47 protein-coding genes and 2 pseudogenes (2 of these 49 running past the window's edge) are annotated in these 57,671 nt (G+C 64.2%); 26 read left to right on the top strand and 23 right to left on the bottom strand.

All coding sequences use genetic code 11. The features are described 5' to 3' along the window. Both IVA74_RS29010 and IVA74_RS29005 read left to right on the top strand, forming a co-directional pair. Nucleotides 1–949 carry the 3' portion of a TIGR03808 family TAT-translocated repetitive protein gene (locus IVA74_RS29010; protein ID WP_247349892.1) on the top strand. The gene continues 422 nt to the left of window position 1, outside the view, so the window shows 949 of its 1,371 coding nt (coding positions 423–1,371); the start codon falls outside the window, past its left edge; the stop codon is at nt 947–949. 203 nt (nt 950–1,152) lie between these two features. Then, nucleotides 1,153–1,461: a GIY-YIG nuclease family protein gene (locus IVA74_RS29005; protein WP_247349891.1), complete on the top strand. Its 309-nt coding sequence runs from the start codon at nt 1,153–1,155 to the stop codon at nt 1,459–1,461. Between the two features lie 123 nt (nt 1,462–1,584). Here IVA74_RS29005 and IVA74_RS29000 read toward each other — a convergent pair whose 3' ends face one another. The 4 genes from IVA74_RS29000 to IVA74_RS28985 all read right to left on the bottom strand — a co-directional run bounded on the left by IVA74_RS29000 (nt 1,585) and on the right by IVA74_RS28985 (nt 5,727). Beyond that, complete coding sequence (locus IVA74_RS29000; protein WP_247350247.1) at nt 1,585–2,244, bottom strand: TIGR03809 family protein; 660 nt, start codon at nt 2,242–2,244, stop codon at nt 1,585–1,587. 498 nt (nt 2,245–2,742) lie between these two features. Next, nucleotides 2,743–4,449 carry a S8 family serine peptidase gene (locus IVA74_RS28995; protein WP_247349890.1) on the bottom strand — a complete coding sequence of 569 codons (1,707 nt, stop codon included), beginning with the start codon at nt 4,447–4,449 and terminating at the stop codon, nt 2,743–2,745. 16 nt (nt 4,450–4,465) lie between these two features. After that, nucleotides 4,466–5,161 (bottom strand): hypothetical protein, encoded by a 696-nt coding sequence (locus tag IVA74_RS28990; protein WP_247349889.1) that lies wholly within the window; start codon nt 5,159–5,161, stop codon nt 4,466–4,468. Further along, a complete protein-coding gene (locus IVA74_RS28985) occupies nt 5,158–5,727 on the bottom strand; it encodes a sigma-70 family RNA polymerase sigma factor (RefSeq protein WP_247349887.1) in 570 nt (189 codons plus the stop codon). Before IVA74_RS28985 ends, IVA74_RS28990 begins: the two co-directional genes overlap by 4 nt. A gap of 436 nt (nt 5,728–6,163) precedes the next feature. On the opposite strand from IVA74_RS28985, the gene IVA74_RS28980 reads away from it, so the two are divergent. Then, nucleotides 6,164–7,321, top strand: coding sequence for a GGDEF domain-containing protein (locus IVA74_RS28980; protein WP_247349886.1), 1,158 nt, complete (start codon nt 6,164–6,166; stop codon nt 7,319–7,321). 63 nt (nt 7,322–7,384) lie between these two features. Next, a complete protein-coding gene (locus tag IVA74_RS28975; RefSeq protein WP_247349885.1) occupies nt 7,385–8,488 on the top strand; it encodes a DUF2336 domain-containing protein in 1,104 nt (367 codons plus the stop codon). A gap of 10 nt (nt 8,489–8,498) precedes the next feature. On the opposite strand, the gene IVA74_RS28970 is transcribed toward IVA74_RS28975, so the two are convergent. Beyond that, entirely contained in the window at nt 8,499–9,137 is a 639-nt protein-coding gene (locus tag IVA74_RS28970) for a DUF1109 domain-containing protein (protein ID WP_247349884.1), read from the bottom strand. Nucleotides 9,138–9,139: 2 nt separating this feature from the next. Then, a complete protein-coding gene (locus tag IVA74_RS28965; RefSeq protein WP_247349883.1) occupies nt 9,140–9,685 on the bottom strand; it encodes a sigma-70 family RNA polymerase sigma factor in 546 nt (181 codons plus the stop codon). A gap of 291 nt (nt 9,686–9,976) precedes the next feature. Here IVA74_RS28965 and IVA74_RS28960 point away from each other — a divergent pair, with 291 nt between their 5' ends. Next, nucleotides 9,977–10,642: a hypothetical protein gene (locus IVA74_RS28960; protein ID WP_247349882.1), complete on the top strand. Its 666-nt coding sequence runs from the start codon at nt 9,977–9,979 to the stop codon at nt 10,640–10,642. 144 nt (nt 10,643–10,786) lie between these two features. Next, entirely contained in the window at nt 10,787–11,566 is a 780-nt protein-coding gene (locus tag IVA74_RS28955) for an enoyl-CoA hydratase (protein ID WP_247349881.1), read from the top strand. Between the two features lie 4 nt (nt 11,567–11,570). Here IVA74_RS28955 and IVA74_RS28950 read toward each other — a convergent pair. After that, nucleotides 11,571–13,429, bottom strand: a pseudogene (locus IVA74_RS28950) (acetyl-CoA hydrolase/transferase C-terminal domain-containing protein). A 221-nt stretch (nt 13,430–13,650) separates the two neighbouring features. Here IVA74_RS28950 and IVA74_RS28945 point away from each other — a divergent pair. The 3 genes from IVA74_RS28945 to IVA74_RS28935 are packed head-to-tail and all read left to right on the top strand — an operon-like array spanning nt 13,651 to nt 16,673. Next, nucleotides 13,651–15,081, top strand: coding sequence for a TolC family outer membrane protein (locus IVA74_RS28945; protein WP_247349880.1), 1,431 nt, complete (start codon nt 13,651–13,653; stop codon nt 15,079–15,081). Nucleotides 15,082–15,106: 25 nt separating this feature from the next. After that, on the top strand, nt 15,107–15,664 hold the full coding sequence (locus IVA74_RS28940; protein WP_247349879.1) for a hypothetical protein: 558 nt from the start codon (nt 15,107–15,109) through the stop codon (nt 15,662–15,664). Between the two features lie 46 nt (nt 15,665–15,710). Further along, the gene (locus tag IVA74_RS28935; protein ID WP_247349878.1) at nt 15,711–16,673 is read left to right on the top strand and encodes an amidohydrolase family protein; all 963 of its coding nucleotides are present in this window, start codon (nt 15,711–15,713) and stop codon (nt 16,671–16,673) included. Between the two features lie 72 nt (nt 16,674–16,745). Here IVA74_RS28935 and IVA74_RS28930 read toward each other — a convergent pair whose 3' ends face one another. From IVA74_RS28930 to IVA74_RS28920, 3 genes are all read right to left on the bottom strand, one after another. Then, the gene (locus tag IVA74_RS28930) at nt 16,746–19,862 is read right to left on the bottom strand and encodes a CusA/CzcA family heavy metal efflux RND transporter (protein WP_247349877.1); all 3,117 of its coding nucleotides are present in this window, start codon (nt 19,860–19,862) and stop codon (nt 16,746–16,748) included. 30 nt (nt 19,863–19,892) lie between these two features. Next, on the bottom strand, nt 19,893–21,137 hold the full coding sequence (locus IVA74_RS28925) for an efflux RND transporter periplasmic adaptor subunit (protein ID WP_247349875.1): 1,245 nt from the start codon (nt 21,135–21,137) through the stop codon (nt 19,893–19,895). Nucleotides 21,138–21,293: 156 nt separating this feature from the next. Further along, nucleotides 21,294–22,706, bottom strand: coding sequence for a CoA transferase (locus tag IVA74_RS28920; protein ID WP_247349874.1), 1,413 nt, complete (start codon nt 22,704–22,706; stop codon nt 21,294–21,296). A gap of 56 nt (nt 22,707–22,762) precedes the next feature. On the opposite strand from IVA74_RS28920, the gene IVA74_RS28915 reads away from it, so the two are divergent. Both IVA74_RS28915 and IVA74_RS28910 read left to right on the top strand, forming a co-directional pair. Further along, nucleotides 22,763–23,050: a hypothetical protein gene (locus IVA74_RS28915; RefSeq protein WP_247349873.1), complete on the top strand. Its 288-nt coding sequence runs from the start codon at nt 22,763–22,765 to the stop codon at nt 23,048–23,050. A 176-nt stretch (nt 23,051–23,226) separates the two neighbouring features. Then, complete coding sequence (locus tag IVA74_RS28910) at nt 23,227–23,997, top strand: SDR family oxidoreductase (protein WP_247349872.1); 771 nt, start codon at nt 23,227–23,229, stop codon at nt 23,995–23,997. 129 nt (nt 23,998–24,126) lie between these two features. On the opposite strand, the gene IVA74_RS28905 is transcribed toward IVA74_RS28910, so the two are convergent. From IVA74_RS28905 to IVA74_RS28895, 3 genes are read right to left on the bottom strand one after another with little or no spacing between them, the layout of a single operon-like run. Further along, complete coding sequence (locus tag IVA74_RS28905; RefSeq protein ID WP_247349871.1) at nt 24,127–27,498, bottom strand: error-prone DNA polymerase; 3,372 nt, start codon at nt 27,496–27,498, stop codon at nt 24,127–24,129. Next, nucleotides 27,495–29,087: a DNA polymerase Y family protein gene (locus IVA74_RS28900; RefSeq protein ID WP_247349870.1), complete on the bottom strand. Its 1,593-nt coding sequence runs from the start codon at nt 29,085–29,087 to the stop codon at nt 27,495–27,497. The genes IVA74_RS28905 and IVA74_RS28900 overlap by 4 nt, the downstream gene beginning before the upstream one ends. Further along, entirely contained in the window at nt 28,984–29,811 is an 828-nt protein-coding gene (locus IVA74_RS28895) for a DNA repair protein (RefSeq protein ID WP_247349869.1), read from the bottom strand. The genes IVA74_RS28900 and IVA74_RS28895 overlap by 104 nt, the downstream gene beginning before the upstream one ends. Before the next feature lie 232 nt (nt 29,812–30,043). Between IVA74_RS28895 and IVA74_RS28890 the strand changes: the two genes are divergently transcribed. The 3 genes from IVA74_RS28890 (at nt 30,044) to IVA74_RS28880 (ending at nt 34,446) form a co-directional block, all read left to right on the top strand. Further along, nucleotides 30,044–31,279, top strand: coding sequence for a putative DNA modification/repair radical SAM protein (locus IVA74_RS28890; protein ID WP_247349868.1), 1,236 nt, complete (start codon nt 30,044–30,046; stop codon nt 31,277–31,279). Beyond that, the gene (locus tag IVA74_RS28885; RefSeq protein ID WP_247349866.1) at nt 31,279–32,721 is read left to right on the top strand and encodes a UdgX family uracil-DNA binding protein; all 1,443 of its coding nucleotides are present in this window, start codon (nt 31,279–31,281) and stop codon (nt 32,719–32,721) included. The genes IVA74_RS28890 and IVA74_RS28885 overlap by 1 nt, the downstream gene beginning before the upstream one ends. Nucleotides 32,722–32,913: 192 nt before the next feature. Then, nucleotides 32,914–34,446, top strand: a complete 1,533-nt coding sequence (locus tag IVA74_RS28880; protein ID WP_247349865.1) for an inorganic phosphate transporter — start codon at nt 32,914–32,916, stop codon at nt 34,444–34,446. Between the two features lie 87 nt (nt 34,447–34,533). Here IVA74_RS28880 and IVA74_RS28875 read toward each other — a convergent pair whose 3' ends face one another. Continuing rightward, complete coding sequence (locus IVA74_RS28875) at nt 34,534–35,706, bottom strand: M20 aminoacylase family protein (RefSeq protein ID WP_247349864.1); 1,173 nt, start codon at nt 35,704–35,706, stop codon at nt 34,534–34,536. A 174-nt stretch (nt 35,707–35,880) separates the two neighbouring features. On the opposite strand from IVA74_RS28875, the gene IVA74_RS28870 reads away from it, so the two are divergent. The 8 genes from IVA74_RS28870 to IVA74_RS28835 all read left to right on the top strand — a co-directional run bounded on the left by IVA74_RS28870 (nt 35,881) and on the right by IVA74_RS28835 (nt 41,931). After that, complete coding sequence (locus tag IVA74_RS28870; protein ID WP_247349863.1) at nt 35,881–37,500, top strand: GMC family oxidoreductase N-terminal domain-containing protein; 1,620 nt, start codon at nt 35,881–35,883, stop codon at nt 37,498–37,500. Between the two features lie 9 nt (nt 37,501–37,509). After that, nucleotides 37,510–38,391: an alpha/beta hydrolase gene (locus tag IVA74_RS28865; RefSeq protein WP_247349862.1), complete on the top strand. Its 882-nt coding sequence runs from the start codon at nt 37,510–37,512 to the stop codon at nt 38,389–38,391. Between the two features lie 113 nt (nt 38,392–38,504). Next, on the top strand, nt 38,505–39,449 hold the full coding sequence (locus IVA74_RS28860) for a metallophosphoesterase (RefSeq protein WP_247349861.1): 945 nt from the start codon (nt 38,505–38,507) through the stop codon (nt 39,447–39,449). 23 nt (nt 39,450–39,472) lie between these two features. Next, the gene (locus tag IVA74_RS28855) at nt 39,473–39,808 is read left to right on the top strand and encodes a cupredoxin family copper-binding protein (protein ID WP_247349860.1); all 336 of its coding nucleotides are present in this window, start codon (nt 39,473–39,475) and stop codon (nt 39,806–39,808) included. A 142-nt stretch (nt 39,809–39,950) separates the two neighbouring features. Then, nucleotides 39,951–40,499, top strand: coding sequence for a sigma-70 family RNA polymerase sigma factor (locus IVA74_RS28850; RefSeq protein ID WP_247349859.1), 549 nt, complete (start codon nt 39,951–39,953; stop codon nt 40,497–40,499). Continuing rightward, on the top strand, nt 40,496–41,263 hold the full coding sequence (locus tag IVA74_RS28845) for an anti-sigma factor (protein WP_247349858.1): 768 nt from the start codon (nt 40,496–40,498) through the stop codon (nt 41,261–41,263). The genes IVA74_RS28850 and IVA74_RS28845 overlap by 4 nt, the downstream gene beginning before the upstream one ends. Before the next feature lie 68 nt (nt 41,264–41,331). Continuing rightward, nucleotides 41,332–41,613: a type II toxin-antitoxin system RelE/ParE family toxin gene (locus IVA74_RS28840; protein ID WP_247349856.1), complete on the top strand. Its 282-nt coding sequence runs from the start codon at nt 41,332–41,334 to the stop codon at nt 41,611–41,613. A 12-nt stretch (nt 41,614–41,625) separates the two neighbouring features. Further along, nucleotides 41,626–41,931, top strand: coding sequence for a HigA family addiction module antitoxin (locus tag IVA74_RS28835; protein WP_247349855.1), 306 nt, complete (start codon nt 41,626–41,628; stop codon nt 41,929–41,931). A gap of 9 nt (nt 41,932–41,940) precedes the next feature. On the opposite strand, the gene hpnO is transcribed toward IVA74_RS28835, so the two are convergent. Beyond that, nucleotides 41,941–43,332, bottom strand: coding sequence for an aminobacteriohopanetriol synthase HpnO (gene hpnO / locus IVA74_RS28830; RefSeq protein ID WP_247349854.1), 1,392 nt, complete (start codon nt 43,330–43,332; stop codon nt 41,941–41,943). A 141-nt stretch (nt 43,333–43,473) separates the two neighbouring features. On the opposite strand from hpnO, the gene IVA74_RS28825 reads away from it, so the two are divergent. After that, on the top strand, nt 43,474–44,106 hold the full coding sequence (locus IVA74_RS28825) for a DUF2147 domain-containing protein (protein WP_247349853.1): 633 nt from the start codon (nt 43,474–43,476) through the stop codon (nt 44,104–44,106). Here IVA74_RS28825 and IVA74_RS28820 read toward each other — a convergent pair. Continuing rightward, entirely contained in the window at nt 44,074–46,662 is a 2,589-nt protein-coding gene (locus IVA74_RS28820; protein WP_247349852.1) for an MMPL family transporter, read from the bottom strand. The two genes, IVA74_RS28825 and IVA74_RS28820, sit on opposite strands and share 33 nt — an antisense overlap. 530 nt (nt 46,663–47,192) lie before the next feature. On the opposite strand from IVA74_RS28820, the pseudogene IVA74_RS28815 reads away from it, so the two are divergent. Both IVA74_RS28815 and hpnH read left to right on the top strand, forming a co-directional pair. Then, nucleotides 47,193–47,612 (top strand): annotated as a pseudogene (locus IVA74_RS28815) (4-hydroxy-3-methylbut-2-enyl diphosphate reductase); the annotation flags it as partial. 35 nt (nt 47,613–47,647) lie between these two features. Next, on the top strand, nt 47,648–48,808 hold the full coding sequence (hpnH, locus tag IVA74_RS28810; protein WP_247349851.1) for an adenosyl-hopene transferase HpnH: 1,161 nt from the start codon (nt 47,648–47,650) through the stop codon (nt 48,806–48,808). A 93-nt stretch (nt 48,809–48,901) separates the two neighbouring features. Here the strand turns inward: hpnH and IVA74_RS28805 are convergent, their stop codons facing one another. The 6 genes from IVA74_RS28805 to IVA74_RS28780 form a co-directional block, all read right to left on the bottom strand. After that, the gene (locus tag IVA74_RS28805; protein ID WP_247349850.1) at nt 48,902–49,651 is read right to left on the bottom strand and encodes a phosphorylase; all 750 of its coding nucleotides are present in this window, start codon (nt 49,649–49,651) and stop codon (nt 48,902–48,904) included. Then, nucleotides 49,648–51,645 carry a squalene--hopene cyclase gene (gene shc, locus IVA74_RS28800; RefSeq protein ID WP_247349849.1) on the bottom strand — a complete coding sequence of 666 codons (1,998 nt, stop codon included), beginning with the start codon at nt 51,643–51,645 and terminating at the stop codon, nt 49,648–49,650. The genes IVA74_RS28805 and shc overlap by 4 nt, the downstream gene beginning before the upstream one ends. 75 nt (nt 51,646–51,720) lie before the next feature. Beyond that, nucleotides 51,721–52,977, bottom strand: a complete 1,257-nt coding sequence (gene hpnE, locus IVA74_RS28795) for a hydroxysqualene dehydroxylase HpnE (RefSeq protein ID WP_247349848.1) — start codon at nt 52,975–52,977, stop codon at nt 51,721–51,723. After that, the gene (gene hpnD, locus IVA74_RS28790) at nt 52,977–53,816 is read right to left on the bottom strand and encodes a presqualene diphosphate synthase HpnD (protein ID WP_247349847.1); all 840 of its coding nucleotides are present in this window, start codon (nt 53,814–53,816) and stop codon (nt 52,977–52,979) included. Before hpnD ends, hpnE begins: the two co-directional genes overlap by 1 nt. Further along, a complete protein-coding gene (gene hpnC / locus IVA74_RS28785) occupies nt 53,806–54,690 on the bottom strand; it encodes a squalene synthase HpnC (protein ID WP_247349846.1) in 885 nt (294 codons plus the stop codon). Before hpnC ends, hpnD begins: the two co-directional genes overlap by 11 nt. A 191-nt stretch (nt 54,691–54,881) precedes the next feature. Continuing rightward, nucleotides 54,882–55,115, bottom strand: a complete 234-nt coding sequence (locus IVA74_RS28780; protein ID WP_247349845.1) for a hypothetical protein — start codon at nt 55,113–55,115, stop codon at nt 54,882–54,884. Between the two features lie 461 nt (nt 55,116–55,576). Between IVA74_RS28780 and IVA74_RS28775 the strand changes: the two genes are divergently transcribed. After that, nucleotides 55,577–56,074: a hypothetical protein gene (locus IVA74_RS28775; protein ID WP_247349843.1), complete on the top strand. Its 498-nt coding sequence runs from the start codon at nt 55,577–55,579 to the stop codon at nt 56,072–56,074. 99 nt (nt 56,075–56,173) lie between these two features. Here IVA74_RS28775 and IVA74_RS28770 read toward each other — a convergent pair whose 3' ends face one another. Further along, a protein-coding gene (locus IVA74_RS28770) for an MMPL family transporter (RefSeq protein ID WP_247349841.1) crosses the window boundary here: on the bottom strand, nt 56,174–57,671 show its 3' portion. It continues 869 nt past the right edge of the window; 1,498 of the gene's 2,367 nt are visible here — the last part of the coding sequence; the start codon falls outside the window, past its right edge — the gene reads right to left on this strand; the stop codon is at nt 56,174–56,176.

Below are 57,671 nucleotides of genomic sequence, written 5' to 3'. Positions count from 1 at the left end.
CGGGGGGCGCGACGTCCGCATCGCCGATTGCGAGATCACGGGCTCCGGCGGCAGCGGCGTCTGGCTTGAGCAGGTCTCGGGCGACATCTCCGGCAACCTTTTTACCAACATCGCGGTGACGGCGGTGGTGTCGTTCGACGCCAGGGGTCTCAGCGTCTCCCGCAACACCATCACCGGCACCAATGACAACGGCATCGAGATCCTGCGCACGGCCATCGGCGACGACGGCACGCTGGTCACTGATAACCGTATCGAAGATATCAAGGCCGGCCCCGGCGGCTCCGGCCAGTACGGCAACGCCATCAACGCCTTCCGCGCCGGAAACGTCATCGTGCGCGGCAATCGTATCAAAAACTGCGATTACTCCGCCGTGCGCGGCAATTCGGCATCGAACATCCACATCACCGGCAACAGTGTCAGCGACGTGCGCGAGGTCGCGCTCTATTCGGAGTTCGCGTTCGAGGCCGCCGTGATCGCCAACAACATTGTCGACGGCGCCGCCGTCGGCGTCTCCGTCTGCAATTTCAACGAAGGCGGCCGCATCGCCGTGGTCCAGGGCAACATCATCCGCAATCTGATCCCGAAACGCCCAATCGGCACCGCGCCGGACGACGATGCCGGCGTCGGCATCTACATCGAGGCGGATGCGTCGGTTACCGGCAACGTGATCGAGAATGCGCCGTCCTACGGTATCGTCGCCGGCTGGGGCAAATATCTCCGCGACGTCGCGATCACGGGCAACGTGATCCGCAAGACGCTGGCTGGCGTCGGCGTATCCGTCGTGCCGGGCGCCGGCACCGCGCTCGTCAACAACAACATGATCTCGGAAACCCCGCGCGGCGCCGTGGTCGGCCTCGATCACGCGCGCGCCGTGACGTCCGATCTGTCGGCGGACGGCGCCCAGCGGTTTGCGCAATTGGTGGTCGGCGGGAATGCGGTGCGGCGGTAGGCGCGCGATCGGCAGACGGGCCGCGCATCCTTCGAGGCTTTCCATGGGCCGCGTTGCGTCCCATGCCTCGCGCCTCAGGATGACGGGGTAAAAACGGAGCGCTGGGTCTTGATGCAATGTTGACAACAAACACGCGGCCGTCATCCTGAGGTGTGAGCCGTGCGGTGCGAAGCGCCGCGCGGGGAGCCTCGAAGGAGGACGTTGTGGGCATCTATGTCTACATGCTGCGATGTGCGGATGGCTCGTTCTACATTGGCAGCGCCACCGGCGACGACCTATCGAGGCGCGTCGACGGGCACAATGCCGGCGCCTATCAGGGGTACACCTACTCGAGACGACCTGTCGTCCTGGTGTGGTCGGAGTATTTCGATCGGATCACTGACGGGATTGCCGCTGAGCGGCAGCTCAAAGGATGGAGCCGCGCCAAGAAGGAAGCGCTTATTCGATCGGATTGGAGATCGGTGAGCCAGCTTGCGCGACGGCGCGCGGGAGCGCCTAGGCCCCCGACGTAAGCGTCGATGCGGTCGGCAGACGGGCCGTGCATCCTTCGAGGCTCTCCATGGGCCGCGTTGCGTCCCATGCCTCGCGCCTCAGGATGACGGGAGACATTGCGGCGGCACTCTTGAACGTTCGCCTTAGAACGCGTTCCGCAGCAGCGGATACTTCGCCTCCAGGCCGTCGAGGCTGAAGGTGAACTCAACGAGGCGCTCGGGGGCTGCGACAATTTCGGTGGCGGGCGGAGAGAACTGCGGCAGAAGCGCCGCCATCGCAGCAGGCGCCCTGGGCGCTGCCATCGCGGCCGGTATCTTGGGTCCTGTCATCGCGACGGGCGCGGTAGGCGGCGCCATGGCAGCGGGCAGTTTGAGCGGTGCCATCGCTGCAGGCGCGGCAAGCGCGGCAAGCGCGGCAAGCGGCACGATCGGGGCTTCGGTGATTTCGGCGAGAACGTCCGGTGTCGGATCGAGCCCTACCGGCACGGCGGTCTCGGGAGCGATGTGCACGGCCTTCGGCTGCATGACCTGCGCCTGTAGCTCGCGCGGGAGCATGCGGGGCATCGTCGCGGGCGACCAGCCGAATGCGGGCGACACGCTGGCGGCCGCCGTGGCGACATCAGCGCCGGTGGCAAGCGCGCGCCAGGTCTGAACGGCGCGCTTGGCCTCCTGGATGTTTTCGAGAAATGCGATCTCGGAGTGATAGCGGCGCCAGCGCCCGGTCTCGAACATTTCGGAGAGATGCACCAGCCGCTGCTCGGCGAGAGTGCACCAGCGTGCCGCAATGTCGCGGCCAATAGCCACGTCGCGAACAGCCTCTTGGCGATGTGTCATAACCCAGCCCGTCAGGAGAAAAATACGGACGCGACGCAACGCAGACGAATCAATTTAGACGCGACATGAATATTTTGTGGAAAGATTCCGACTTGTCCAGCAACGACAGCCTTTTCGTCGTCAAACTCCGTAGTCGTGCGGAGATTCAAGGGGTTTTGGAGTCAAGCTTCGCACAAGCATGGCGCGCCTGCGGTGCGATGCCGATGACCGAGTCGCGATCTCTCAACCAGAAGCTGGTCTCGCGCAGGGCTTCAAGAAATCGGATGCCCCAAAAGAAAAGACCCGTCCGGGGGGACAACCGGACGGGTCGAGCCATATGGGCGCTTGGGTGGATGGGCGCTCGCGCCTAATATGACTTATGGGGAGGGATGACCGCTCCCACATAATTTGGTCGTGGCAGCGGGCCGAACGTTCAATGCGGCGTTTGATTTTTCGACCTTCGCACCGCGCGCAAAGTTGTCGCAGCCGCTATCGCGTCGCCGGCCTATCCGCCTGAGAAACCGTGGCTTTATCGCCGGTGCTCGACAACGAGGGTTGCTCTATTGCGCGGAGGCCAGGCTCGTCGCGACGCTTCTCGATATCTTCACGTTTTGTTGTACCGGACGCAGCCGCAACCGGCGTCGCGCCGTTGGCGGGAACGGTCATGACCGCGGCAAACGCATCGGTCTCGCCGTCGCCGAAAAGATCGTCGCGCCCCGGTGCACCGAGGTCGCGCGCTGTCTTCGCCAGCGTCATGCGCAGCGCTTCGGGCTTCAAGGCGTAGTTGCGCTCGAGCAGCAGCGCCGCGACGCCGGAGACATAGGCGGCCGAGAACGAGGTGCCCGACGTCATCTGGTATTTGCCGCCAGGCGCCGGCAGGAAGATGTCGACGCCGGGTGCCGCGACCGCGATGTAATTGCCACGGTTGGAGGCGGTGAACAGCCGGTCCTGCTGGTCGGTTGCGCTGACCGCGATCACGTTGGGATTGGCGGCCGGATAGAGCGGCGGCGACTTCGCGCCGGCATTGCCGGCGGCCGCGATCAGCACCAGGCCACGCGCGGCGGTCGCCGCGATGGCCCGCTCGATCACCGCGTCTTTGGGACCGGCAAAGCTCATGTTGACGATCTGCGCGCCGTGCTCGGCGGCATAGTTCAGCGAGCGAAGGATGATGTAGGACGAGCTCTCGGCCCCGCCGGTGGTGCCGCCGAAGGCGCGGATGGCGATGATGCGCGCCTCGGGCGCGCTGCCCATCAGCTTGGCATGCGCCACGATGGCGCCGGCAACGCCGGTGCCGTGAACATGCGGGGCCTCGGCGCTGCCGAGCGCGTCGAAATTTTCGGCAATGGAATTGGCAAGTTCCGGATGTTGGGCGTCGATGCCGGAATCGATTACGGCAACAGTCACGTTGGCGCCATGCGCCAGCGCATGTGCCTGCGGCAGGCGGAGCTTGGCCAGCGCATATTGCGCGGGATCTCCCTCGCTCGGCACCGACGATTTCTGGTCCTGGAGTACGTAGCGGAAGTTCGGCTGGACCGAGCGCACGCTGCCGTCGGCGGCGAATTCGCGCCGCACGGTCTCGTAAGCGCGGCGGTCGGTGATGCGGAACAGTCCGAAGGTTGCCCCGATCAGCGGAAAATTCTCGGAGGACACGCGTGTCAGGCCATGGCGGCGCGCGAGCTCGTCGGCCTCGGCCAACGACAGCGCCCCATCGATCTCGGCGACGAATTGGTCGGCGAAGGTGCGCAAGTCCACGGCAGCCGGCGTGTTGTTGCCGCGCCCCTTGCTGGCAGTCTTCTTGCCCGATTTGCCCGCGCCGTCGCCGCCTGCGCTCGGCTGCGCCAGGCATTCGCCGCTGGCGTCGCGATAGGGCGCGGTACAGGCGGGATAGAGGTTCGGGGAGTAGCGCGCATAAGGCAGCACCGGCGTCGGTACCATCCGCGCCGAAATCCTCGATGTCACAATCGGGCCGGGGCCGCGGCCGACGACCACCGCTCTGGCGGCAACACCCGGATCGACGCGCGCGGCGATGCTGGGAGAAATGGTCGGCATGCGCGAGGGGACGCTGATCGTCGGCGTGCGCATGATCGCCTGCGCCTGCGCAACCTCGACCCCGAGACAGGCGGCGAGCAGCAGCGTAGCTCCGACCGACGAAGCGTAGGCCCCGGCGCGTAACCTGCTCTCGGACTTGCGCATCATCGGTTCAGCGGCGCGTCTAGGGCGCCGCGACGGCCAAATTGACGAACTTCTCGCGCTGCATCTTGCCGAGCAGCGAGGTGAGTTCGTCCTGGCTCATCGCCTTGTCGAACTGGAGACGGAACATGCCGCCCTTGGCATCACCGATGATCGAAGCCTGGTAGCTGTCGAGCAATGTCGTGATGTCGGCGACGCGCGCCTCGGGTGTGAAGCGCACCAGCGCGCGCGACGGCGCGGCAGTCGCACCGAGTTCGCGCGTGATCGGCGCGCTGGTCGAGAGCGAAGCAGTCTGGAAGGTCGCAGTCTGGTTCTTCGTCAGCACGGCGCCGATGATTCCGGCTTGCAGCACCAGCGCCATGGCGCCGAGGCTCGCCGACCAGGCCAGCGTACGCGGCGACAGGCTCGCAAAGAAGGTGGCGATGCGCGCCGACAGCGGCAGCGAACCGGCGGCCCGCGCCGGCTCGGCGTCGATGGCGGCGAACAGCTTCTGCATCGCGCGCGCCGACGGAGCACCCAGGCTCTCATTCAGATGAATGGTCTCTTCGTACTCGCCGCGGATCGCCGCATATTGCCTGGCGAGGTCGGGATCGCTCGCAAGCGCTTCCTCGACGCGGCGGGCGTCGCGCGCGTTCAGCGTGCCGGCGGCGTGCCACGGCAGCAGCATCTCGATCTCACTGGGTTCTCGCTCCAGCATCTTCTTGCTCAATGCCATCATGGCCAGCCTCGCTCAATGCCGGCTGCCTTCAGCAGTTCGGCCAATTTCTTGCGCGCATAGAACAAGCGCGTCTTCACAGTGTTCTCCGGGATGCCAACGATTTCGGCCACCTCTTCCACGGACTTCTCGTGGTAGTAGACGAGATCGACGATTTCCCGATGGTCCGGCGAGAGGCCCGTCAGACACTCCCGCAACGCTTCACTGGTATCCTTCTTCTGCACCACCGTTTCCGGATTGTCGGACGTGTCCTCGATCGCGTTCGCGGCGTCGTCGTCCAACTCAAAATCCTTTCTGCGCCGGAGCGCAGACAGGGCCTTGAATCGGGTGATTGCCAGCAGCCACGTGGAAACGGCGGATCGGCCCTCGAACTTGCCGGCTTGACGCCAGACGTCGAGAAACACCTCACTGATGAGGTCTTCCGCCGCCTGCTCGTCCCGGACAAGCCGGAGGCCGAAACGATACACCCTGACATGGTGCCGCCCGTACAGCACCTGCATGGCGAGCCGGTCGCCTTGAGCGATCCTGGCGATCAGGACCTCGTCCGAAGCCGCCTGTGTCACGCTCAATGGCCGTCTCGCAAGGTTGGTCGGGTCGATGCGGCAGACGGTTCGACGGGAGGAGCGAAATTCTTCAGTCTACCGCAGTCATACGGGGCGCTGTGTGATCTACCCCACATACGCGAAATTTCCTTTTGCCACACGCGGCTGGCCGCCTCGCTCAATAACGGTAACATAGTAATGAAGCACTTTCCTGCGCAATGCCGTCCCAATTTAGACAGCCCGACATGCATGGAACCATAGCAGCCTTGCACGACGTATGTCTTCCGAAGCCATGCTTTGGCTCGACCGCATCGCACACGATCCCTAACCGACGACAAATCCTCGGCCGGTCGCGACCGTCCTCCGCTCCCGCGCTGGACAGTGCGGATTCGGTTTCGGAGGATACCAAACCTAAAGGCTTGCCATGTAGATTTTTGAGCTGACAACTACCATTGGCGGGACCATGAGCACGGCCGCGACGTCCTTTCCCGAGAGGAATGCCGCTGAGGTCGCGGATCTCGTCCTCGTGCCCGATGCAGCTGCGCCCCAGGTGCGGGCGCGCCGGGCGCGGCAGCGCCGCCAGATGTATATCGGCCAAGTCGCCAGCTACTCGCTCGGCGCCTTCGTCCTGCTGCTCTACGGCTACGACGGCGCTGTTGCGATGAACGTTCCATCGCTGTTCTGGGTCGGAGGTCTCTCGATCATCGGCATCTTCGTCGTGATGTCGGAGGCGGGCGTGGGCGACAGGCAAACCGACCACTATCTCACCGTGTTCCAGATCTCGGCGCATATGGCGCTGCAATTCGTGTTCCTGCTGTCGGTGCCGATCATTGGCGTCGCCTTCCTCAGCGTGCTGTTCCTGATTTTCGCCTTCGGCACGCTGCGCATGACCTCGGCCCAGGCGATGCTGACCTGGGCAATCGCGACCGCCGGCCTCGCCGCCGTCTTCCTCGCTTCCGATCTGCCGATCGGCATGCCCGTTGCTACGCGGCTCCAGCGGACCGCCTCGATGCTCTGCTTCGTGCTGGTGATCGGCCAGTGCGCCTTCCTCGGCCTGTTCGGCGCCACGCTCCGCAAGATCCTGTACCGGCGCAGCATCGAGCTGAAGGCCGCCTATCAGCGTATCGAGGAACTGGCCGAGCTCGACGAGCTCACCGGCTCCTACAACCGCCGCTGCATCATGCGGCTTCTCGACGCCGAGATCGAAAAATCGCGGCAGACGTCGACCCCTTGCGCGATCGCACTGATTGATCTCGACTGGTTCAAGCGCATCAACGACGCCCACGGCCATCCCGTCGGCGACGAGGTGCTGCGCACCTTCGCGATCACCATTTTCGCCAATATCCGCCCGGCCGACTGCTTCGGCCGATACGGCGGCGAGGAATTTCTGCTGCTGCTGCCGGGAACGGATGGCGCGGCGGCGGCGCGCATGCTCGATCGGCTGCGCGGCATCGTCGCAGATCTGGACTGGAGCGCATTCTCCCTGGGCATGCGCGTGACCATTTCCGCGGGCGTCGTGACGCTCCGCGACTTTGATACTGCCGACACGTTTCTCGTGCGCGCCGACAGCGCGCTCTATTCCGCCAAGGCACAAGGGCGCAACCGCATCGCAACGAGCTGACCAATCCATTTTTTCCCGGCGCGACAGAAGCAATCGCCGGGCCGAACGCTCCAGGACAGGGCAATGAGATCGAAATCCCCAAAATCATCCGAGAATTTGCTCGAGGAACTGCAAGCTGCGCTCTCGCACGGCACCGTTGCGCGCCGGGTCGAGACGCTGCGCCGCGTCACTGATCTCTTCATCGGCAATGCGGTGGACTATTCAGACGACCGCGTCCGCGTGTTCGACGACATATTCCAATGCCTGATCGAGCAGATCGAGACGTCTGCCAGGGCGCTGCTCGCCGACCGCCTCGCACCGATCGCGACTGCGCCGCCGAAGATCATCCGCACGCTCGCGCTCGACGAGGTGATCGAGGTCTCCGGCCCCGTGCTGTCGAAATCGGAACGACTGGACGAAGCGACCCTGATCGAGATCGCGCGCACCAGAGGGCAGGCACATCTCAAGGCGATCTCGCTGCGGCGGGTGCTGTCGGAAGCACTGACCGACGTGCTGGTGACCCGCGGCGACGAGGGCGTGGTGCAATCGACCGTCAGCAATCCCGGCGCGCAGCTCTCCGAGGGAAGTTTCACCGACCTCGTCACGCGCGCCGAACGCGACGATGATCTCGCCACCTGCATCGGCTTGCGGCCCGATTTGCCGCGCCATCACTATCTGAAGCTGATCGCGAAGGCCTCCTTGAGCGTGCGCAGGAAGCTGGAAGCCGCGCATCCGGATCTCGCAGACGAAGTCTCCAGCGTGGTCCAGGAAGCAGCCCAGCGGGTCCGCGCCGCCGCCATGACCCGACAGACCGAAATGGCGCGCGCGCTGGTGAAGTCGCTGCACGAGGACGGCCGCCTCACCGAATTCCAGGTCGCCGCCTTCGCAGAGCAAGGCAAGTTCGACGAGACCAATGCGGGGCTCGCGGCGCTTGCGGGCGTCGCGGTCGAGACCGCCGAGACCATGATGATCGAAAGCCGGACCGAGGGCGTGATGATCCTCGCCAAGGTCGCGGCCATGCAATGGTCGAGCGTGCGCGCGATCATCGCCCTGCGCGAGAAGCTCTCAGGCGGCTCGCAGACCGACATGCTGACGCTGCGCGACGCTTACGAAGCCCTGCGCGGCTCGACCGCGCAGCAGGTGCTGCGCTTCCACCGCATGCAGCAGGGCCCGACGCCGGCGGCCTGAGGCCGGCGAGCTAGTAGCGCAGAACCCTCGCCCCCACCAGCGCGCCGATCGCGGTCACCAGCGCGGTCGCGAGCGTGTACCAGGTCGCGACGAAGAGCGGGGAATCGTCGGTGCAGTGCGAGGCGTACAGCGTCGCGGCGAGCCCGGCCGACACCAGGCCGGCGAGCGCACCGGCGAGCGCGGGATGCGACGGCGCCCCGTGGCGCAGGCCGAACAGCGCCCCGGCAAGCAGCGGCAGCGACATCGCTGGGATTGCGAACAGACACACCCTGGAGTTCTTGCCCATCAATCGCATCGTCATCGGCATGGCCGGCGCCATCATCGCCTCACTGCCGATCGCCACCGCGAGCAGCCCGACGGGAAGCAGCAGCAACCAGCCCCAACCACGCAGCAACGCTTCGGGGCGCGACAGATGCAGGCTGACGATGATCGCGGGGATCGCGAGCGACAGCGTGACCGCGAACTTCATGTCGAAGAACGGGTTGTGCATCGCGCTCATCACGTCGTGACGCACGCCGAGAAATGTCGCGAAGATCAGGATCGACAGAGGCGCGGCGACCAGCAGCGCCATGGTCAGCATCGCGCCGACGCGCGGCGCGCGATGGGCGTTGTCGGCCGCGAGCGAGCGAATGAGTTGATCGGTATCCATGACTACTGGTCCCGCAGTTTGGCAGTCAGCGCCGCAAGTCCGCGATGCAGCGCGACCCGCACCGCGCCCTCGCTCATCGAATATTTCGCCGCCGTATCCTTGATCGAGGTGCTGTCGACCGCGATCGACTGCAACACGTCGCGCTGGCGTTGCGGCAGCGTGTTGAGCTGGCTGGCGACCTCGCCCGCCGAGGCCGTCTCCTGCGGCACCTCGCCCGGCAGAGTCTCGGCGAAATCGTCGATGTTGACGAAGATCCGCCTGCCCCGCCGCCGCAGCATGTCGATCAGCTTGTTGCGGCCGATCGCAAACAGCCACGGGGCGAAGGGGGCTTCGCTGTCCCAGGTGTGCCGCTTCAAATGCACCGCCAACAAAATCTCCTGCACGATATCCTCGGCCTGGTCGGGAGGCTGCCCAGCCCGCGCCAGGCCGCGCCTCGCGGCAGCGCGCAGTACAGGCGTGACCGCCCTCAACAGGCGATGATACGCTGCGTCATCGCCTGCCATGGCCGACCGCATCAGGCCGGTCCACTCGTCCTCACGTCCGCGCACGCGCGCCCTCACCATGCAATTCGGCCGTTCTTTCAATTTGTTACGGCGGCACCTTTGAGATCACGAACTCGTGATCTGTGCCGGGCCACGCGACCGATACGTCCGTAAAAATCTGGGACGGCTCATAACACCGATCGGTGCTGTCCGCACCCGGCGGCCGGCCGCGAGGGGCCTAGTTTGCCCCGCTTTTGCCCCGTGTAGCCCCAAGATTCCCATTTTTTGCCGCGCTGTCGTCACGCCCCGGGGTCTCTGTTCGCTCCCGGGACGGGCGAAATTGGGGAGATCGTCAACATGAAGAAAGCCAGCGGGCACGCGGCCCTGATTCTCCTGGCCGGGCTTTTCTTGCTGTTCGGGGGCATTGCACAGGCGGCACCGAGTTCAGCCGCAAGCAGCAAACCGGACAGCGCAGGCAACCAGGCCGACGCAGTCAAGCCGAGCAAGCAGCGGCGCCACACGTCGCGCCATCGCGACAGCACCAAGACGGCGCAGAAATCCGGCGACAAGGCCGACAACAAGGACGCCGCTGCAACGGCCGACGAGGCGAAGGCCGACAATAGCAAGGTGCCGGCCTCGCGCCAGATGTCGCCGGAAGTCGCCAACGCCAATGCGCAGCTCGCCGCCGCCGATACACCGACCGCGGCTGCCGCCTCCGCAATGACGGGCCGCGCCAACGACAACGTCCAGGCAGCGGCCGATAATACCGCCGCCCCGAACGCCGAGAGCCAGGTCGTCGCACCCGATCAGCTCAACGACATCGACCGCGCCTTGCAACAGGACAACCCGCCGGCGCAAAAGGCGGTGATTGCCGCAACCGATGCGCAGCCGCGGCCGGCGCCGGTGATGGCAAGCAGCCAGCAGAGCTCGGCCTGGGACCAGAGCTCGCTGATCGGCAAGATCTTCATCGGCGTCGGCACGCTGCTGACGCTGGCTTCCGCCGCGCGCATGTTCATGGCTTGAATCTAGCCTGATCGCCGGCCTGCGGGCCTCGTCCGGAACGCGCATCTCGGCGTGTTCCGGACGACTTTTCCGACATCTTTGGCCCTTGAAGCCCACCGCGCCAGCGGGCACATTGCCCGCTCAATCAAAAAGCGTGGGTGGAGCATGAGCACGTTCGAACACATCATCGTCGAAAGCAAAGGCGCGGTCGGCATCGTCAAGCTGAACCGGCCGAAGCTGCTCAACGCGCTCTCCTTCGGCGTCTTCCGCGAGATTGCCGCGGCAGTCGACGACCTCGAAACCGATGACGCCATCGGCTGTATCGTCGTGACCGGCAGCGAGAAGGCGTTTGCCGCCGGCGCAGACATCAAAGAGATGCAGCCGAAAGGCTTCATCGACATGTTTTCCGAGGATTTTGCCGCGATCGGCGGCGACCGCCTCGCACGCTGCCGCAAGCCGACGATCGCCGCGGTCGCGGGCTATGCGCTCGGCGGCGGCTGCGAGCTCGCCATGATGTGCGACTTCATCATCGCCGCCGACACCGCGAAATTTGGCCAGCCCGAAATCACGCTCGGCACCATCCCCGGCATCGGCGGAACCCAGCGCCTGACCCGTGCGATCGGCAAGTCCAAGGCGATGGACCTTTGCCTCACCGGCCGCATGATGGATGCAGCCGAAGCCGAGCGCAGCGGCCTCGTCAGCCGCATCGTGCCGCCCGACAAGCTGATGGACGAGGTGATGGCTGCGGCCGAGAAGATCGCCGCGATGTCGCGGCCCGCGGTCGCGATGGCCAAGGAAGCGGTCAACCGCGCCTTCGAGACCACGCTCGCCGAGGGCATGAGCGTGGAGCGCAACCTGTTCCACTCGACCTTCGCGCTGGAGGACCGCTCCGAGGGCATGGCGGCGTTCATCGAGAAGCGCAAGCCGGTGAACAAGAACCGGTAGGCGGCTACGTCTCGCGGCTCTGTGCGAGGGCCGCGCTGACGAGCGCGCGATATCCACGCTCGGCCCAGGTCGCGGGGCGATCAAGACCGAGGCGTGCGAGACACGCCTCATCGGCACCGTCGGGCGTTCGTATCAATCCCTGCCACAGCAAGCTCGCCAACGCCTGCGGCGAGCGTTGCGCGCCTTGCAGCATCTCCAACGCCGGGATGAGGCGCTGTTCCACCTCAGTGAAATCGCAGCCGAACGGGAACGACGGCAGCAGCCCGGCATCGCGCGCGGGCTTGAGCGCGCTCGTGATCCGTTCTGGATGGTTTTCGCGGTGGGCCGCCGGTATCTCATAGCCGCGCGGCAATTTGCCGGCGTCCTTCGCGACCCGCACCAACTCGCCCTGGAAGCGCGAATCCGCGATCGCCAGCATCCCCGCGATGACGTCGGCATCCGACTTCCCCCTGAGATCGGCAACGCCGTATTCGGTGACGAAGATATCCCGCAGGTGCCGGGGAATGGTCTCGTGCCCATAGCGCCAGAGAATGTTGGATTTGAGCGAACGGCCCGCCTGGCGCGTCGCCTCGAGCGTCAGGACTGATCGCGCCCCTTCGAGCGCAAAAGCCTGCGCCACAAAATTGTATTGCCCACCGACGCCGCTCACCACCTGCCCGTTGTCGAGGCCGTCGGAGACGGCCGCGCCTAAGAGCGTGGCCATCATCGTGTTGTTGATGAAGCGCGCATCGATCCGCGCCCGGCGCTTCCGTTCCTCCTCGCCGTAGAGTTCGTTGGTGAACGACACCGGCATCATCTGGATGCGCGCGATCTGGTCAGGCGACATCTCGCGCAACGCACGATAGAAAGATTTCGGTCCGAGGAAGAAGGCGCCGTGCAGCACCACCCCGTCGACGGCACGCTTGAGGATGCCGGCGTCGATCAAGCCGATGAAGGCTTCGGTCAGCATTTCGCTGACGCCATAAAGCCCTACCTCGAAGGCTCCGGTTTCCTGCGGAACAGACAGTGGTGCGGGTGACAGCCGAGCCACGATTTTTTGAAAGGCAGCGCTGTCGCGATGGCGCAGGATCAGACCCTGCGCCAGCGCATCGCCGATCTGTCCGATGCCGATCTGAAGCGTGCCACCATCGCGTACCAGCGATGCCGCATTCAGTCCGATCGCGTATTTGACGTTGGAGATCGGCTCCGACGGCGGCGCAAAGAGCGGAAAGTCGGTCGCAGCGCTCTCCAGCACGGCGCTGAATTCATCGGCCGGAAGGTCGCCCGCGCCCGGCATGAACGGCAGTTCGGAATTCACCTGTGCGATCAGCTTGAACGATGCACGCCCGGCGCGGCGTTCACGCAGCACGTCCAGCGTCGTGTCAGTGTTGCAAGACAGGCTGTAGCGCGGCACCCCGTCGACGACGCGCTTGGCCACCAGTTGCGTCACCACATTGAGCCCGCGCGCCAGCAGATAGCTTGCCGCGTGGGTATAGTTGGCCGAGATGTAATTCTGCTGCGCGGCCGGCACGTGCAGCCAGCGTCCCGCCAGAAAGAAGAATTCAACGACTTCGACGTTGGGCGGCAACCGGCTTTCGCGCAGCGCATCGGCATAGGCAAGATCGGGATAGCCGCCGAACAATCGGTCGATCACGGGGCGATGAACCGGTGCTCGATCAAGCCTTTCGGTCTCGGCTTTTCCAACGTCAGCGCCGAGAGCAGTGTCAGCTTGACGTCAGGATCGGCACAGGCACGCGCATAGAGAGCGTTGACCACATGATTGGCCTTGCCGAGGCCGAGCGGCAGTCCGACCACCAAATCGGTTCCGACAGCGCGAACGATCTCCTCCGCGAGAGCATCGGAATCGGAGAAGAGCTTCGGCATCATCCGTGGGGTCCGGACTACATGACAGGCACCTGACGGATTGGAAGCCGCCAAGCTCCCTATAACGCATCCTGGAGGGGATTGGTGTGTGACGCACCTGCAACAAGCACGGAATACATGGGGGTTTTCCCCGCGGCAGTTTGCCTGCGGGACGTCGGCTGGTTAAACAGTTAAGAGAGCCGCCGTCGGCGGGGGCGGACAGCCGGGATTTGCGGGATTACATGATTGGGCGTGCCGCCAGAGTTGGTCGCGTGATGACGCGGCATCGATCGGGCGTGGCTCCTGTGCTCGCGACATGGACCACGCTGGCGCTCTGTTGCGCCCTGCCCTCCGCCGCATGGGCGGAAGCCCTGCCGGAGGCGCTCGCCAAGGCCTACCAGACCAACCCGCAGCTCAATGCCGAGCGCGCGCGTCAGCGCGCCACCGACGAGAACGTGCCGCAGGCGCTCGCCGGCTATCGGCCGCAGATCGTGGCAAGCCTCAGCGCCGGGCTGCAATCGGTGCGCAATCTGCTGCCCGACAACACCATCCAGACCGCCAATCTGAAGCCGTGGATCATCGGCGTCACTGTGACGCAGACCCTGTTCAACGGTTTCCGCACCGCCAACAACGTGCGCGCCGCAGAACTCCAGGTGCAGTCGGGCCGCGAGGCGCTGCGCAATGTCGGCCAGGGCGTGCTGCTCGACGCGGTTACCGCCTACACCAACGTGCTCGCCAACCAGTCGCTGGTCGAGGCGCAGCGCTCCAACGTCTCCTTCCTGCGCGAAACGCTCGCCGTCACCCAGCGCCGCCTCAACGCCGGCGACGTCACGCCGACCGACAGCGCCCAGGCCGAGGCGCGGCTCAACCGCGGGCTTTCCGATCTCAACGCCGCCGAAGTCGCGCTGGCGGTGAGCCAGGCGATCTACGCGCAGGTGATCGGCAATGCACCGTCGCAGCTTCGAGCCGCCGAAGTCGTCGACCGCTATCTGCCGAAGAGCCGCGAAGACTCGCTGATGATGGCGATCCGTCAGCACCCGGCGGTGATGGCGGCGGGCTTCGACGTCGATGTCGCCTCCACCAACATCCGCGTCGCAGAAGGCGCGCTGCTGCCGAGCGCGAGCATCCAGGGCAGCGCCAGCCGGAGCCGCAACAACGACCCGACGCTCGGCACCTTCGCCGAGGACCAGGCCTCGATCGTCGCCAACGTCACTGCGCCGATCTACGACGGCGGCCAGGCTGCTGCGCAGACCCGGCAGGCCAAGGAGATCACGGCCCAGAGTCGGCTCGTGCTCGATCAGGTGCGCAACCAGGCGCGCACCGCGGCGACCAGCGCCTGGGTTGCCAACGAAGGCGCCAAGATCGCGGTGTCCGCTTCCGAGTCCGAGGTGAAGGCGGCAACCGTCGCACTCCAGGGCGTGCAGCGCGAGGCCGCCGGCGGACAGCGCACGACGGTCGACGTGCTGAACTCGCAGGCCGATTTGATCCAGGCCAAGGCCCGCCTGATCGGCGCCAGCCGCGACCGCGTGATCGCCTCCTACACGCTGCTCAGCGCCGTCGGCCATCTCGACGTCAAGACCTTGGGCCTGAACACGCCGGACTATCTGCCCGAGGTGCACTACCAACAGGTCCGCGACGCCTGGCACGGCCTGCGCACGCCGTCTGGGCAATAATTCCAAATCGTCTGGGGTGGTGCCGATGAAGAGCCGCCGCATCCATCTGATGGGAGCTTCAGGCTCCAGCGTGACGACGATCGGCCGCGCGCTCGCCGGCCGGCTTGCGCTACCGCATCACGACAGCGATGATTATTTCTGGCTGCCGACCGCGCCGCCCTACCAGACCACGCGCCCCGCCGCCGAGCGTCTGCGCCTGATGCGCGAAATGTTTCTGCCGCGTCTCGATTGGGTGCTGAGCGGAACCGTCACCGGCTGGGGCGAGGAGCTTGTCCCGCTTTTCGATCTGGTCGTCTTCGTGAGCACGCCGCGCGAAATCCGGCTGACGCGATTGCGCGCCCGCGAGGCCGCCCATTTCGGCGCTGACGCCGTCGCGCCAGGCGGCTGGCGCCATGATGAGACTGAATCTTTTGTCGAATGGGCATCGCACTACGAAGCCGGAGATCGCGAAGGCCGCAGTCTTGCAAAGGATGAAGCGTGGCTCGCGGGCTTGCCCTCCCCGGTGGTGCGCGTTGACGGCTCACGCCCGCTTGCGAGCCTCGTCGAGCAGCTATGCAGCGAAGCGGAGCAGCTTCCGGACTGATGTGATAGTGTCACTACCTCCAAATAGCAAAGCGGGGAGAGAAACCATGCTCAGCCGACGTAGCGTCCTGCTTGCCTCCCTTGCCGCCGGAGTTGCCATGTCCAACAAAGCCCACGCCCGTGCGGCACAGCCCGCGACGCCGGTCAACTTCGACGTTCCGCTGCATGCCTGCGACTGCCACACCCATATCCACGGCGATCCCGAAACGTTTCCGTTCTTCGCTGGGCGTGTCTACACGCCCGAGCTGGCATCTCCGGAGGAGATGGCCGCGCTGCACAAGTCGCTGAATATGGAACGCGTGGTGATTGTCACTCCAAGTGTCTACGGAACCGACAATTCGTCGACCCTGTTCGGCATGAAAGCACGCGGCGTCAATGCTCGCGGCGTGGCCGTGATCGACGACAAGACGCCGGAGAGCGCGCTGGACGCGATGCATCAGGACGGGTTCCGCGGCGTCCGCCTCAATCTCGCGACCGGCGGCGTCAACGACCCCAATGTCGGCCGACCGCGCTTCACCGCCGCAGTCGAGCGCATGAAGGCGCGCGGCTGGCACGTGCAGCTTTACACCACGCTGCCGATGATCTCGGCGATCAAGGACCTCGTCGAGACGGCGCCGGTACCTGTCGTGTTCGACCATTTCGGCGGCCTCGAAGCCTCGCGCGGCCTGGGCCAGCCGGGCTTCTCCGATCTCGTCGCGCTGGTGAAGTCGGGGAAGGCCTATGTCAAGATTTCGGGCGCCTATCGCTCGTCAACGCTCGCGCCGGATTACAAGGACATTGTGCCGTTCGCGCAGGCGCTGATCACCGCGAACGCGGACCGCATCGTCTGGGGCACCGACTGGCCGCATCCGGATTCGAGCCGCGTCGAGGGACGCAAGCCAACCGACGTCGCGCCGCTCTACCAGATCGACGACGGGCGTCTCCTCAATCAGCTTCCGGTGTGGGCACCGGATGCGGATGTGCGCAAGAAAATCCTGGTCGACAATCCGGCGCGGCTCTACGGATTTTGATTCGCCAGACTGGTTGAGACTTCGCCGCGCGGACATGGCCGCGAAGCGGAACGCGATTCCAGCTCGAACAGGTCAGCGTGCGCGGCGGGAGAAGAAGGAGATCAGCACCGGCAGCGTCACCAGGATCACGATCGGCGCCAGCATCATGCCAGTGACGACGACGACCGCGAGCGGCTTCTGCACCTGCGAGCCGATGCCTCCAGACAGCGCAGCCGGCAGCAGACCGACGCCCGCGACCACGCAGGTCATCAGCACGGGTCGGAGCTGCAATTCGCCGGTGCGGATCACCGCGCTCATGCGGTCCATGCCTTCGTCGATCAATTGGTTGAACTGCGACAGGATGATGATGCCGTCCATCACGGCGATGCCGAACAGCGCGATGAAGCCGATCGCCGCGGAGACACTGAAGGCGGTGCCGGTGATCAAGAGACCGAGCACGCCGCCGAAGATCGCCATCGGGATCACGCTCATGGCGAGTAGCGTGTCGGTCATCGAGCCGAAATTGAACCAAAGCAGGACGCCGATCAGCGCGAGCGAGATCGGCACCACGATCGACAATCGCCGGATCGCGTCCTGGAGATTGCCGAATTCGCCGACCCAGTCCATGTGCGCGCCGGGCGGCAGCTGCACCTGATCGGCGATCTTCTGCTGCGCCTCGCGGATCGCGCTGCCGAGGTCGCGCTCACGCACCGAGAACTTGATCGGCAGATAGCGTTCCTGCTGTTCGCGATAAATGTAGGCCGCGCCCGAGACGAGGCTGATGGTGGCGACCTCGCTCAGGGGTATCTGCGTGACGGTGCCGTTCGGCCCGGGGGCGCCGATCCGCAAATTCTGAATCGCTTCGGCGCTCCTGCGGAATTCCGGCGCAAGGCGAACGATGATCGGAAAGTGGCGGTCGCTTCCGGCCTCGTAGATGTCGCCGGCGGTGTCGCCGCCGATCGCGACCTTGATGGTGGCGTTGATGTCGCCCGGTGCAAGGCCATAGCGCGCAGCCTTGGCACGGTTGATGTCGATCTGGATGGTCGGCTGCCCGAGTGAGGTGAACACCGCAAGGTCGGTGATCCCCTGCACGGTGGCCAGCACCGACTTGATCTTGTTGGCGGTGTCGGTCAGCGCCTGGAGATCGCTGCCGAACAGCTTGATCGAGTTCTCGCCCTTCACGCCCGAGACGGCTTCGGAGACGTTGTCCTGGAGATATTGCGAGAAATTGAACTCGACGCCGGGGAAACGATCGTCGAGCTGCTTGAGCAGTTGCGCGGTCAGCTCTTCCTTGTCGCGGGTGCCGGGCCATTGGCTGGCGGGCTTGAGCGGCGCGAAGAACTCGGCGTTGAAGAAGCCGGCGGCATCGGTGCCGTCATCGGGGCGGCCGTGCTGCGACACCACGGATTCCACTTCAGGCCGCGCGCGGATCACCTTGCGCATCTCGTTGACGTAGGAGTTGCCTTCCTGGAGCGAGATGGTCGGCGGCAGCGTCGCACGGATCCAGAGATTACCCTCTTCCAGCTTAGGCAGGAATTCGAGGCCGAGCAACCGGCTGAGCGCAACCGTCATCAGCACGAGGCCGAGCGCGCCACCGAGCATGATGCCGCGGTTGGCGACCGCCCAATTCAGCAACGGCATGTAGAGCCGATGCAGGATCCGCATCACCCTGGTCTCGGTCTCCCTGACATGAGCCGGCAGGATGATCGCGGACAGCGCTGGCGTCACCGTGAACGTCGCAAGGAGGCCGCCGGCAAGCGCGTAGGCATAGGTGCGCGCCATCGGCCCGAAGATGTTGCCCTCGACGCCGGAGAGCGTGAACAGCGGCAGGAAGGCCGCGATGATGATCGCCGCGGCAAAGAAGATCGAACGTGAGACGTCGGCCGCCGCGCTGAGGATGGCGTGGCTTTTCATGCCGAACAGCGTCTCGGACGACATCTGCTCGGATTCCGACATCGGTGTCGTCTGCGTCAGGCGCCGGAAGATCGCCTCCACCATGATGACGGTGGCATCGACGATCAAGCCGAAATCGATCGCACCGACCGACAGCAGGTTCGCCGATTCCCCGCGCAGCACCAGGATGATCACGGCAAAGAACAACGCGAACGGAATCGTGGCGCCGACGATCAGCGCACTGCGGAGATCGCCGAGGAAGATCCACTGCAGCAGCACGATCAGCAGAATGCCGACCACCATGTTGTGCAGCACGGTGTGGGTGGTGAGCTCAATCAGATCCCCGCGGTCGTAGATGCGCTCGATGCGCACGCCCGGCGGCAGGATGCTGGAGTCGTTGATGGTTTGAACGAGCTGGTGGACGCGCTTGATGGTTGGCGAGCTCTGCTCGCCGCGGCGCATCAGGACGATGCCTTGCACGATGTCGTCGGAATCGTCGAGGCCGGCAATGCCGAGACGAGGCTTCTGGCCGACGGTGACGGTGGCGACGTCCTTGACCAGCACCGGGTTGCCGTTGGTCTGCGCCACCATGGTGTTGGCGAGGTCGTCGATCGAGCGGATCAGGCCGACGCCGCGCACCACGGCCGATTGCTGACCGATATTGACGGTGTTGCCGCCGACATTGACGTTGGAATTGCCGACCGCCTGAAGCAATTGCGGCAGCGTCAGGCCGTTGGCGACCAGCTTGTTGAAGTCGACCTGGAGCTCGTAGGTCTTGCTCTTGCCGCCCCAGCCGGTGACGTCGATCACACCAGGCACGGCACGGAAGCGGCGCTGGAGGATCCAGTCCTGGATGGTCTTGAGGTCGAGCACGCTGTAGTTCGGCGGACCGACGAGACGGTAGCGGAAGATTTCGCCAATTGGGCTGAGCGGCGAGATCTGCGGCTGCACGTTGCCGGGTAGTGGCGCGAGCTGCGCCAGGCGGTTCAAGACCTGCTGCAACGCCTCGTCATAGGTGTAGGCGAAGGAAAATTGCAGTTTGACGTCGGAGAGGCCGTAGAGCGAGATGGTGCGAATGGTCGTCAGGTTCTTCAGACCGGCGACCTGGGTCTCGATCGGAATCGTGATGTAGCGTTCGATCTCCTCCGCCGACAGGCCCGGGCTCTGCGTCACGATGTCGACCATCGGCGGGGTCGGATCGGGGTAGGCCTCGATGTTGAGCTGGTTGAACGCAATGAGGCCACCGAAGAGCACGGCGACGAACATGCCGACCATCAGGAAGCGTCGATTGACGGCAAGGGCGACGAGGCGATCCATTCAGGTCTTCAATTTTTCTTGGGTCGTCGATCAGCTGCCGGACGCCGCGCGGTCGATGAACAGGCTGCCTTTGGTGACGACCTGCTCGCCGGGCTTCAGATTGCTGGTGACCTCGACGAGGTTGCCATTAATGAGCCCGATCTTGATCTCACGCAGCTCGACCGACTTGTCCTCGCGTGCAACCCAGAGGCGGACCTTGTCGGCTTCATAGATCAAGGCCTGCTTCGGTACCGCCGGCGCGGCGCGGTCGCCGGCCGAATAGATCGTGACGTTGGCGAACATCTCCGGCTTGAGTAGGCCGTCCTTGTTGTCGATGGTGGCGCGGACCAGCAGACGGCGGGTGTTGGCGTCGATCGCGGCGGCGACGTAGTTGATTTTCGCAGTCAGCGGACGACCCGGCAGCGCCATCACGTTGACGGTGATGTCCTGCCCGATGCACACGGCAGCCGCGTCACTCTCGCGCACGAAGGCGGTGAGCCAGACCGTGGAGAGATCGCCGACGACGAACACCGGATCGCTGGCGCCGGAATTGACGTACTGGCCGGGACCGATCTTACGCTGCACGACCGTGCCCGCGATCGGCGAATGGATCGTGACTTCCGGATTGATGACGCCCTTGTCCTGGAACGTCTTGATGGTCTCGTCGGTGAAGCCGAGGATGCGCAGCTTGTTGCGCGCGGCCTCCAGCGCCGTCGCCGAGGAGCGCATGTCGTTCTGCGCCTGAACCTGGGTCGCTTCAGCCTGCTGATAGTCCTTCAGCGGGATGGCATGCCCCTCGTAGAGGTCCTTGGCGCGCTTGAACTGGATGTCGGCAAGATCGATCGCCGACTTCGCCTTGTTCTGCGAAGTCATCGCCGCGATGAAATCGTTCTGGGCCTGCACGGTGTCGGCGGCTTCGATTGTGAACAGCGGTTGACCTTGCTTCAGCATCTCGCCCGGTTTGGCGAGCAGCTTGGTCACCCGCCCCGCATAGGGCGAGAACACCGGCGTCGAACGGTCCTCGTCGACCGCGACCTTGCCCTCGGTGACATATTCGGCCCGGAAGGTCTTGGCCTTGACCGGCTCGATCGTCAGCGTCGCCCATTCCGACGGCGTCGGTGTGAAGTTCTGCGCATTCCTGCGCGACTGGCTGGAGATCTCGGAGTGGCTCTTGTCCTTGGCTCCCGCATAGAGGAAGCCGTAGGCCCCGGCACCGGCAAGAGCTAGTAAAACTACGGATGTGATCACCCGCTGTTTTGTAAGCACCTGCAATCGCTTGGTATTTCCAACTACCATGGGGCCCGGTCATGTCTGCGATGATACCGGCGGATGCCTGCCTCATCGGTCGCGCTAATAGTGCCGAATTGTGATTTCAAACAACCTAAAAAACGCGGCGCGCCTTTCGGTTTGCGTTAAAATTCTGCAACGCGTCAGGTCCAAGTAAGCTCGGTGTCAGTTTCGTGCCGGCCATTGTGCCGGATGACTGCCAAGCGGCATCGCCGGACGGCTCCATTGCGCGGGCGTCTTCGACAGCAGTGCTGAATGACGCACCGCCTTCAACGTGCCGAAACCAGATGGCATGCTCTCGATGAATGCAGCATGTACGGCCTCGCCCAAAATATCCGGGGTGTTCAGGCCGCCTTCGAGCCGTCCGAGATTCCACAGCCAGCGCCCGGTCTGCGCCAGCGACACGCGCACGTGCCAGCTACCGCCTTCGCGGGCCTGGCGCGCCCTAGCCATCATCGCGCCGAACGCCATCAGATAACCGGTGGCGTGATCGAGCATCTGTGCCGGCAATTCCTTCGGCCCGTCGAGGCCGGCGGCCTGTCCCTCGGCATGGTTGAAGCCGGTCGTGGTCTGCACCAGCGAATCGAAGCCGCGCCGCTCTGCCCAGGGACCGGAATGGCCATAGGCCGACAGCGTCACGTAGACGATGCCGGGATTGATTTTCGCTGCGTCCTCCGGCGTAAAGCCGAGAGCCGCAAGCGCGCGCGGGCGATAGCCTTGCGAGAAGATGTCTGCGTCCTTCAACAGCGCGCGCATCTGCGCCCTGCCCGTCTCGCTCTTCAACTCGATGAAGGTGGTGAGCTTGCCGCGGCCGGTGTCGATGGTGAGCCACGGGATGGCCGGCAGCTCGGGGCCTGATACGAGCAGAACATCCGCGCCGTGCGCGGCGAGCGTGCGGCCGGCCACGGGGCCCGCGATGACGCGGGAGAGGTCGAGCACGCGTAGGCCTGCGAGCGGACGATCGCCGTTCGACTGTCCTTGCGGCCACGGCTTTGGCGGAGCCTCGCCGATCTTCTCGATCGAGACCAGCGGCAATTCGGCGAGCGCGCGGGCCTGCGGCAGCGCCGACCATTCGTCGTAGGAGCGCATGAGGGCAACGACGCCGCCCGCAGCATAGGCCGCAGTTTCAAAATCCTCGCCCTTCCATTGCATCAGCGCGGCCTGCACCTTCTCGCGTTCGGGTTCGCAGCCGAGCACCTTGCAGACGGCGTCGCGATGATGCGGGAAATTGGTGTGACAGCGAACGAAGCGGTTGTCGCCGGTCCTGTAGACGCCGGCAATGGCGTCCCAGGCGGGTGGCGGCGGCTTGTCGTCGACGCGTAAATAGCGCTCGGAGCGGCATTCGGCGACAGCGTGGCGCATGTCGATGGTGACATCCTGCACCTCGCCGCTGCGCAATCTCCAGATTTCGGCGGCGGCGAGGCCGGCGGCGGCGATCGTGGTTTGTCCAGCGACGGCGACGCGAAACGAGGACGGGATTTGCGGCTCCTCGCCGGTCAGCCGCACGCGTTCGAGCGCGGCCATATCGCCGCCGACGGAGATCCAGATATCCCTGAGAATGTTGGCGGGGCTTTGCATAGCCGCTTCTCTCCCTTTAGTTTTGCGAACTTCTCACTATCCCGGAAGGAAATGCAATGGCCGCCATCGATCCCCTCACCGCAGGCGCCGTGTTCATCGCAACGGCCGCCACCGACGCGGTCTATGTCATGTTCACCTCGGCCGTGATCGCGCGCAAGCGCGTGCCCGCGGCGAACTGGAGCGCGGTCTGGTACATGCTCTCCTCCTACGCCGTGATCAGCTACACCGAAAACGCTTTCTATGTGGCTTTCGCGGCGATCGGCTCCTGGGCCGGCGCCTACGTTTCGCTGACATACCTGCACCGGCCGCCCGGCGGCCCGCCGGTGGGGGCGGCACCGGAGTGAGGGCCCGCCTCTCTCCAATTCGTCATTGCGAGGAGCCCTTGCGACGAAGCAATCCAGACTGTTTCCGCGGATGCATTTCTGGATTGCTTCGCTGCGCTCGCAATGACGAATTGGAGAGTTCGGCATATCCTCCGAAACAGCTACAATACCCTGCATCAACAAGAAGGAGCCAAACAATGGATCTCGGTCTCAAAGGCAAGAACGCCATCGTGCTCGGCGGCACCCGCGGCATCGGGCGGGCGATTGCGGCGACGCTGGCCGGTGAAGGCAGCAATGTCGCGGTGTGTGCACGCAAGGCCGATCAGGTTGCCGCCACCGTTACGGAGTTGAAGGCCAGCGGTATCCGCGCGACCGGGGGCCCCGTCGACGTCACTGACGGCGCGGCACTGAAATCCTGGATCGAGAATGCTGCAAAGGAGCTTGGCGGCATCGACATGCTGTTCTCTAACGCGGGGGCGATGGCGCAAGGCCATGATGCCGCATCGTGGGAGCAGAATTTTCGGCTCGACCTGCTCGGCGCCGTCCATGCGTTCGACGCCGCGCGGCCGTTTCTCGAGGCCGGCGGTGAGAAGAGTGGCGACGCCGCCTTCGTCATCATCTCCTCGATCTCAGCGGCACAGGCCGATCTCGCCAGCTCCTACGGCCCGATCAAGGCGGCACTGATCCACATGGCCAAGGGGCTGGCGCGGCAATACGCAAAGAAGAAGATCCGCGTCAACGTGGTCTCGCCCGGCACCGTCTACTTCAAGGGCGGCGTCTGGAACATGATCGAACAGAACATGCCAAAACGCTACGAAGATGCGATGAGCCGCAATCCGACCGGCCGCATGGCGACCCCGCAGGAAATCGCGAGCGCGGCGGTGTTCTTGGCAAGCCCGGTGTCGGCGTTCACCACAGGCTCCAATCTGGTGGTGGACGGCGCGATTTCGAACCGGGTGAATTTTTAGCAGTTCCTCATCCTGAAGAGCCGCGCTTACGCGGCGTCTCGAAGGATGAAGGCCCCGCTGGTGGCCACGTGCTTCGAGACGGCCGCTGGGCGGCCTCCTCAGCATGAGGGAGATCGATTTTTCACAACCTCAGTGAAAATCCCGCGACGGCGGCAGGATGCGGACGTTACGGGGGTGGCGGATTTTTTGCGCGGGCGCATCCGCATGGGCGCGGGGATCGTCGTTGAGCGGCTCGATCAGGGCGGCGCCTGCCGGCACCGGGTGCTTGCGGCTCAGGGCGTCGTTGGCGAGGCCGACCAGATCGTGCGAACGGTCGATCATGCGCTGGGCGATAAGGTGCGTCACCTTTTCGGGGCTGCTCTGGATGTAGCCCTCGACCAGGATGAGGCGCGCACCCATCACCTCTTTGCGGTACTGCTCCATGATCTTGGGCCATACCACGACATTGGCGATGCCGGTTTCGTCCTCCAGCGTCATGAACACGACGCCGCTGGCGCTGCCCGGCCGTTGCCGTACCAGGACGACGCCGGCACAGCGCACGCGGCGCCGCTCGTTGTCATGATTGATGTCCTTGCAGGCGACGATGCGCTCGAGCGTAAACATCTCGCGCAAGAATTCCATCGGATGGCCTTTGAGTGAAAGGCGAATGGTCTGGTAGTCCGCGACCACCTGTTCGGCGCGCGGCATCACCGGCAACGGCTTGGCGTGCTCGTCCGGCTGCTCGCGTGCGGTGGCCGCTTCGAACAGCGGCAGCGGCACATCGTCGGGCAGACGCCGCACCTGCCACAGCGCCTCGCGGCGGTCGAGCCCGAGCGAGCGGAACGCGTCGGCATCGGCGAGCAGGATCAGCGCGCGCTTGGGCAGTCCGGTGTCGCGGGCGAAGTCTTCCAGTGAGGTAAAGGGCCGGCGGTTGCGGGCGGCGACGATGCGGTCGGCCCAGTCTTCCTGGCTGACGTATTCCTTGCCCTGCCGCTCTGCCTGTTGTTTTTTGAGTGCGTCCTCATCCGGATCGAGCCAGTGAAAGCCGTCGATCTGGCGGAAACCGAGACGGACAGCACAATACTTGCCCTCTGTATTTTCCAGCGTGTTTTGTGCGGAACTATGAGACACGTCGATGTCGCGCACCTCGACGCCGTTCTTGCGGGCGTCGCTGACGATCTGCGCTGGGGCGTAAAAGCCCATCGGCTGCGAGTTCAGGAGACTGCAGCAGAACGCATCGGGATGATGAAGCTTCAGCCATGAAGAGACGTAGACAAGCTGCGCAAAGCTCGCCGCGTGACTTTCCGGGAAACCATAGGAGCCAAACCCCTTGATCTGCTCGAAGCAGTTTTTTGCAAATTGCGGATCGTAACCTCTGCGAATCATGTTGCCGATCATTTTCTCTTCGAAATTGCCGATGGTACCAACGTTGCGAAACGTCGCCATGGCACGACGCAATCCGTTCGCCTCTTCCGGGGTAAATTCTGCGGCCACGATCGCAATTCGCATGGCCTGCTCCTGGAAAAGAGGAACACCAAGCGTCTTGTACAGAACGTCTCGAAGCTCATCTTTATTGCCATCCTTAGGGTAGGGATATTCGATATCCTCGGGCCGCATTTTCCGCCGCCGCAGATACGGATGCACCATGTCGCCCTGGATCGGTCCCGGCCGCACGATCGCGACTTCGATGACGAGATCGTAGAAGGTCTGTGGCTTCAGGCGCGGCAGCATGTTCATCTGTGCGCGGCTCTCGACCTGGAAGACGCCAAGCGATTCCCCGAGGCACAGCATGTCGTAGACCTTGGGATCGTCCTGCGGGACGCTCGCCAGAACCCAGTGCTCACCCTTGTGCTGGTCGATCAGATCAAAACACTTGCGGATGCAGGTCAGCATGCCCAGCGCGAGCACGTCGACCTTCATCATGCTGAGCGCGTCGACATCGTCCTTGTCCCATTCGATGAAGGTCCGATCGTCCATCGCGGCGTTGCCGATCGGCACATAGGTGTCGAGCCGGTCTTGCGTGAGCACATAGCCGCCAACATGCTGGGACAGATGGCGCGGAAATTCGATCAGCTCGGTCGCGAGCTCGACCGCGAGGTTGATCATGGAGTTTTGCGGATCGAGGCCGGCCTGCCTGACCTGCATGTCGTTGAGGCCCTTGCCCCAGCTGCCCCAGACGGTGTCGGCGAGTGCGGCGGTGACGTCCTCGGTCAGGCCCAGCGCCTTGCCGACGTCGCGGATGGCGCTGCGGGGGCGATAGTGAATGACGGTGGCGATGATCGCGGCGCGGTGGCGGCCGTAACGGCGATAGACATATTGCATCACCTCCTCGCGCCGCGAATGCTCGAAATCGACGTCGATATCGGGCGGCTCCAGCCGCTCCTTGGAGATGAAGCGCTCGAACAGCAGATCGACCTTGGTCGGGTCGACCGAGGTGATGCCGAGCACGTAGCAGACCGCCGAATTCGCCGCCGATCCCCGCCCCTGGCACAAAATGTTCTGGCTGCGCGCGTAATGCACGATGTCGTGGACGGTGAGGAAGTAATGCGCGTATTTCAGCTCGGCGATCAGCGCGAGCTCTTTCTTCAGGGTGGCGCGCAGCTTGTCGTCGATCTTACCATCGAAATATTTGTCGACACCCGCCCAGGTCATATCTTCCAGATGCCCTTGCGCGGACTTCCCCGGCGGCACCGGCTCGTCCGGATACTGGTATTTGAGCTGGTCGAGCGAGAAGGTGATCTTGTCCGCAAAGCGCATGGTCTCCGCGATAGCCTCAGGGAAATCGCGGAACAGCCGCGCCATCTCCCTGGGTGTCTTCAGAAACCGCTCTGCATTGGCTTCCAGCCTCCGGCCGATCGCCTCGATCGTGGTTTTTTCCCGGATGCAGGTCAGCACGTCCTGGAGAGGACGGCGGCCGGCATCGTGATAGAGCACCTCGTTGGTCGCAAGCAGCGGCACTTTTGCTTTTGCGGCGAGATCATCGAGCTGCGCGAGGCGGCGCCGGTCGTCGCCGCGATAGATCAGGCTCGCCGCCAGCCACACGCCCTCGGCGCGGCTCGCCTTCAGCTTGGCGAGAATGTCCTGCGCTTGCGCCACATCGAAGCGATGCGGCAGCGTCAGGATCAGCAGCTGACCTTCGGAAAACGCAAGCAGATCGGCGAAGGTGAGATGGCACTCGCCCTTCTCGATCCGCGTGATGTCGTCGCCGCGCTTGCCCCTGGTGAGAAGCTGGCACAGCCGGCCATAGGCGGCGCGGTCGCACGGATAGACCAGAATATCGGGCGTACCGTCGATGAAGACGATGCGCGTGCCGATCAGAAGCTTCGGCTTGTGCAGCACCTTGTCATTGTCGAGTTCCTTGTAGGCGCGCACCACACCGGCCAGCGTGTTGTGATCGGCGATGCCGATCACGGGAATGCCGAGGATGCTGGCCTGGTGCACATAGGCGCGCGGGTCCGAGCCGCCGCGCAGGAAGGAGAAATTCGTGGTGATGCCGATCTCGGCATAAGCTGGTGTATTCATGCGAAGAGACCGTGCACATACCAACCGGGAGGAGCGGGCTTGCCGTCGTCATCGAAGCACTCCCCCTCGTAAAGACCGTCGCGAAAGATCCAGAAGCGCAGGCCCTCGGCATCCTCGATACGGAAATAGTCCCGCGTCAGTTGCTTGCCGTCCTGCCGCCACCATTCCATGGCGATGCGTTCGGGCCCTTCGACCCGCACCACCGCATGCTGCGCGCGGCGCCAGGTGAATTGATGCGGCGGGCCGTCGGGCACGGTCGCGAACGGAACCACGACCGGCTCGGGCTTGTCGAACAGTCGCAAGGGACGCAGCGGCGGCTCACTCTCGGTGCGCGCTGGCCATTCGGCCTGCATGGCCACGGCGAGATGGTGCTGCGCGGGTGCGGCCAGCACCGCACATTCGGGGATATGCGTGTCCTGCGGCAGGTGCACGACGACGCGCTTTCCGCCGATGCGCGCGGCGATGCGGTCGATCAGCGCGGCAAGCTCGTCATTGTCGTGGACATGGGCGTCGAGATCGCGCTGCTCCTGCACCACGATCTCGGTGCGGCTCGCCGACAGCCGCACCATGTCAAAGCCGAAGCCGGGATCGAGGGGATCGGCGAGCGCATCGAGGCGCTCGCGGAACAATCGGTCGACGACGGCGCTTCGCGTTACGGGACGTCCGGTCTCGACCATGATCGCGCGGACCGCGCCGTCGGTGCGGAAGAAGGCTGCTTCCAGGCGGCGCGCGCCCTTGCCTTGCTTCTCCATCGCCGCGATCAGCGTGTCGGCGAGCCGCGACAGCGTCATCGCGATCATGGTGTCGGTGGCGATCGGCTCGGCAAAGCGTTTTTCCACGATGTAGTCGGGCGGCGGCTTTCGCGGGCTGATCGGCGCATCGCCCTGCCCCAGCGCATGCGCGAGCAGCGTGGAGAACCGCGCACCGAACCGCGCCGTGATTTCATGTGGCTCGCGGGAGGCGACATCGCCGATCGTCTTCAGGCCGGCGCGACGCAAGCCCGTGGTGATGGCCTCGCCCGCACCAAGCGCGGACACCGGAAACCGGCTGATCGCCGCCGCCTCCCTGCCATCGGCGACGATGGTGCCCGTGACCTGGCGCGTCAGCGTGCGTGCGCAAACCGAGGTGCCGGCGATCGCCGCGCTGACGGCAAAGCCCTGGCGATCGAGGGCACGGACGAGGGTCTGCAACAACGCAGTCTCACCGCCGAACAGATGCGCACAGCCGGTGATGTCCAGAAACAGCCCGTGCGGCGGATCGAGCGCCACCAGCGGCGTGAAACGATCGCACCAGTCGGCGATGTCGCTGAGCGTCTTCGCATCGGTCACGACATCGGCGTCGAACACCTTTAAATCCGGACACATCGCCCGGGCATTGGCCAGGGGCTGGCCGATATACAGACCGAGGCGTTCGGCGGCCTCGTCCAGCGCATGGATCACCAGCGCGCTGTTGTCCTTGGCAACGACGATGCTGGGCTCGTTATTCTTATGCAGTCCGGCGTTGCCAAAGAACCGCTGGATCTGGTCGATGGGCAGGCGCGGCAGCCACAGGCTGAGGATACGCCGGCGGTTCAGAGAACTGGCACTCATCACATTTCCATTCCATGATCCACCGGCCGCACGGGCCATGACGATTGCGCAGGAGTTCGGCATCGAAGCGCGGCGCGCCCCAGGCACTCCACACCGGCCCCGGCGGCGAATGCGCCGCGCGCAGCATCCATCGTGTCTCCGCGGTCGATGGCAAAGGTTGCGCGGCCATCCGCAGCAACAGGCCAGTCACGCCTGAAGATTGCGCGGCCAGCGTCAGCTTGCGGCTCGCCACGAGATCGAACTGCCTGGTTTCGCCCCAGAGCTCGAGCACGACCGCACCCAGCGCATCGCAGGCGAGCGCATCGGCCGAGGTGCGCAGCGCGCTCTCCACATCGGCGGCGCGCACCATCACCATGCGGCGCGGATCGAGACCGATCTCGGCGAGCCCGCTCATCGACAGCGCGCCGGTTTCAATGTCTGAAAAATCCTGCCGCACCCATAGCAGCGGTTTGCGCGCCGTCACGCGCCCCGCAAGTCCCGTGACAAAGCCCGTCGCGGCCGCGCCCTGACGTCCTTCGCAAAACACCTCGTGGATCGCCGCGCGCGCGAGTCCGCCCTTCAACGCGCCGTCGGCCGCGCCGTGACCAAGCGCGACGCGATCGCGCTGATGCACGACCTCCGCCGTCTCGATGCGCTCGATCTGGCCGCGCAAGGTCGCAAGCGCGCTTGTTCGTGCGGTGGCGCATGATCCGCCAAAGTGTGAGCGGTTTGGCGACAAGATCATGCGCCCTCTTAAAAAGAAGAGCGCGATCGGACGCAAAACCGGCGACCACTTTTGCTGATCGCGCTCTGCATGCTCGCCGCTCCTTCAGGGATGATTGCCGGTGCTCTCAAAAGAGAACCAACGGCTGGCTCAATTGTTCATGGTATGTTCTAATATAAAGCTAACGGCGCCCCAGGAGTCAATCGAATTGGGACTCTTCGGGATTCATGAGCAGAATCAAAGGGATTCACACATGGACGTGCAACGCAAACTGGAGATTCTGGCAGACGCCGCCAAGTACGACGCGTCCTGCGCCTCCAGCGGCACCGAAAGGCGGGATTCCAGCGACGGCAAGGGCATGGGCTCGACCGCGCCCGGCATGGGCATCTGCCATTCCTATGCCCCGGACGGCCGCTGCATCTCGCTGCTCAAGGTGCTGCTGACCAACGCTTGCAATTACGATTGCCTCTATTGCGTCAACCGCGCCTCCTCCAACGTGCCGCGCGCCCGCTTCACCGTCGACGAGGTGGTCAAGCTGACGCTCGACTTCTACCGGCGCAATTACATCGAGGGGCTGTTTCTCTCCTCCGGCATCATCCGCAGCCCCGACTACACCATGGAGCAAGTGGTGAGCGTCGCGCGAAAACTGCGCGAGCAGCATCACTTCCGCGGCTACATCCATCTCAAGACAATCCCGGAGGCCGACGATGCATTGATCTCCGAGGCCGGCAAATATGCCGATCGTCTTTCCATCAACATCGAGATGCCGGAAGAGGCGAGCCTGCAGCAATTCGCGCCCGAGAAAGACGTGCGCGCGATCCGCCGCACCATGGGCCGGCTGCGGCTGAAGCTGGACGAGGCCGAGGAAAACCGTAGCGCGAAAACGAAAGCCAGGCCGCAGCGCTTCGCGCCGGCAGGCCAAAGCACGCAGATGATCGTCGGCGCCGACGCGGCCTCCGACCACACAATTCTCCACACCAGCGCCAATCTCTACGGCTCATACAGGCTGAGGCGCATCTACTATTCCGCGTTCAGCCCGATCCCCGACGCCAGCCGCGCGCTGCCTCTGCGCGCGCCGCCCTTGCTGCGCGAGCACCGACTCTACCAGGCCGACTGGCTGATGCGGTTCTACGGCTTCGATGTCGGCGAGATCGTCGACGACAGCGCGATGCTGCCGCTCGACATCGATCCAAAACTCGCCTGGGCGCTGCGCCACCGCGACCGCTTCCCGCTCGACGTCAACCGCGCCAGCCGCGAGGAATTGTTGCGCGTGCCGGGCTTCGGCACCAAGACGGTCGAGCGCATCATCGCGACGCGGCGCACGACCACCATCCGCGTCTCCGATCTCGCACGGCTGCATGTGCCCCGCAACAAGGCGCTGCCGTTCATCGTCCTCAGCGATCACCGGCCCACGCCGCATCGCCTCGACGAGGCACGGCTGATCGAACGGTTCAAGCCGAAGGCAACGCAACTGGGGTTTGGCTTCTGATGCAGTACATCACCCTCGACACCGAAACCGATTTCGACGGCTGGCGCAAAGCCGCGCGTGCGCTCGTGCTTCATCAGGTGAAGCCGGCCGATATCACCTGGGCCGTGCAGGGCGGCGAAGCGGAGCTGTTCGCGCCGCCCTCGCCGTCTCGGCTGCCGGAGGCCGGCAATGGCACCTTCAACGTGTCAGCAAAATTCGTAGAACTCGCCAAGGCCGCGATCCTCCATCGCGACGGCGAGCGTTTTTCGATCCTCTATCGCCTGCTGTTTCGGCTGAAGGGCAATCACGACCTCATCGAGGTCGCGACCGATGCAGATGTCGCGCAAGTCACGGCCATGGCAAAGGCGGTCTATCGCGACGAGCACAAGATGCACGCCTTCGTGCGCTTTCGTGAGATCGGCCGGGAACGCGAAGCACACTACGTCGCCTGGTTCGAGCCGGAGCATCATATCGTCGAGCTCGCCGCGCCGTTCTTCGCCAAACGTTTTGCCGACATGCCATGGTCGATCCTGACGCCGGATCTCTGCGCACATTGGGACGGCCACGCGCTCTCGTTCACGTCTGGCGTCAGCAAGCGCGAGGCGCCGGGCGAAGATCGGCTGGAGGAAACCTGGCGGCGTTACTACGCCAGCATCTTCAATCCGGCCCGCCTCAAGGTGAAGGCGATGCAGGCCGAGATGCCGAAGAAATACTGGAGGAACCTGCCCGAGGCTTCGATCATTAAGCCTCTGATCGAGGACGCCGAACGCATGACCGGCGCCATGATCGCCAATGCCGCAACCGATCCACACAAGCCTCAGAAGCGACCGGAGGCTCCGATGAAACGTAAGTCCGCCACCGACGATCTCGAAGCGCTCCGCGAGGAGGCTGCGCATTGCCGCGCCTGCCCGCTCTACAAGGACGCGACGCAGACCGTATTCGGCGAAGGCCCGAAGTCCGCCAATATCATGCTGGTCGGCGAGCAACCCGGCGACAAGGAAGATCTCGCCGGCCATCCCTTCGTTGGTCCGGCCGGCCAGATGCTGGACCGGGCACTGGCGGAAGCCGGCGTCGACCGCAAGAAGGTCTATGTCACCAACGCGGTGAAACACTTCAAATTCGTGCCGCGCGGCAAAATCCGCCTGCATCAAAAGCCGAATACGCCGGAGATAAAGGCCTGCCGGCAGTGGTATGAGCGGGAAGTCTCCGTAATCCAGCCCGATCTCATCGTTGCGATGGGCGCCACTGCCGCGCAGAGCGTGTTCGGCAAGATCACCCCGATCGGCAAGACCCGCGGCCGGCTGATCGACCTTCCCGACGGTCACAAGGCCCTGGTGACAGTGCACCCGTCCTATCTGCTGCGGTTGCCCGATCCGGAAGCCAAGGTGCTGGAATATCAGCGCTTTGTCGAAGATCTGAAAATCGCCGCCAGTCTGCAGAAGAAAGCGGCGCGCGCCGCCTAAATACAGGCGGGAAAACGGCTTTCAAGCCCTGGTTGTCATCCAGCCTTCAAATCCATCGGGGACAATAGCCCTTACAGAGCTAAGGGGCGTCCAGACATGACCGATGTTGCAGTCGACCACGCGGTAGCCGATCCCGCGCCGATCTAGCCGGCCTCGCGGCCAAATCTCGACAAGGGCTTCAATCCGCTGACGATGATCCTGTTCTTCGGCATTCTTGCCGTGGGCCTGCTCTATGTGGCCTACAGCATTTATTCCGATGTCGATGCGACCGGTACCCGGGTCACGAGCTATCTGCCCTATATCCTCCTTATCGTTGCGCTCCTGATCGCGCTCGGCTTCGAATTCGTCAACGGTTTCCACGACACCGCCAACGCGGTTGCGACCGTGATCTACACCCACTCGCTGCCGGCGGAATTCGCGGTGATGTGGTCCGGCCTGTTCAACTTCCTCGGCGTGCTGACGTCGACCGGAGCAGTCGCGTTCGGCATCGTCTCGCTGCTGCCGGTGGAGCTGATCCTGCAGGTCGGCTCGAGCGCCGGTTTCGCGATGGTGTTCGCGCTGCTGATCGCCGCGATCCTTTGGAACCTCAGCACCTGGTATTTCGGCCTGCCGGCCTCCTCCTCGCACACGCTGATCGGGTCGATCATCGGCGTCGGCGTGGCGAACGCGCTGATGCGCGGCCGCGACGGCACCTCGGGCGTGGACTGGGGCAAGGCCACGGAGATCGGCTATGCGCTCCTGCTGTCGCCGCTGGTCGGCTTCGTCTGCGCCGCAAGCCTGCTGCTGCTGCTCAAGGTGATCATCAAGAACCCGGCGCTCTATGCCGCCCCTGAGGGCAACAAAGCCCCGCCGATCTGGATTCGCGGCCTGCTGATCCTGACCTGCACCGGCGTCAGCTTCGCCCATGGTTCGAACGACGGACAGAAGGGCATGGGCCTGATCATGCTGATCCTGATCGGCACTGTGCCGACCGCCTATGCGCTCAACCGCGCATTGCCGGAATCGCAGGTCGCCCAGTTCGCGAAGGTCTCGGATGCCGCCTCCAAGGTGGTTGCGGCCAAGGGCGCCGGTCATGCCATCATCGGCGACCCCCGTCCTGTGGTGACGCAGTACGTCACCTCGCATCACATCAGCGAAGGCACCTACCCTTTGCTGTCAGTGCTGGTGAAGGATGTCGGCGATCAGGTTGCGAAATACGGCTCGCTGAACAAGGTGCCGGCGGAAGTCGTCGGCAACACCCGCAACGACATGTACCTGACCTCGGAAGCGATCCGCTTCCTGATGAAGGACAAGGAAAACGACCTCAACAAGGACGAGGTCGCAACCTTGAACGCCTACAAGGGCGGGCTCGACAACGCGACCAAGTTCATCCCGACCTGGGTGAAGGTTGCAGTTGCGATCGCGCTCGGCCTCGGCACCATGATCGGCTGGAAGCGCATCGTCGTCACCGTCGGCGAGAAGATCGGCAAGACCCACCTGACCTACGCGCAGGGCGCCTCTGCCGAGCTGGTCGCCGCCGCCACGATCGGCGCCGCCGACATGTTCGGCCTGCCGGTCTCGACGACCCACGTGCTGTCGTCCGGCGTCGCCGGCAGCATGGCCGCGAACGGTTCGGGTCTCCAGGTCGCCACCATCAGGAACATGCTGATGGCATGGGTGCTGACCCTGCCCGTCGCCATCCTGTTGTCGGGCACGCTGTACGTGATCTTCTCGCGGATCTTCTGAAGCCGGTCGCGTCACTCAACGACAAAGGGCCCGTGCGATGCACGGGCCCTTTTCATTTGTGCTTTCGGCTTGACCTCACGCTCGGCCCTACGATGCCGCGAGCGATTCCTCGACCAGCTTGACCCAGTACGACGTGCCGTAAACGATCGCCTCGTCGTCGAAATTGTAGGCGGGGTGATGCAGGCCGGCGCTGTCGCCGTTGCCGCAGAAGATGAAGGCGCCGGGGCGCGCTTCCAGCATATAGGCGAAATCCTCGCCGCCCATCAGCGGCGACATCTCGTGCACGTTGGCCTCGCCCGCGACCTGCCCGGCGATGCGACGCGCAATCTCGGTCTCCGCGACGTGGTTGTTCACCACGGGATAATTGCGCTTGTAGTGCAGATCGATCTTGGCACCGGTGATCTGAGCGACGCCCGCGACCACCTCGTGCACGCGCTTCTCGACCAGCTTGCGCACCTCCGGCGACAGCGTGCGGATGGTACCCCTCAATGTCGCGGTTTGCGGAATGACGTTGCGGGCGTTGCCGGCGTGAAACTCGCAGATCGAGATCACGGCCGATTCCAGCGGATCGACGCTGCGCGCGACGATCGACTGCAAGGCGGTGATCACCTGCGCGCCGACCAGAACGGAATCGACGCATTTGTGCGGCCGCGCGGCATGGCCGCCGAGGCCCTCGATCATGATATCGACCTCGTCGGTCGCCGCCATGATCGGACCCGGCCGGATCGCGAACGAGCCGATCGGAATGCCCGGGCCATTGTGCATGCCGTAGACCTGCTCGATGCCGAAGCGCTCCATCATTCCGTCCTTGACCATGGCCAGGCCGCCGGCGCCGCCTTCCTCGGCCGGCTGGAAGATCACCACCGCCTCACCGGCAAAATTGCGGGTCTCGGCGAGATAGCGCGCAGCACCGAGCAGCATCGCGGTGTGGCCGTCATGGCCGCAGGCGTGCATCTTGCCGGGAGTCTTCGAAGCGTAACGCAGGTTGGTCTGTTCCTCGACCGGCAGCGCGTCCATGTCGGCACGCAGGCCGATGGTCTTGAGGCCCTCGCCGGCCGGCTTGCTGCCCTTGATCACGCCGACCACGCCGGTCTGTCCGACGCCGGTCACGACCTCATCGCAGCCGAATTCGCGCAGGCGATCCGCGACGAATGCTGCGGTGCGGTGGACGTCATACAGCAGCTCAGGATGCTCGTGGATGTCCCGGCGCCAGGCCTGAATATCGGGTTGAAGGTCGGCGACGCGGTTCACGATGGGCATGGAGGCTCTCAAGCTTTGTTGAAAATACAGGACTGTCTACCATGCAAGCACCAGTCCACCCAACTGCCGGGGATCGGGGTCTAGCCTGTCCGCTCGGCATGGCCGGGCTTGTCCCGATCCGCCGTCTCTGCGTATTAGGACGGCACGTTGCATGACCATCCGGGTGGAAGCAGAATGCCAAGGCGGCTCGAAGGTGAGTTTGACTATATTGTCGTTGGGGCCGGCACGGCGGGCTGCATCGTCGCCAACCGGCTGTCGGCCGTGCCAGGCAATCGCGTCCTCATCCTCGAAGCCGGCGGCGACGACAACTGGATCTGGTTCCACATTCCGGTCGGCTATCTCTTCGCGATCGGCAATCCACGCTCGGACTGGATGTTCAAGACCGAGGCCGAGCCCGGCCTGAACGGCCGCGCGCTCGCCTATCCCCGCGGCAAGGTGATCGGCGGCTCCTCGGCGATCAACGCCATGATCTCGATGCGCGGACAGGCCGCCGATTACGATCACTGGCGCCAGCTCGGCCTGACCGGCTGGGGTTATGACGACGTGCTGCCGCTGTTCAGGCGGCTCGAGGATCATTTCCTCGGCGCGAGCGAGCACCACGGCGCCGGGGGCGGCTGGCGCATCGAGGCGCCGCGGCTGTCGTGGGACGTTCTCGACGCCGTCGGCGACGCCGCCGAGGAGATGGGCATCAAGCGCATTCCCGATTTCAACACCGGCGACAACGAAGGCACCAGCTATTTCCACGTCAACCAGAAGCGCGGCCGGCGCTGGTCGTCGGCACGCGGCTTCCTCAAGCCGGCGCTGAACCGCCCGAACTTGCGGCTCGAGAAGCACGTGCTGGTCGACCGTCTGATCATCGAGCAGGGCCGCGCCGTCGGCGTGCGCTTCGTCCAGAACGGCGAAATCATCGAGGCGCGTGCGAAACGCGAGGTGATCCTTTCGGCCGGCGCGATCGGCTCGGTGCAGGTGCTGCATCGCTCCGGCATCGGGCCCGCCGACTGGCTATCCCCGCTCGGCATCGACATCGTGATGGACAAGCCCGGCATCGGTCGCAATCTCCAGGATCATCTCCAGCAGCGCGCGATCTACAAGGTTGAGGGCGTGCGCACGCTGAACGAGACCTATTACAATCTGGTCCGTCGCGGCCTGATGGGCCTCGACTACGCCTTCCGCCGCCGCGGCCCGCTGACCATGGCGCCGTCGCAGCTCGGCATCTTCACACGCTCCGATGCGACGCGCGCGCGCGCCAACATCCAGTTCCATGTGCAGCCGCTGTCGCTCGACAAATTCGGCGATCCGCTGCACCGCTTCCCCGCGATCACGGTGAGCGCCTGCAATCTCCAGCCGACCTCGCGCGGCACCGTACGTCTCCGCGCGGCGGCGCCGGACGAGAAGCCGATCATCGCGCCGAATTATCTGTCAACGGACGACGACCGCCGAGTCGGCGCCGACGCCATCCGCACCACCCGCCGCCTCATGCAGCAGAAGGCGCTGGCAAAATACCGCCCGAGCGAATATCTGCCCGGTCCCTCCGTCGGTGACGACGACGCCTCGCTTGCGAAGGCCGCAGGCGACATCGGCACCACCATCTTCCATCCCGTCGGCACCGCGAAGATGGGCGCGGTGAATGACCCGATGGCGGTGGTGGACGAGCGCCTGCGCTTTTACGGCCTCGAAGGCTTACGCATCGTCGACGCCTCGATCATGCCGACCATCACGTCGGGGAATACAAATACGCCGACCGCGATGATCGCCGATAAGGGCGCGACGATGATCCTGGAAGATGGCAAGTAGCGCCCTACCATGTTTCAAGCGCACCGCTTTTCGATCGGCCCCGCTGATGCGCAGATCGCCATGCTGCGATGGGGCGAGAGCGGAAGGACGCCTGCGCTTCTGCTTCACGGCACCGGCTTCGTCGCCGACGTCTGGGACGAGGTCGCACGCGATCTCGCCGCGACCTACACGCTCTATGCGCTCGACCGCCGTGGCCATGGCGCGAGCCACAAGCCCGGAGCCTATCATTTTCTGGACTATGCCGAAGATGTCTGCCGGGTGATCGATGCGCTCGGGCTGCGCAACGTCTACGGGATCGGCCACAGCGCAGGTGCGACCGATCTTCTGCTCGCGGCGAAACTCTTGCCCGGACGTTTCGCACGCCTGTTCGTGATGGAGCCAACTGTAATGGATCCGCGCGCTGCGCGCTCCGGAGAATTGAGCGAAGACTCCCTGTCCCGCGTGCAGGGAACACTGCGCCGACGTGCCGAGTTCGACAGTGCCGACGCCGTATTCGAGCGCTACCGCGCCGCGCCGGCGTTTGCGGACTGGACCGAGACTTCGCTTCGGGCCTATGTGCGCCATGGCTTCGCGCCGCTGGCGAACGGCCGGGTGCAGCTCCGCTGCACGCCCGAGATCGAATCGGCGATCCTGCGTCCGATCTACCAGGCGATGGAGCAGGTCTACGTCGGCGATGCGCGCGGCAATCCGTTTACCTCGCTCTCCGCGATCGACTGCCGGGTGCGGGTCACGACCGCCGCGAAGTCGGGACCGATATACAAGGAGATGGCCTCGCGCGCCGTGTCGCTGATTCCGCGGGTCAGCACGCTGACGTTCGACGGTACAGGGCATTGTGTGGCGCAGGAAGCGCCGGCGATCGTGGTGAAGGCCGTGCGCGAATTCGCGACATAGCGTCGTGCCTCGATCGAAACCACCTCACGAAATCGTCATCTCATCCGGGAATAAACCCACCCCTGCCCCAATCACGTCCCCGAAGCCCAATTCCGGGCGAGAGGAGACGCGCGATGAGCGGACACGATCACGGGGACGACGGCTTAAGCCGCCGCAAGGTTCTGGAATGCATGACCTGGGCCGGCACCGGAGTGCTCTGGACCATCACGGGCGGCGTGCCGCGCTCGCTCGGCATCATTGATTCCGCGCAAGCCGCGACCGCGGCCGCGCCCGGCATGACCTTCCTCCAGATCAGCGACAGCCATGTCGGCTTCGACAAGCCGGCCAATCCCAACGCGCTCGGCACGCTGGAGGAAGCCATCAACAAGATCAACGCGATGCCGGTCAAGCCGTCCTTCATGATCCATACCGGCGACATTACTCATTTGTCGAAGGCCGCCGAATTCGACAACGCCGATCGCATCATCTCGCAGAGCAAGCTGGACGTGCACTACGTGCCCGGCGAGCATGACTTCCTCGACGAGGAGGTAAAGTTCTATCGCGAGCGCTACGGCCGCGGCACCAAGGGGGCGGGCTGGTATTCGTTCGACGCCGGCGGCGTGCACTTCATCGGCCTCGTCAACGTCGTCGATCTCAAGGCCGGCGGCCTCGGCAATCTCGGCGCCGATCAGCTCGCCTGGCTCGAGGACGACCTGCGCGGCAAGTCGAAATCGACGCCGATCGTGCTGTTTGCCCACATCCCGCTCTGGACCGTCTATCCGGAATGGGGCTGGGGCACGGAGGACGGCGGCCGCGCGCTGGAATACGTCAAGAGTTTCGGCTCCGTCACCGTGCTGAACGGCCACATCCATCAAGTGATGCAGAAGGTCGAGGGCAACGTCACCTTCCATACCGCGCGCTCGACTGCGTTCCCGCAGCCGGCGCCGGGGGCAGCTCCGTCGCCCGGACCGATGAAGGTCGAGGACGCAAAGCTGCGCGCCATGCTCGGCGTTGCCAGCGTCAACTTCAAGCAGAACGAGCAGCGGCTCGCGATCATCGACACGCCGCTCCAAGGTTGAGCAGAGCTGAACGGAAGCTGACAATGAAGACACTCAATCGCCGCGACTTCGCTGTCGACCTCGGTCTCGCTTTGGCCGCGGCTATCCTCTTGCCCGCAACAACCGCCCGTGCCGACGACATGGAAGTGCATATCGACAATTTCGTTTTCCAGCCGGCCGAGCTCAAGATCAAGGTCGGCACCACGGTGACCTGGTCCAACCGGGACGACATCCCCCACACCGTGGTGTCGGCCGGCAAGTTCAGGTCCAAGACCCTGGACACCGACGACAAGTTCTCCTTCACCTTCACCAACGCGGGCGACTACAAATATTTTTGTTCGTTGCACCCGCACATGACGGGGATGATCAAGGTTGAGTAACATCTCGAACCAAGGCATCAACGTCTTGCCCGGCCGGTGGTCCCACGCCGGCCGGGCTCGTGTGCCCTCGGTCACACACGCCGACCAAACGAATGTGGACGAAACGAAGCAACGCGCAGAACAAGAGGCAAAGCGAGGAGCGATGCCCGCCAACGACGATTTGCAGAAGGCGCAGCGCTTCCGCGAGGCAGCGCTGCCTCATCTCGACGACGTCTACACACTCGCACGCTATCTGCTGCGCGACGCCTCCGATGCCGAGGACGCGGTGCAGGAGTGCTATCTGCGCGCGCTGAAGCATTTCGACAGCTATCGCGGGCCGGCGATGAAGCCCTGGCTGTTTGCGATCCTGCGTAACGTCTGCAACGCCGAATATGGACGGCGCGCGCACAGACACAGCGCGATCGAGGATACGCCCGGCGCCGCCGAGCAGACGCCGATCTGGCAAGAGACCGAGGCGAGCCCGGAGACGGAAGTGCTGCGCAGCCGCGACGCCGGCGCGATCCGCAAGCTGATCGACGCCCTCGCCGAACCGTTCAAGGAAACCTTCGTGCTGCGCGAGATCAGCAACCTGTCCTATCGTGAAATCGCCGAGGCCGTCGGCGCACCCGTCGGCACCGTGATGTCCCGCCTCGCACGCGCCCGCGCCATGCTGCGCGCGGCATGGATGGCGGAAGAGGAGCACTCGAAATGAACTGCGACGAAGCAAAAATGCTGCTTCACGCGCTGCTCGACAACGAGCTCGATGCGGGCCATGCACGCGAGGCCGAAGCCCATATCGCAAGCTGCCCGGCCTGCGCCGCCGAGCTTGCCTCACAACGGGAAATGCAGCGCGTGCTCGCTGACACCAATTTGCGCTACACCGCGCCGACGAGTTTGCGCATCCGGATCGAGGCTTCGCTGCCGCAGCCGCAGCGCCAACAACCGAGCCGCCGCTCCGTGCTGCGCGGCTTTGCAATGGGTTCGGCGGTCTCTGCGCTCGCCGCCTCCGGCGTCGTCGCCGTGGTGCTGCGCCAGGACGACCAGCAGCGCATCCTGTCGGAGGTCGTCTCCGCGCATCTGCGCTCGCTCCAGGCCGGCCACCTCATCGACGTGGTCTCGACCGACCAGCACACCGTGAAGCCGTGGTTCAACGGCAAGCTCGACGTCGCCCCGCCCGTGATCGACCTCACCGCGCAGGGTTTTACGCTGGTCGGCGGCAGGCTCGATTATATCGACGCACGTGCCATCGGCGCGGTCGTCTACAAGCGCCGGCAGCACGTGGTCAATTTGTTCGTGGCGCAGACCTCAAGCACCGAACATCGTCCGCCGAAGACCCAGACCATGCAGGGTTTCAACTGCCGCCGCTGGGGCGAGCGGGGCCTGAATTTCTGGGCCGTCAGCGATATCGGCGCCGACGAGCTCGCCGAGTTCGTCGACAAGTTCGAGGCGGCGATGAAGGCGAATGTGGAGGGGTAACCCTGGAGTCGTATCAGAAATTGATACAAATCCCTTGCGCATGTATCAACCAATGATACATTGCCTGAGTGATCAGGACGTTTCGGGACAAAACGACTGAGGCGGTCTTTAACGGCGAAAGCCCTAAACGCTTTCCGGCCGACCTGGTGAAGGTTGCTCGCCGGAAATTGCGCTATCTTCACGCTGCGGGCGAACTCAGCGACTTGAGGGCACCACCCGGAAACCGCCTTGAGGTCCTCACGGGCGATCGCAAGGGACAGCACTCGATCAGGATCAACGACCAGTTCCGAGTGTGCTTCGTGTGGACATCACAAGGTCCCGTTCAGGTCGAGATCGTGGATTATCACTAGGAGAATGCGACGATGGCCAAGAAACTCAAGCCCATGCATCCTGGTGAGGTTCTGCGGGAAGAATTTTTGAGCCCGCTGGACATGTCGGCAGGCGCGCTCGCCAAGACATGCGGCCTGCCGCGTACGCGTATTGAGCGGATTGCGAGTGAGCAGACCGGAATCACCGCTGACACCGCGCTTCGGCTTGCCAAAGCGCTCGGCACGACCGCTGAGCTATGGCTCAATCTCCAGAACGATTACGATATTCAGATCGCCAAACGCGATCTCGGCAAGGCTCTCGACCGCATCGAGACTGTGAACAAGCCCAAGGCGGCCTGAGGGATCAGGTTACGCCGACCGCCTCACAGCGTTGTCCACCAGCGTCTTGCCGAGCGACCAGATCGCGCCGGGGACCTTGTGGCTGCCGGCGATGACGTCGTCGAAGGCGCGCTCGATCCAGCCGCAATCTTCCTCGGTGATGGTGAGCGGCGGCAGCAGCTTGATGGTGTGGCTGCCGTGGCCGGCGACCTGGGTCAGGATCTTGTGATCTTTGAAGAGCGGCACGGTGATGAGCTGGCAGAACAGGCCCTTGTTGGCGGCCTCCAGCACGTTCCACGAAGCTCGCAGCCGCAGCGATTTCGGCGGGCCGAACTCGATGCCAATCATTAAGCCCTTGCCGCGCACTTCCTTCAACAGCTCGTAGCCGGGCACCATGCGCGTGAGCGCAAGGCGCAGCTCGGCACCGCGCTTGGCGGCGGACTCGATCAGCTTCTCGGACTCCATGACGTCGAGCGTCGCGATGCCCGCGGCCATCGCCAGGTCGTTCTTGGAGAAGGTGGAGCCGTGCACCACCGCGCGGTCCATCTGGTTGAATATCTTGTCGAAGATGCTCTTGCGCGTCAGCACCGCGCCGACCGGCACGTGGCCGCCGGACAGCGACTTCGACAGCAGCACCATGTCGGGCTCGACGTTCCAATGCTCGACCGCGAGGAAGCGGCCGGTGCGGCCCATGCCGGTCTGGATCTCGTCGGCGACGAACAGCGTGCCGTATTTCTTGCAGAGCGCAACCGCACCCGGCAGGAACTCGTCGGTGGGCATGTTGACGCCCTTGCCCTGGATCGGCTCGACGACGAAGGCCGCCACCTCCCGCGAGGCCAGCGCCTTTTCGAGCGCGGCGAGGTCGTTGAACGGGATCGAGGTGCAACCCGGCAGCAGCGGCTCGAAGCCGGTGCGGAAGTTCGAATCACCCGTCAACGACAGCGCGCCATAGGTCAGGCCGTGATAGGCATGGGCGCAATAGACGATGCCGGGCCGGCCGGTGGCGCCGCGAGCGAACTTGATCGCGGCTTCGACGCATTCGGCGCCGGAATTGGCGAAGAACGCCTTGTCGAGATAGGGCACGTACTTCAAAAGCCGCTCGGCGAGCACGCCGGCGAGCACCGAGACGTCGAACTGGACGAGGTTGGGCAGGTCGGCATCGAGCACGCTCTTGAGCGCCTCGCGCATGACAGGATGATTGCGCCCGATCGCAAACACGCCAAAGCCGGACAAAAGGTCGAGATAGCGCGCGCCGTCTCGGTCGTAGAGGTACTGCCCCTGCCCCTTCTGGAAGCCGACATCATAGCCGATGGTCTTGAGCACCCGAACGAACTGCTCGTTCATATGCCGATTATGCAGGGCGCTGCGCTGGGCCTGACGGTCCGCGAATAGCTGAGACATGTCTGGATTTGGGCTGTGCATCCGTTACATACTTCGGTTGAGGGCCGTCTCGTCAACTGAAAACGGACCGTTGCCGAAAACGGTCTGTGCGGCCTTTTGCCCTTTTTCGGACCATCTTCGCAAGCACAGCTTTAGACCATGTTGCACTGCCAAGGAACTATCATGCGTTTAGCCCTTTACACCGGACTAATACTGACTGGCGGTTTCACCTGCCTGAACCCGGCGCTCGCCACCGATCCGACCGGCGACTGGCGGGTTGCCGACGCCGTGGCCAACATTCGTGTCGCCCAATGCAATGGCAGCATGTGGGGCGCGGTTTCCTGGGAAAAAGAGCCCGGCGGCCGCGATGAATACAATCCGGACGCGTCGAAAAAGACCAGGCCCACGCTGGGCATGGCGACCCTGATCGACATGAAGAAAAAACCCGGCGCCGATCAGTGGGAGGGTCAGGTCTACAACGCCAAGGACGGCCAGCTCTACAGCGCGACCATCACGCCGGTTGGCACCGACCAGCTCGAGATCAAGGGCTGCGTGATGGGCTTTCTCTGCGGTGGCGAAACCTGGACCCGCGTTGGCCCGCCTATTCCCTTGAGCACCGCCAATGCCATGGCCAAGGGCACGCCGAAATCCACCGGCGCGGCGCCGAAGGCCCCGGGAACGACGGGCGCAACAGCGGCGCAGCCTGCGCCGGCAGCGCCGAAGGCCGCCGGCACTGCCAAACCTGGTCAGAAGGGCGCCGCCGACCCGGTCGGCGACATCTGCCTACTCCCTGAGATTGCGGGGTTTGCCCATTAGCGCCGGCTGAAACAGCAGCACGGCGGCGAGCGTCGTCACCAGCGACAGCGCGAGCAGCTTGCCCATGCTGGACGTTCCCGGATGGCTCGACAGCCACAGGCTGCCGAATGCCGTCGCCGTCGTCATCGCGCTGAAAAAGATCGCACGCGTCAGGCTGGTCTGGAGCAGGTTTGTCCTGCCCGAGCGCCAGGCCACGACATAGTAGATCTTGAAGGCCACGCCGACGCCGAGCAGCAGCGGGAACGCGACGATATTGGCGAAGTTGAGCGGCAAGCCGATCAGCACGCAGATCTCGAGCGTTACCGCGCCGGCAACCAGGAGCGGCACCAAGGTCATCAGCACGTCCACGAACCGGCGCAGCGTGATCCACAGCAACAGCCCGATCACCAGCAGTGCGTAAATGCCGGCATGGATAAACGCCTTCACCACGGTGTCGCCGGATTTCAGGATCGAGACCGGGCCGCCGATCGCGGTCGGCTCGGCAACGAGCACGGCCGCCGCAAATTTGCGCAGCGTGTCGTTGTCGTTGGGATCGCCTTTGGGCAGCGCCTCGACGCGGATGATGCCGTCCTTGCTCTTCCAGGCGCTGATGAGGTCGGGTGGCAATGACTTCAGGGTGACCGGCTCGGCCTGCATCGCGTTCCGGAGCTGGTCGAACACGATCTTCATCGGCGCGACGAACACGTCCTGCGCCTTGTTCCGCGTGGCCTCGTCGCCCTTGGCGAGCTTTTCCAGCGCGTCCGCGAGCCGGCGCGAGGCGACCGCACCCGGGCCCTTCGCATCGCCTGCGGTCCGGCGCAGATTGTCGACCGAGGATTTCAGCGAATCGACGTTCTCCTTGTCCGTCGGCGCCGCGTCGATCTGGTCAGGATTGAGCGCAGGGTTCAGCACCTTGGCGCCCTGTGCAAGCAGCTTCAGCTTCGGCGGCTGGTCCTCAGGGACGAAGCTGTTGAGGGACATCACCCGCAGCACTTCGGGCACCTTCTCCAGCTTCGCCTCCACCTGCTTTGCCTGCTCCTCCGACGTGGTCATCACGTTGATGGCATTGGCGCCGGTATTGGGATCCTTGCGCAAATCGAGGAAGGTCGCAATCGATTCGGCCTTCGGATTGCGCAGGTTCATCGGGTTGAAGTCGAACTTCATGAAGTAGAGCAGCGGCAGGCCGGCGACCGCGAGAAAGATCGTACCACCGACGACCAGCACGCGGTGCTTCTCCAGGAAGTGATCGAGCGGCGCCAGGAAGGCGTAGCCGACCGGCTCCTTCTCGCCGGGCGGATTCAACAGCTTCAGCATCGCCGGGAGTACGGTGATGCTGGTGAGGAACGCGACCAGCATGCCGACGCCGGCGATCTGGCCGAGCTCCGATATGCCCTTGTAGTCGGTCGGCATGAAGCAGAGGAAGCCGGCCGCGGTTGCCATCGCCGCCAGCGACAGCGGTATCGCCGAGCGCTTCGCGGCCAATACCAGCGCACCCGAAAGGTCGTTATGCTTATAGCGCTCGGAGCGATAGCGGACGCTGTACTGAATGCCGAAATCGACGCCGAGGCCGACGAACAGCACGGCGAACGCGATCGACAGCAAATTGAGCGAGCCCACCATCATCAGACCGGCGGCGGTTGTCAGCGCAAGACCGACGAAGAGATTGACGAACACCGCGAAGATGATCTTCGCCGAATGCAGCGCCAGCCACAGAATGAGCAGCACGACCAGAACCGTGCCGATGCCGTTGACGACAGCGCCTTCCTGGACGGTTGCATATTCCTCGTTGGCGATCGGGACCGGACCGGTCAGCCGCACGCGCGCCTGGTATTTGGTCGCAAACTCCAGATCGGCTGCGGCCTTGCGGATCGCGTCGGTGGCGCCCTTGCCGGGCTCCAGCGCGTTGTAGTCGAGGATCGGCTTGAACTCGATGAAGGCGCGCTTGTCCGAATCCGTCAGCGGCTCGTCACTGACGAGCTCTCGCCAGGAGAAGCTCGCACTGCCCTTGTTGAGCACGGTCTCAACCGTTTGTGCGATCTGGTTGAAGGGCCGTTCGGTGTTGTCGAGCTTCACTTGCCCGCGCTTGACGCCGGCAAGACCCGTCTCAAGCGCGCCGGTCAGGCCGCGGATCGAGGGATCGCCCGCCATGATCTCGATCAGGGGTGCGGCGGATTCGAACTGGCCGGTGACCTTGGCGACCTCCTCGGTCGGCAGGAACAACAGGCCGTTCTTCTCGAAGAACTCGCCGGTGCCGAGCTGTTGCATCGACTGGAAGTCGGTTTTGTCGTCCTTCAGCTTGGCATAGAGCGCGTCCGACGCCGCAGTCGCCATCTCCGGCGTTTTGGCTTCGACCACCGCCGTGATCGTCGCATCGCGGTCGAAAGCGCGATCGAATTGCTGGTCGCGTTGGCGCCAGTCCAGATTTTGGGCAATCAGCGAATTGATGTCGGTGTTGATGGCGAAGTGATGGACCGTGTAGTAGCCCGCCCCCACCGCCAGCAGGAGCCCGAGAACGACGACGATGGGGGCAAACCGGGTGCAGGCCCTGACGATGGCAACGACTACGCTTTGCAGCACTTTTTTTCTTTCTGCGTTAACAGCTTCCCGGAAACGCCCGCTGTTTATCGGAGTTCCCGGGCGAAACCTATTGCTGTTTTGAGTGGCTCTTCCCGCCAGAAGGTTCGAGCTGAACGGCGGGAAGCCGTGGCAAAATCATGCGGGGCGGTCGGTATAGCCGAGGAGTTGAGGCGGGAAAGTGACCGAGGGCCGTGCACAAATGTCGCCGTTTTGCCGACCGGAACGTTCTCTACTATAGTACCGCAAATGGATCCTGCAGGGGAACCAAAGTTCATGGACCCCTTTCCTTGCTGCCGATTTTTTGACACAAAGTATTGCGCCCTCCATGTGTACCCGCGTGGGCGACGGCTGCGTGCCGAAACCGATCGTGGGATATTGCAGCTCATTGGTATCCCGGTGCTCCGGGGACTCAAGATGCGGATCGGTGCAACTTGCGTGATGGACGTCCAATGGAAGTTTATCTGGTGCAATCGCACGGTTTTTGCGCGGGCTTAGTGGGTGCAATGGGGAGATTGAAGAACAAAGCCGCAACCACGGTGTCCAAGGGCATTACCGGGGCACTTCAGGCCCGCTTTACAGATATTCAAGGCCCGGACATCCGGGATATCTGCTATGCGACACAGAACCGCCAATCTGCGGTAAGGAACTGGAGCAAGCTGGTCGATGTGATCTTGGTGGTGGGCGCTGCCAATAGCTCGAACCGGCCCCGCGAAATCGGCACTGAGGCCGGCGTCGCGAGTTATATGATTGCCGACGGCAGCGCGCTCGATCCGGAGTGGTTGAAAGATGCCAGGACCGTCGGCGCCACGGCCGGCGCTTCGGCGTCCGGGGTACTCGTGGATGACGTGATCGAAGCGATGCGGCGGATCGGACCGGTACAGGTCTCGGTGCTGCCGGGCCGCGAGGAGAACATCGAATTCCGGCTTCCGGCCCAACTGGCTGCGAGCTGACCCACCCGAATTTCAAGCCCAGAAAGAAACTCGTAATGGCTATCCCCTTCTTCAAGGAAATGCGTATCGGCGGCTATTTGATCAAGCAGAAACTGCTCGGCCGCAAGCGCTATCCGCTCGTGCTGATGCTGGAGCCGCTGTTTCGCTGCAACCTCGCATGCGTCGGCTGCGGCAAGATCGATTATCCGGACGCGATCCTCAACCGCCGCATGAGCGCGCAGGAGTGCTGGGACGCAGCCGATGAATGCGGCGCGCCGATGGTCGCCATTCCCGGCGGCGAGCCGCTGATCCACAAGGAGATCGGCGAGATCGTGCGCGGCCTCGTCGCGCGCAAGAAGTTCGTCTCGCTCTGCACCAACGCGCTGCTGCTCGAGAAGAAGCTCGATCTGTTCGAGCCCTCGCCCTATCTGTTCTTCTCGGTGCATCTCGACGGCCTGAAGGAGCACCACGACAAGGCCGTGTCGCAGAAGGGCGTGTTCGATCGCGCCGTCTCCGCGATCAAGGCGGCTAAGGCCCGCGGCTTCACCGTCAACGTCAACGCCACCATCTTCGACGGCCATCCGGCCGAGGAGATTGCAAAATTCCTCGACCTCACCGTCGAGCTCGGTGTCGGCGTCTCGATGTCGCCGGGCTATGCCTATGAGCGTGCGCCCGACCAGGAGCACTTCCTCAACCGCACCAAGACCAAGAAGCTGTTCCGCGACGTCTTTGCGATGGGCAAGGGCAAGAAGTGGAATTTCATGCATTCCGGCCTGTTCCTCGACTTCCTCGCCGGCAACCAGGAATACGAGTGCACGCCCTGGGGCATGCCCGCGCGCAACATCTTCGGCTGGCAGAAGCCCTGCTATTTGCTCGGTGAAGGCTACGCGAAGACCTTCAAGGAGCTGATGGACACCACCGATTGGGAGACCTACGGCACCGGCAAGTACGAGAAGTGCGCCGACTGTATGGCCCATTGCGGCTACGAGCCGACGGCGGCGACCGCAGCCATCAGCCACCCGCTGAAGGCGATGTGGGTGTCGCTGCGCGGTGTCAGGACCACGGGTCCGATGGCGCCCGAGATCGACATGACCAAGCAGCGCCCTGCGCAGTACATCTTCTCGGCGGAAGTGCAGAAGCGCCTGTCGGAGATTCGCAAGGACGAGGCTGCCGCCGCCCAGGAGAAGGCTGCTCGGAAGGCTTCGACCGCCGCGTAAGCGCGCAAGTCGGCCTTGTAGCCCGATCAAAAAACAAAGGCCCGGGCGCCAATGGCGAACCGGGCCTTTTCTTTTGTCGGATCGGAAAACCGCTCAGGCCGCCTCGGAGACCAGAGCCTCGCTCTCGACGAGCTCGGTGCCGATCAGGAAGTCGCGGCAGCCGCGAAGCGAGCGCAGCGCGCGGTTGAAATCGATACCGGTCGAGACCAGTCCATGCAGCGCGGTCGGGTTGCGCGCGATGCCGCGCAGCACGGCCAGCACGTCGATCTGGCCGTTCGGCTTGATGGCGGCGCGGGCGAGCGCCGGCAGCGCGCGATGGGCGGGATCGCTGATGACGCGGACCGCGGCGAACGGCAAGCCGGCTTCGGCGGCGTAGGCGGCCGCGATGTGGCTTTCCATGTCGACGGCGGCCGCTCCCGTCTCCGAATGCAGCGCCGCCTTGCAGGACCGCCCCGTGACCACTTCCTCGGCACCGGCGAGGCTGCCGCGCACCACGCGGCGGCGTCCCGACGTCAGGCGGTCGATGAGGTCGTCGCCGAGCGACAGCCCGGCGGCCCAGCGGGTGTCGCCGGCGAGCACTTCGGTCGCCAGCACGACGTCGCCGGAGCGCAGCGTCGGGTCGAGGCCGCCGGCCACGCCAAAGGAGATCACGCCGCGAATCGTCTCAGGATCCAGCACCGTCAGCAGCGCCCGCAACTGGGTCGGGCTGCTCGACGAACAGATGACCGCCATTCCGGGCCCGGCCGCGATGCGGGCCTCCTGAACCAGTCCGGTCACGATCAATATCGGCCGCGGATCAATGGCATTGCCCGCGGTAAGGTAGTCCCCCGTCCCCAAAGTCACATTCCGACCCCTACCACCCTGCTGTTGGTGTCCCTCAAGTTCCGATACCGGGCCAGCGCCCACAGCGGGAAGAACTTCGGGTAACCATGGTACCGCAGATAGAACACGCGGGGGAAGCCTGTGGCGGTGTACCGCTGCTCGTCCCACAGTCCTTTTTTGTTCTGTGTTGTAATCAGGTACTCCACCCCGCGGGCGACGGCCGGGTGATCGACCTCGCCGGCAGCCATAAGGGCAAGCAAGGCCCATGCCGTTTGCGAGGCGGTCGAGGGGGCTGCCTCCCAGCCGGCGTAGTCCAGGCGGTAGCTGACGGCGTCCTCACCCCAGCCCCCGTCCTGGTTCTGGATCGAGGCCAGCCAGCCGGCCGCCTTGCGCATCATCGGGTCGTCGTGACGGACGCCAGCCATGTTGAGGGCGCACAGCACCGACCAGGTTCCGTAGATGAAGTTCATGCCCCAGCGGCCATACCAGGACCCTTCCGGGTGCTGGGTCTTGCGGAGGTAGGCGATCCCGTCGGCGACGTGCTTGCTGGTCTTCGCGGTCTCGCCGAGCTGGGTCAGCATCGAGATGCAGCGCGCGGTGACGTCCTCGGTCGGCGGATCGAGCAGCGCGCCATGGTCGGAGAACGGGATGTTGTTCAGATAATATTCGAGGTTGTTGACGTCGAAGGCAGCCCAGCCGCCGTCGTCGCTCTGCATGCCTTCGATCCACTCACGGGCACGGTCGATCGCGGCGTCATAGCCGGTCGCGCCGTGCTCCCGGCGCATGCGGTCCATCGACATCACGACCACCGCGGTGTCGTCGAGATCGGGATAATGGGCATTGTTGTACTGAAAGGCCCAGCCGCCCGGACGGACATTGGGCCGCTTCACCGCCCAGTCGCCCTTCACCGCGAGCTCCTGCTTCGGGATCAGCCAGTCGAGGCCCTGCTTAGCGGCAGGCACCGCCTTGTCACCGCCGGCTTCCAGCAGCGCGTGCGCGGTCAGCGTCGTGTCCCACACCGGTGAGACGCAGGGCTGGCAATAAGCCTCGTCGTCCTTGATCACGAGCAGCTTGTCGATGCCCCGGCGCGTGATCGCACGCGGCGGAAAATTCTCGTCCTTGCCGAGCGCGTCGTACATCATGACGATATTGGCCATCGGCGGATAGATCGCGCCCATGCCGTCCTCACCGTTGAGCCGATCCTCGGTGAAGGCGAGCGCCGCGTCGATGGCACGCTTGCGCAGGCTCTTGGGAAACATCGGCTCGACCACACGCAGGATGTGGTCGAGCGCGCGGAACAGCGCGAACCAGGCCAGGCTCTGGTGCGGCGCCTTGGCAGTCATGCCGATCGAGCGCGGATCCTGGAGGAACAGCTCGTCGATGCCGACAGCCTTCGGATTCCTCGCGCGCGGCTTGAGCGCTGCGAGCACCATCAACGGCACCATGGTGGTGCGGGCCCAGTAGGAGATCTTGTTGAGATGGAACGGCGACCAGAACGGCAGCAGCACGATTTCGATCGGCAGCACCGGCACGGCGCGCCAGGTCACGATGCCGTACATCGCAAGCAAGAAGCGCGTGAAGACATTGCTGTTGATCGCGCCGCCGCGGGCGTGGATCGCCTCGCGCGCACGCACCATGTGCGGGCTGTCAGTGGAATCGCCGATCATCTTCAGCGCGAAATACGCCTTTACGCTGGCACTCATGTCGAACTCGCCGTCATGCACCAGCGGCCAGCCGCCATGAGCCCCCTGAACGCGGCGAAGATAATTGGCGATCTTGGCCTCGAGCACGGCATCGACCGGCTCGGCAAGATAATGACGAAGCAGGACGTATTCGGCCGGAATGGTGCAATCGGCCTCGAGCTCGAACACCCAATGGCCGTCGGATTGCTGGAAGCCGAGGACGCCTTCGATGGCCGACGCAATGCTCGAGTCCAGGTTCCTGGATTCCAGGTTCCTGGAGTCCAAGTTCATAGATTCTCGGGCTTCGCGGTTGGTCGCGTTCACGGACTCCATCTCGCTCGATTGCTCCGTTAGTCGATTGAAATTGACCGAAATTGACCGGGGACAAATGCCCGTCAGGGCCGCCTGTCAGTATCCCTTGGCGGCCAGAACCAGATCGGCGGCGCGATCGCCGGATCGGACCGATCCCTCGATGGTTGCAGGCAATCCCGTAGCAGTCCAATCGCCTGCAAGAAACAGGTTTTTGAACGCAGTGACCGGCCCCGGGCGCAGGGCATTCTGCGCCGGCGTCGCCGCAAATGTGGCACGGCGCTCGCGCACGATCTGCCAGGGGGGCAGCTCGCCGGAAACGCCACCGGCCTTGCAGACATCGTTCCAGATCACCTGCGCGAGTTCCTCGCGCGGCATGTCGACCAAGCGGTCGCCGTTGCTGATGGTGACCGAAAGCCGGTTCGGGAACGCAAACAGCCACTCCACGACGCCGCCGATCACGCCGAGGATCGGAGCTGATCCCGCTGGCGGCTCAACGCGGAAATGCGCATTCACGATGGCGCGGAATTCGGTCGGCGTCTTCAGGCCGGGCAGCAGGTTGGAGGCGGCGCGCGGCGGCACCGCCATCACGACGACGTCGCCAGCGCCGATCTGGATCAGATCCTCGCCGCCGAAATTCAGCGCGCCGACCTTGCCGTCATTGTTCGCAAAGGAACGCAGTTCGTGGCCGAGTTGAACGGAGTGCCCGCGCTCGGTCAAGAATTTCACGGCGGGCTCGATCAGAACGTCACTGAGTCCGTCGCGCGCGATCAGGGGGCGGCAGGCCTGCCCGCCGGCGAGCAGCGTCTCGCGCACGATCGCGCCGGCAAGCCCCGCCGAGCCTTCGGGAGGATCGACGTTGAGCGCTGCGAGCAGCAGCGGCTGCACCAGGCGCTGATAGAGCACGCCCTCGCAGGGAATGGATTTGCCCACCAGCGTCTCTTCAGACGCCCAGATCAGCGGCGCCAGCTTCAGATAATCGGTGAGCCCGGTGTCGGGAACGCGGCGACTCTCGTCGAGCACCCAGGTCGGCAGCCGACCGTCGCCGAGATCGATCTGCCAGCGCTGCCCGGTCGTGATATCGACGAAGGGAAACTGCGCGCGCTCCGGTCCGACCAGGCCCGCCTCGGTGCCGATCGATCGCGCATAGGCGCGCGCATGGCTGTTGCCCGACAGCAGCAGATGATTGCCATTGTCGATGGTGAGATTGGTGGCGCCGTCGAAATACGAACGGCAGCGGCCGCCGGCGTGGTGCGTCGCCTCGTGCACGGCGACCTTGAAGCCGGCATTGGCGAGCCGCACGGCAACGGAAAGGCCGGAAATTCCGGCGCCGATGATATGAGCTGTTTTTTGCATCAGATGAGAGCGTAACGGAGCAGGATCAAGATGCGCGTGACTTTCGACACACGCACCGGCTCTCGCGGCGCGTCGAAACCGCGCGCGATCAGGAGGTCCAGAATGGCATGGTAGTATTTCGACATCATTCGGGGCGCGCGCACCGCGCGGCGGCGGTTGCGGTTCATGATCTCGTCCGACTTTTCGAAATACACCTTGGCGCGCTGCGCCAGCGGCAGGCAGACCTTCGGCAGCGCACGCTCGATGATCACGCGGTCCGGATCGTTGGAGGTGATGCCGGCATGCAGCAGCGCCTCGCGCGGCAAATAGAGCCGGCCGAGACCCGCGTCCTCGTCAATGTCGCGCAGGATATTGGTGAGCTGGAGCGCCCGGCCAAGATGATGGGCGAGCTCGACGCCGTCTTCTTCCGGCAGGCCGAACACCCGGACCGACAGCCGCCCCACGGCGCTCGCGACGCGATCGCAATAGAGATCCAGCGTCGCCATGTCGGGCGCGCGGATGTCCTGCGGCACGTCCATCTCCATGCCGTCGACAATGGCGAGGAAATCCTCGCGCTTGAGGCCGAAGTTCTTCACCGAGGCGACGTAGTCCTTCAGCCGCGGCGGCGGGTTGCCCTGGTAGAGCGCATCGATGTCGTTGCGCCACGCCTGAAGTGCGGCGAGCCGCTCGTCGCGCGGGCCATCGGAATCGGCGATGTCATCGACCTGACGGCAGAAGCTGTAGATCTGGAACATCGCTTCGCGCTGGTCGTGCGGCAGGATGCGCATCGCGGCGTAAAACGAACTGCCGGATGCGGTCGAGCCATAATTGGCGCCGGGCGAGGTCGCCTCAAGCGTCATGTGCAGTCCCCGGTCTGGAAATGGCCTTGCGTCCGATCACGCGGCGGCCGACTTCGCCGATCATGCCGGCGAGGCTGAAGGTGAGGAGCTCGAACTTGTTCAGGTGCACGCGCTCGCGCAGGGGATCGCGCACCTTCAACAGGCGCACGATGCGGTCGGCATAGGCCTGGATCACCGAGACTTCGACGCCGAGGCGGAAGTCCCTGATCTCCGCGCTGAGCGACCTGCCCTCGTTGAGCAGCGCTTCGTTGCGCACGGCGAGCGCCTGAAGGCAGGCCAGCATCGCCGGCGGCGACTGCGTCAGCCCGAGCTGCTCGACCGAGGCGCCGCTTGCGGCCAGCGCATCGCGCGGCAGATAGACGCGGTTGAGCTCGCGAAAATCCTTGCCGCAATCCTGAAGGTGGTTGTTGATCTGCAGCGCCGCGCAGAGCGCGTCCGACGCGGCCCAGGTCGACGTGCTCTCGCCATGAACGTCGAGCATGAAGCGGCCGACCGGCATCGCCGAGTAGCGGCAATAATGGATGACCTCGTCCCAGTTCTCGTAGCGTAGCTTGGTCACGTCCATGCGGAACGCGATGAGCACGTCGAGTGCGTGGCGCGGCGCCATGCCGCGTTCGGCCAGTGCGCGCCGCAAGCTGACGGCCTCGGCCTGGGTGTCGCCCGTGCCGAGCAATTCCGCCTCGAGCAGGTCGAGATAAGCGAGCTTCTCGTCGCCCGGCAGCGTGGCGTGGTCGGCAATGTCGTCGGCGGTGCGGACGAAATTGTAATACGCCAGGATCAAGGCGCGATGACGCGGATGAATGATCCAGGACGCGACGGGAAAATTCTCGTCGCGCTCACCCTTGCCGGATCGCAATTCGCTCGCAGAGGTCATCGAGGGCTGGTCTACAATCGTTTGGACAGGAAGGGCTTTTTCGCTCGCGCGGGCTCATGCCGGCGATGCCGCCGCGGCCCCCATATAGGGGAATACGGCCGCAAAACCAATCCTGTCTCTCGATGGCTGCCCTTCCGGGTTCGGCCCGAAAAGGCGACCCCGGGGCCGCCCTTGTGGGCCAGTGGCCGAGCTTACTGGTTGTGGTTCTTCAGGACCTGGTCGCAGGCCTGCGAAATCTTGGCCCGGTTTTCCTTGAGGCAGGCCAGAATGGTGAAATCGCCCTGATCGATGACCGGCCGGCAGAGCTTCTGCACATCGCGCGAGCAGGCCTTCTGCTCGGAGTCCGTGCCGCGCCCTTGCTGGGCGAACGCTGCGGTCGAGAGGGAGGCCGACAGCAAGGTGAGAGCGACGAGAAGCTTACGCATTGTATTCCTTCATTCTGACGGCAGAATCGCGCCGATCCCGGACCACACAGGGGGACGACCGGAAACGGATTGTTCTGATGGCAAGTTGCCGCGGAAAGTGCAGCCTAGGAGAAGGCACAAGCACTGGTAAATGCGGCCAAATTGGCGCCAGATCCACCAAATCAGGTCTTCCCTGCGCCTTCTCTGGCAAATGTAAGAGATTGATACTACGCCATAATTCAGGTGCGGCGCGTTTTGCTGCGCACCTGTTGCAGAGCTGCATCTCTCGTCCCCGCCTTGGGCGCCAGAAACATGCCGAAACACCGCAAATCGCGAGGTCGGAGCATGGCGCGAGGCGTCGTGAACCGCCATCTCTGGCAGTCAGGCATTGAACCTGACACTGGCTCGGAACACTAAACTTTCGATGTGGCGAGACGTTCTTGGTGATAAGCGGACGTCCTTCTAAAACGGGATATTTTAAGATGAAATTCTTTGGGCGATCTGGACAGGCAATCAAGGCGGCCGGCATCGGGGCTGCGCTGCTCTTCTCAGTTTCGGCAAGCCAGGCTCAGTCGTCCGGACCGTTTGCAGGTTTCGAAGGCGCGTGGACCGGCACCGGCACGGTGTCGCTGTCCGACGGCTCCACCGAGCGCATCCGCTGCAAGGCGGACTACAAGGTCGCCGGTACCGGTCTCAGCCTCAAGCAGGCGTTGCACTGCGCGTCCGACAGCTACAAGTTCGACCTCACCAGCGACGTGACGAGCCAGGGCGAGCGCATCTCCGGCAATTGGAGCGAGTCCAACCGCAACATCTTCGGCAATTTGCAAGGCACCGCCGGCGGCGGCCAGATCGAGGTGTTCGTCGAGGCCAACGGCTTCGCCGCCAATTTGTCGCTGCGCACCAATGGCACCAAGCAGACGGTGCAGATCTCCTCCAAGGGCGAGATCCGCGGCGTCAACATCACGATGACGAAGGGCTGATAGCCTTCACGCTTCCCAGACCTCAGATCAAAACAAACCCCTGGCTTTCGCGAGCCAGGGGTTTTTCGTTTATCAGGTCGACCGTTCGTCGCGATCGATTCAGATCGCGCGCTTGTCAGCGCCTTGAAGCTTGGCGTGCAGATTGATCAGCCACATCGCCGTCGGCCGCAGGATGAAGAGATCGGCGACGAGGGCCATGACCATCGAGAAGGCGCTGAGCCAGCCGAACAGCCGCAGCGACGGCAGGTCCGAGAACACGGTGACGACGAGGCCACAGGCCAGCACCAGCGTCGTCAAGATCAGCGCCGGGCCGACCAGCACGGTCGCGCGCTCCACCGCGAGCGCCGAACCGACGCCCGGCTTGCTCTCGAGCCTGAGGCGGTTGAGGAAGTGGATGGTTGCGCTCAGCCCCAGGCCGAACGAGACGGTCAGCGCCACGACACTGGCGAATTGCAGGCCCTCGTCCATTGCCCACAGCACCGTTCCCGACATCACCACCGGGAAGATGCCCGGCAGGATGCAGGCGAACATCACGACCCAGGAGCGGAAGGCGAGGCCGATGAAGATCGCGACCAGCGCGAATTCGACGGTGAGCCCGCGATTCAGCTTCTCGATCATGCCGGCCGAGTTGCGCGCCGCGATCGCGGCAAGACCCGTCACCGCCACCTCGTAGCCGGGGTGCTTCTTGCGAACGGCGTCGAGCTCGGAATCGAGCTTGTCGACAATCGGCAGGAGCTGGCTGGAATCCTTGTCCGGCACGCGGCCGGCCACCAAGACCGCATCCTGTTGGGCATCGATGAAACGCCGCACCAGATGCTCAGGAATGACGCTGACATATTCCTTCAGCGTCGCGACGTCGGCGGTGCCGGCCTTGTCCGCAAGCCAGCGGCGCAGAGTCTCGACCGACCAGACGTTGCCGACACCAGCCGCCTTCTCCACGGTCGCGTGCACGTCCGCGATTGTTTGCAGCGTCTCCGGCGAATAGAGCGTTTCATCCTTGGGGAACTTGATCAGCACGTTGATCGGGTTGGCGCCGGTGAGCTTGGCATCGAGCCGGTCGCTGGCGGCGACGGCCTGGCGCTTGTCCGGCACCTGGTCGGCGAGCCGGTAGCGCGGCTCCAGATTGGCGTAGATGACGCCGAGGCCGGCGACGAACACCACCGCGATCAGACTGAACAGGCCGGGGCGGCCCACCATGCGCACCGCGATCCAGTAGCAGAAATTGCGCAGCGCCTGCACGCCCGCATCGGCACTCTGGAATTTGGTCGCGAACGTCTGCTCGTTGCGCACCAGCAGTACGCCGAACACCGGCACCAGTGACAGCACCGCGACCAGAGCGATCATGGTTGCGGCGAGACCCGCCTCGCCGAATTTGCGGATCAGGTCGGAGTCGGAGAACTGGAGCGCAATGAACGAAATACCGGCGGTGCCGTGCGTCAGCACGCAGGCCGGCCCCACCACCAGCACCGCGTTCTTGAACGCGGTATACTTGTCCTGACCTGCGATCAGCCGGTCGCGCGCGGCGAAGGTGAGCTGCATCGAATCGGAGAAGCTGATGACCATGATGAGCGGCGTCATCACGTTCAGGAACATGTTG

It is taken from the genome of Bradyrhizobium sp. 132, from assembly GCF_023074185.1.
Taxonomy (GTDB): Bacteria; Pseudomonadota; Alphaproteobacteria; order Rhizobiales; family Xanthobacteraceae; genus Bradyrhizobium.
The sequence above is the reverse complement of the archived record's forward strand: the minus strand, read 5'-3'. Positions and strand labels throughout refer to the sequence as shown.

Coding starts and splice junctions, on each gene's coding strand:
- IVA74_RS28995 (WP_247349890.1), bottom strand. CDS start 4,449: ATGATGCGCAAGTCCGAGAGCAGGTTACGCGCCGGGGCCTACGCTTCG.
- IVA74_RS28990 (WP_247349889.1), bottom strand. CDS start 5,161: ATGATGGCATTGAGCAAGAAGATGCTGGAGCGAGAACCCAGTGAGATC.
- IVA74_RS28980 (WP_247349886.1), top strand. CDS start 6,164: ATGAGCACGGCCGCGACGTCCTTTCCCGAGAGGAATGCCGCTGAGGTC.
- IVA74_RS28975 (WP_247349885.1), top strand. CDS start 7,385: ATGAGATCGAAATCCCCAAAATCATCCGAGAATTTGCTCGAGGAACTG.
- IVA74_RS28970 (WP_247349884.1), bottom strand. CDS start 9,137: ATGGATACCGATCAACTCATTCGCTCGCTCGCGGCCGACAACGCCCAT.
- IVA74_RS28960 (WP_247349882.1), top strand. CDS start 9,977: ATGAAGAAAGCCAGCGGGCACGCGGCCCTGATTCTCCTGGCCGGGCTT.
- IVA74_RS28955 (WP_247349881.1), top strand. CDS start 10,787: ATGAGCACGTTCGAACACATCATCGTCGAAAGCAAAGGCGCGGTCGGC.
- IVA74_RS28945 (WP_247349880.1), top strand. CDS start 13,651: ATGATTGGGCGTGCCGCCAGAGTTGGTCGCGTGATGACGCGGCATCGA.
- IVA74_RS28940 (WP_247349879.1), top strand. CDS start 15,107: ATGAAGAGCCGCCGCATCCATCTGATGGGAGCTTCAGGCTCCAGCGTG.
- IVA74_RS28935 (WP_247349878.1), top strand. CDS start 15,711: ATGCTCAGCCGACGTAGCGTCCTGCTTGCCTCCCTTGCCGCCGGAGTT.
- IVA74_RS28930 (WP_247349877.1), bottom strand. CDS start 19,862: ATGGATCGCCTCGTCGCCCTTGCCGTCAATCGACGCTTCCTGATGGTC.
- IVA74_RS28925 (WP_247349875.1), bottom strand. CDS start 21,137: ATGGTAGTTGGAAATACCAAGCGATTGCAGGTGCTTACAAAACAGCGG.
- IVA74_RS28920 (WP_247349874.1), bottom strand. CDS start 22,706: ATGCAAAGCCCCGCCAACATTCTCAGGGATATCTGGATCTCCGTCGGC.
- IVA74_RS28915 (WP_247349873.1), top strand. CDS start 22,763: ATGGCCGCCATCGATCCCCTCACCGCAGGCGCCGTGTTCATCGCAACG.
- IVA74_RS28910 (WP_247349872.1), top strand. CDS start 23,227: ATGGATCTCGGTCTCAAAGGCAAGAACGCCATCGTGCTCGGCGGCACC.
- IVA74_RS28905 (WP_247349871.1), bottom strand. CDS start 27,498: ATGAATACACCAGCTTATGCCGAGATCGGCATCACCACGAATTTCTCC.
- IVA74_RS28900 (WP_247349870.1), bottom strand. CDS start 29,087: ATGAGTGCCAGTTCTCTGAACCGCCGGCGTATCCTCAGCCTGTGGCTG.
- IVA74_RS28895 (WP_247349869.1), bottom strand. CDS start 29,811: ATGATCTTGTCGCCAAACCGCTCACACTTTGGCGGATCATGCGCCACC.
- IVA74_RS28890 (WP_247349868.1), top strand. CDS start 30,044: ATGGACGTGCAACGCAAACTGGAGATTCTGGCAGACGCCGCCAAGTAC.
- IVA74_RS28885 (WP_247349866.1), top strand. CDS start 31,279: ATGCAGTACATCACCCTCGACACCGAAACCGATTTCGACGGCTGGCGC.
- IVA74_RS28880 (WP_247349865.1), top strand. CDS start 32,914: ATGATCCTGTTCTTCGGCATTCTTGCCGTGGGCCTGCTCTATGTGGCC.
- IVA74_RS28875 (WP_247349864.1), bottom strand. CDS start 35,706: ATGCCCATCGTGAACCGCGTCGCCGACCTTCAACCCGATATTCAGGCC.
- IVA74_RS28870 (WP_247349863.1), top strand. CDS start 35,881: ATGCCAAGGCGGCTCGAAGGTGAGTTTGACTATATTGTCGTTGGGGCC.
- IVA74_RS28865 (WP_247349862.1), top strand. CDS start 37,510: ATGTTTCAAGCGCACCGCTTTTCGATCGGCCCCGCTGATGCGCAGATC.
- IVA74_RS28860 (WP_247349861.1), top strand. CDS start 38,505: ATGAGCGGACACGATCACGGGGACGACGGCTTAAGCCGCCGCAAGGTT.
- IVA74_RS28855 (WP_247349860.1), top strand. CDS start 39,473: ATGAAGACACTCAATCGCCGCGACTTCGCTGTCGACCTCGGTCTCGCT.
- IVA74_RS28850 (WP_247349859.1), top strand. CDS start 39,951: ATGCCCGCCAACGACGATTTGCAGAAGGCGCAGCGCTTCCGCGAGGCA.
- IVA74_RS28845 (WP_247349858.1), top strand. CDS start 40,496: ATGAACTGCGACGAAGCAAAAATGCTGCTTCACGCGCTGCTCGACAAC.
- IVA74_RS28835 (WP_247349855.1), top strand. CDS start 41,626: ATGGCCAAGAAACTCAAGCCCATGCATCCTGGTGAGGTTCTGCGGGAA.
- hpnO (WP_247349854.1), bottom strand. CDS start 43,332: ATGCACAGCCCAAATCCAGACATGTCTCAGCTATTCGCGGACCGTCAG.
- IVA74_RS28825 (WP_247349853.1), top strand. CDS start 43,474: ATGCGTTTAGCCCTTTACACCGGACTAATACTGACTGGCGGTTTCACC.
- hpnH (WP_247349851.1), top strand. CDS start 47,648: ATGGCTATCCCCTTCTTCAAGGAAATGCGTATCGGCGGCTATTTGATC.
- shc (WP_247349849.1), bottom strand. CDS start 51,645: ATGGAGTCCGTGAACGCGACCAACCGCGAAGCCCGAGAATCTATGAAC.
- hpnE (WP_247349848.1), bottom strand. CDS start 52,977: ATGCAAAAAACAGCTCATATCATCGGCGCCGGAATTTCCGGCCTTTCC.
- hpnD (WP_247349847.1), bottom strand. CDS start 53,816: ATGACGCTTGAGGCGACCTCGCCCGGCGCCAATTATGGCTCGACCGCA.
- hpnC (WP_247349846.1), bottom strand. CDS start 54,690: ATGACCTCTGCGAGCGAATTGCGATCCGGCAAGGGTGAGCGCGACGAG.
- IVA74_RS28780 (WP_247349845.1), bottom strand. CDS start 55,115: ATGCGTAAGCTTCTCGTCGCTCTCACCTTGCTGTCGGCCTCCCTCTCG.
- IVA74_RS28775 (WP_247349843.1), top strand. CDS start 55,577: ATGAAATTCTTTGGGCGATCTGGACAGGCAATCAAGGCGGCCGGCATC.